Below are 54,252 nucleotides of genomic sequence, written 5' to 3' on the forward strand. Positions count from 1 at the left end.
CGCAAGGTTCCCAAACCGGTGGCGCCGCCGCCCCGCCGGTTGGCGCCCAGTCGGCTCGTCACAGTCGTGGCGCTGGCCTGTGGGCTTGTCGCGACCGGCATCGTCGGTGCTGCCGTGGCCGTGTTGATCGTGCAACACAACCACGCGGAAGAGGCGCAGGCGCGGGATCAACGATTCGTCGACACCGCGACGCAGACCGTGGTGAACATGTTCAGCTTCAAGCCGGACACCATCGACACGAGCGTCGACGAGTTCTACAACAACACCAGTGGACCGCTGCGCGACATGTTCAGTCAGAGCAACAATGTCGAGAACCTCAAGGCCATCTTCCGGCAGACCGGCGGCAGTTCCGAGACGGTGATCAACGGCGCCGCGCTGGAGAGCTTCGACGACGTCAGCAACAACGCAACGGTGTTGGTTTCGGCGCGGGTAACCGCCAGTGACATGAACGGCAACAACAGGCCCTCGCAGCCGTACCGGCTGCGCATCATCGTGCACGAGGACGACGACGGGCGGATGACGGCCTACGACCTCAACTACCCCAACGGGGGCAACTGATGCGCTGGATTGTGCGCGTCATCGTCGCGCTGGTGGCTGTCGCGTTTGTGAGCCTCGCCGCAGTGGGCGGCGGACTGTACTGGCAGCGGGTCGAGATCCGTAGTGAGCAAGCAGCCCGCGCTGAGCTCGGACCGCTTGCGCAGAAACAAATTCCGAGTGTATTCACCTACGACTACAAGACCGTCGAGCGCAACCTGACCGATGCGGGCAGCATGCTCACGCCCAGCTACCGCAAGGAGTTCGAGGACAGGGCGAACTCCGAGATCATTCCGCAGGCACGGCAGCGGGAACTGGTCAGCCAAGCCAACGTCGTGGGCGTCGGAGTACTTGATGCGCAGCGTGATTCGGCGGCGGTGATGGTCTACATCAACCGGACGGTGTCGGACAAGACGAACCGCGAGCAGCCGATCTACGACGGTGCACGTCTGCGCGTCGATTATCAGAAGATCGACGGCAAGTGGCTGATCAACTACATCACGCCGATTTAGTCTTCTCGGGTCGCGGTCAGCGCTTCCAGGAACGACTGCGCCCATAGGTCGACGTCATGCACCAGAACTTGGCGGCGCATCGCTCGCATGCGGCGCCTGCCCTCCTCCGGGGTCTGGTTCAGCGCTGTCTCGATGGCATCCTTGACGCCCTCGAGGTGATGCGGATTCGCCAGGTATGCCTGGCGTAGTTCGGCTGCGGCGCCGGTGAATTCGCTGAGGACCAGTGCACCGCCGAGGTCGCTGCGGCACGCGACGTACTCCTTGGCGACCAGGTTCATTCCGTCGCGCAGTGGCGTCACCAGCATGACGTCGGCCGCGACGAAGAAGGCGATCAACTCGTCGCGCGGTATCGGTCGGTGCAGGTAGTGCACGATCGGATGACCGACCTCGCCGTGTTCACCGTTGATGTGGCCGACCTGACGTTCGATGCTCTCGCGCATCGCGATGTAGCTCTCGACGCGCTCCCGACTCGGCGTCGCGAGCTGAACGAGGACGGTGTCCTCCCGATTCGCGCGGCCCTCGTCGAGCAGCTCCGAGAATGCCTTGAGCCGGACGTCGATGCCCTTGGTGTAGTCAAGCCGGTCCACGCCGAGAAGGATCTTGCGGGGGTTGCCGAGTTCGTGACGAATCTCCTTGGCCCGCTGGCGGATAGCGCGCGAACGTGCTTGCTGGTCGAGTGCCGTCGAATCGATGGAGATCGGGAAGGCGCCGACCTTGACGGTGCGTGTGCCGACTTGGATCTCACCGAATCGGGAACGCACGCCGATGTTGGCACGCGAGGTGTTGAATCCGAGGAGCCGGCGCGCCAGGATCAGAAAGTTCTGGGCGCCACCGGGTAGATGGAAGCCGACCAGGTCGGCGCCCAGCAGACCTTCGACAATCTCGCTGCGCCAGGGCATTTGCATGAACAGCTCGACCGGCGGGAACGGGATGTGCAGAAAGAAGCCGATCGTCAGGTCGGGCCGCAATTGGCGAAGCATCTTCGGAACCAGCTGCAGCTGATAGTCCTGAACCCACACCGTGGCGCCGTCGGCGGCTGTCTTGGCCGTCGCTTCGGCGAACCGGCGATTGACCTCTACGTACCGGTCCCACCACTCGCGGTGGTAGATCGGCTTGACGATGACGTCGTGATACAGCGGCCACAGCGCCGCGTTCGAGAAGCCCTCGTAGTACTTGGCGATGTCTTCGGCGGACAAGTCGACCGGACATAGCAGCATGTCGTCCTGCTCGATCGGCTCGTCGCCGGCGTCGGGTATGCCTGGCCAACCGATCCAGGCACCCCGACGGCGGCGGAGGAGTGGTTCCAAGGCGGTGACGAGGCCACCAGGGCTTCGCTTCCACGTCGTGGTGCCATCCGGCAGCCGTTCCATGTCGATCGGCAGCCGGTTGGCGACCACGACGAAGTCGGAATCTCCGGAGCTGACCTTCCGGCCGCCCCCCCGACTCATTTACGCCTCGAGTTTCGAGGGTCCAATACCGAGCATCGACAGGAAAACCCGGCACTCGTCGGCGTCGTTGGCGTACGCAGCCACGACGCGCCTGGCCTGGCGCGCAGTGCTATCGGCAAGCGGTTCGACATCGCCGAGTTCGGCGGGATCAGATTTCGCAGGCATACGACAACTCTAGGGGACGGTGCCGTAGCCCCTGTTCGGAGGCTTCCGACTAGTTCGTGACCGTCGGGCTGCTGCCGAAGACGGGTGCCGGAGGCGGCGTCACCGTCATGGCCTGCTGCTCCTCGGCAAGGCCCATGCACTGACCCGAGTTGTGTCCGGCGCAGGGGATGCCCATGACCGTCGGCATGTCGGGATTCTGCGGGGTGGTCGAGTACGGCGAGGAGCCCGAATTGGGAACCGTGTGAGGAACACAGACGCCGGTGAACTGGTCGGACTCTTCCCCGCCCGGGCAGCCCTGGGCGATCGGGGTGATTTCGGTGGCCGGCACCGCGAGCGCGGCGATCGCGGGCGCCGCGGCAACTGCGACCGCAAAGCCACTGGCAAGGATCAGTCGTCGAGCTGAGAGCTGGAAGGTCGCCATCGTCACGCTTTCTCTAGTTAGACCGTGTCGTCGGCAAGATTCTATGGAAGCTGCCAACTTTCTGCACAGCTTCCGAGAGTTCGCTGGTTCACAGCTATCCGCCGGTCACCGTCGGGCTTGAGCTGACTGTCGAACGCGGCGTGACATTCGGGATGAGCGCCTGATCCTCGGCCAGGCCGATGCACTGACCCGAGTTGTGTCCAATGCACGGAATGCCGTCGATTTCCGGCACATCCGGGTTGGCCGCCGTTGTACTGAACGGGGAGCCGGCGTTCGGCACCATGAACGGAACGCACGTGGTTGTGAACTGGTCTGGTTCCTCACCACCGGAGCATTGCGCCACGGGAATCCCGGGTTCGGGCATCGAATACGCGGCGACTGCGGGTGCGGCCGCCGCCGCGGCAGCGAAGGCGCCGATCAGAAGGTGTCGACGGATCGCGAAAGAGGAAGAGGCCATTTCGCGATTCTAGTGATCGCAGCGCGTTTCTGTGGATCTTCTGGCGGGAGTGCGTTGCCGTGGTCAGGGGCTGGAGCTCACGCTGGTGTGCGGCTGAACCAGGGGTGTCTGGGCCTGCTGCTCCTCGGCGAGGCCCATGCACTGACCCGAATTGTGGCCAGCGCACGGGATTCCGTCGATCGCGGGCAAGTCCGGATTGCCCGGGATCGTCGAATACGGCGAGCCTGCGTTCGCTCCCCCTTGGTTCGGCACGAGCTCCGGGGTGCACGTCGTGGTGTACAGATCCTCGGATTCGCCTGAGGGACAAGCCTGGACCCCGGGCGCCTCGGAGGTCGTCAACGCCGCCGTCACCGGTGCGGTGAGGGCTGCCAACGCGAATCCGCCGGCCAGGATGAGTCGCGATGCGTTGATCCGCTGTGTGGCCATCTCTTCGCACTTCCTTTAGTTTGCTGTATACGTCCAGAATCCTGACGTAGTTTGCCTGCGTTGCGCCCTGGATGGCTCAAGTGTACTCGTAATCAAGGGAATTACGAGGTGAGTGTGGTTCAGGTTCCCAGGGGCCTGCTCGGACTGTGAGTTCGCTGAACGGTCCCTGTGGCACCGCTGAGCGACCGCTTGGCGCAGCCCCGTAATGTGCAAGCTGTCTTACTACGCGAACGAGGTGGACGGCTGTGGCTAACCCTGATGTGACAAGTGCCGAACCGGCCGGAGGCGAAGCGCCCCAACAGGTCACTTACGAGACGCTGGACGAGGGGCGTATCGCACGCATCTGGCTGAACCGGCCCGAGGCGCAGAACGCCCAGTCGCGGACCCTGTTGGTTCAGCTGGACGAGGCGTTCGGCCGCGCCGAGGCGGATGACGAGGTCCGCGTCGTGATTTTGGCAGCCCGCGGTAAGAACTTCTCGGCCGGACACGATCTCGGGTCGGAGGAAGCTCTGCTGGAGCGCCAACCGGGCCCAAACCAGCATCCGACGTTCTCGATCAACGGTGCGACGAGGCACGGCGTCGCAGAGAAGACTTATCTGCAGGAGTGGCACTACTTCTTCGAGAACACCCGCCGTTGGCGCGATCTGCGCAAGATCACCATCGCGCAGGTGCAGGGTAACGCGATTTCGGCTGCCTTGATGTTGATTTGGGCGTGCGATCTGATCGTCGCGTCCGACGACGCGAAGTTCAGCGACGTCGTCGCCGTCAGAATGGGTATGCCCGGCGTGGAATATTACGCGCACCCATGGGAATTCGGCGCTCGCAAGGCCAAAGAGCTTCTGCTGACTGGTGATTCGATCGACGCCGAAGAGGCCTACCGGTTGGGAATGGTGTCGAAGGTCTTCCCACGCGCCGACCTCGAGGACAAGACGCTGGACTTCGCTCGCCGCATCGCCGAGCGGCCGACGATGGCGGCGCTGTTGGTCAAGGATTCGGTCAACGCGGCGGCTGATGCAATGGGCTTCACCGAGGCACTTCGGCACGCGTTCCACATCCACGAGCTCGGGCACGCGCACTGGGCGGCGGCGAACGAGAACCGGTACCCGGTGGGTCTGCCACCGGATGTGCCGGACTGGCGAACGCTGGGAGCCCCCAAGGCTGCGCGCTACGACGAGCCGTGACGTATAACTAGAACCTGTTCTAGTTACCGGACGAAGGAGTCTGCGGTGCAGCTGTCATTGACGGGGCAAACGGTATTGGTCACCGGTGGTGGCAGTGGCATCGGCAAAGCCTGCGCGGCCGCGGTGGTGGCGTCGGGCGGCAATGCGATGCTGGTCGGCCGCAACGCCGACAGGCTCTCGGCTGCGGCTGACGAGATCAAGGCCCTGGGCGGACCGGGGGAGGTGCTGTACGAGCCTGCCGACGTCACCAACGAGGACGAGGTCGCGCGTGCCGTGGACGCGGCGACAGCATGGTCCGGACGGCTGCAGGGCGTCGTGCACTGCGCCGGCGGCAGCGAAACCATCGGACCGGTCACGCAGATCGACTCCGAGGCGTGGCGACGTACCGTCGACCTGAACATCAACGGCACCATGTACGTGCTCAAGCACGCCGCGCAGCAGATGGTTCGCGGCGGTGGCGGATCTTTCATCGGCATTTCGTCGATCGCGGCGAGCAATACGCATCGGTGGTTCGGCGCCTACGGCGTCTCAAAGGCGGGCATCGACCATCTGATGCAGCTGGCGGCGGACGAACTGGGTGCGTCATGGGTACGGGTGAACTGCATACGGCCGGGCCTCATCCGCACCGAACTCGTTGCGCCGGTGCTTGATTCGGCCGAGTTGAGCGCCGACTACGCGAACATCACGCCGCTGCCGCGACCGGGTGAGGTCGAGGACATCGCGAACTGTGCGGTGTTCCTGCTGAGTGACGCCGCTAGCTACATCACCGGTCAGGTGATCAACGTCGACGGTGGGGTCCTGGTGCGCCGCGGGCCAGACTACTCGGCGATGCTCGAACCACTCTTCGGTGCTGACGGCCTACGCGGGGTCGTCGCGCAATAGGTCGGGCGGGGTTGTCCCGTTCTGACTCACGAGGTTTCGTAAATCGACTGCACCTAGCGGTGATTGATCTGGGGCACCACGTCTGCGATTGATCGCCGCTAGGGCGAGCAGTCCGATTCGTCGAGTTGGATCAGCGGCGACGGAAGTCTCAGAGTCGGCGTGTAATCCCCGGTTGCCGAGTAAGGTCGGGGCCTATCCGGGCAGCGAACCGCCGGAACTGGAGCAGCGATGTCCACTTTGATCCGGGCCGCCCGAGCGGCCACCATCTCCTGTCTGGCGGTCGTCATGCTTGTCGGTGTTTCTCCGACGGCGACGGCGGACCCAGCAGACAATCAGGCCAATAACGACAAACTCTTCGGGCTGTTGTCTGGGGGATACACCCCGGCCGACTGCCAGGCCAGCAAGCAGTATGCCGAGGATCCCTTCCTCGCACGCCTCGGCTGCGGCCCGAACAGCCGGGAGGGTGGGCCCACGGGTGCTACTTACTCCCTCTACGGCAGTCTCGACGACTTGAACAGCGTCTTTAGCAGGAAACTTGGCGATCCGATCGCATGCTCGGAAGGAACAGGTCCGGGCCCGGTTGCCTGGGATGGCGGCATGGTCGTGTGCTCATACAACAGCCGGAGCGGGAATGCATTGATGTGGACCAAGACCGCCGATCTGCTCGTCGTCGTCGCGTCGGGCCGTGATACTGCCTCGTTGTATGACTGGTGGCTATCGGCTCGCTGAGCCTACTTTCCACCCCGACCACCCACGGACTACGACGACCCAGCACCCTTCTGAGCGCCGGCTTCCCAAGAGGCGACCTTGCCGAGCGCCGACCAGTCGAGGTGGGCGCCGCCGTTGGCGAGCAGGGTGAGGAAGCGATCACGGATAAGGCTGGCCACCGGCAGTGGCACCTCTAGCGACTCGCCCGCGGCGAGCACAAGACGGACGTCTTTGAGGCCGAGGGAGGCGGCGAAGCCGGCGGGCTCGAACTCCTCGCGGGCCAGCAATGCGCCGTACGTCTTGTAGACCGGCGCATCGAAGAGCGTCGACGTCAACACCTCGAGATAGTCCCGCTTGTCGACACCGGCCTTTTCCACCAGTGCCATCGACTCCGCGAGCGACTCGATCACCGAAGCGATGAGAAAATTTCCGCTCAGCTTGATCAGGTTCGCGGCCATGGGCTGTTCCGCCACGACGAACGTCCGCTGACCGATCGCATCGAATACCGGCGAAAGTGCTTGCACTGCAGCGGGTTCACCGGCTGCCACCACAAACAGTTTCGCCGCTTCCGCCGCCTCCGGACGCCCGAACACCGGAGCCGCGACGATTCGATGCCCTGCTGCGGCATGCGCTGCCGTCAGCCGCTCCGCCAGCGCGAGGCTGATCGTGCTCGACGAAACATGAATGGCGCCCGACGGAAGGGACGCGAGGATGCCGCCCTCGCCGAACGTCACCGCCTCCACCGCATCGTCGTTGGCCAGCATCGTGATGACTACATCGCCCCCGCACGCCTCGGCCACGGTCCGCGCCGCCGAAGCGCCCCGCTCGACCAGCGCGGCGACTTTGTCGCGCGAGCGGTTGTACGCCGTCACCTCATGCCCGGCTCCGAGCAGATTCGCGGCCATGCCGGCGCCCATGTTTCCCAGTCCTACGAACCCGATCCTCATGGTCTCCACCATGCCTCACCGATCGTGGTGGATCCGGCCGTCCGTCTCGGTGAGAGGCAGACCCTCACCGCCCCACCGTCGCGCGATGATCTCCGCCGCGATCGACACCGCCGTCTCCTCCGGTGTCCGCGCGCCTAGATCGAGGCCGATCGGGCTCGACAACTTGCCCAACTCCGCATCGGAAAGGCCGGCCTCGCGCAGGCGCGAGATCCGGTCGTCGTGCGTACGCCGCGAGCCCATCACGCCGACGTATCCGACCTGTGGCAGCCGCAGCGCAACCCGCAGCACCGGAACGTCGAATTTCGCGTCATGAGTGAGCACACAGATCGCCGTCCTGGCATCGATCGTGCCCGCGTCCGCCTGCGAGGCGAGATAGCGGTCCGGCCAATCGACGACGACCTCGTCGGCACCCGGGAACCGCGCCGGTGTTGCGAACACCGGGCGCGCATCGCACACCGTCACGCGATAACCCAGAAACGAACCCTGTCTGACAAGCGCGGCCGCGAAGTCGATCGCACCGAAGATCAGCATCCGGGGACGCGGGGCATGGCTCGCGACGAACACCTCCATGCCCGTCTCCTGCCGCTGCCCGTCGGCGCCGTAAGACAGCACCGTTGACCGCCCCGCGTCCAGCAAACCCCGAGCGTCATCGGCGACAGCGGCGTCGGCCCGATCCGATCCCAGCGATCCCTCGACCGCACAGGGTGCGACGACGATCCTGCGCCCCACCCGCCGCGGGTCCGGATGTGCGATCACGGTCGCGACGGCCGTCGGGCGATGAGCCGTGATGTCGTCGGCGATCGTCTCCAGTTGCGGGAACGTCCGGCGCGACATCGGCTCGGCGAAGACATCGATGATCCCGCCGCAGGTCAGCCCGGGTGCCAATGTGTCGTCGTCGCTCAGGCCGTACCGCTGCAACTCCGCCCGTCCCGACGCCGCGACCTCGTTCGCCAATTCGTAGACCGCCGCCTCGACGCAACCGCCGGACACCGAGCCGGCTACCGTGCCGTCGGGTGCGACGACCAGCGTCGCACCAGGCTGCCGCGGCGCGGACCGCATAGTGCGTACGACGGTGGCGACGCCCGCGGTGCCGCCGGTCCGCCAAACCGTCAGCAACTCATCGAGGACGTCGCGCACCGTCGAAGTGTAAGCCCGGCCCGCGCCGCGACCTGGTAGATCGTCAGCGGCGTTCGTCGAACGCGATCTTCAGCACCGCGGGACCGGTGATGCCCACCAGCGGCTTGTACTCCGCGGGTGCCGCGCGCCGCACGTTCGTCATCCGCCGCGTCATCACCACCAGGGCTTCGGCGAGCTCGCGTCGTGCCAGGTTCGCGCCCAGGCAGTAGTGCGCACCCGCGCCGAAGGTCTGCATCGGTGCCGCGCCCTCACGCGTGATGTCCAGGCGATGCGGGTCGTCGAACACCTCGGGGTCACGATTGCCTGCGGCCGTGTTCACCATGACGAAGGTGCCCGCCGGGATCGTCACACCGCCGAACTCGACGTCCTCGATCGTCATCCGCATCGCACCGAAGACCACGGGGTTGAAGCGCATCAGTTCCTCGACCGCGTTCATCGCCAGCTCCGGACGCTCGGCGAGCAGCTCCCACTGGTCGGGGTGATCGCACAGGGTGTCCACCGCAGCGGCGAGCTGATTGCGGGTGGTGTCGGTGCCCGCCATCAGGATTCCCGCCGCGAGCATGCGCAGCTCTGATGTCGTCAGCCGGTCACCGTCGTCCTCGGCGCGGATCAGATCCGAGATCAGATCGTCGGTGAGCGAGTTGCGACGTTCGGCGACCATCGCGTCGATGTAGTCGTCGAGCTCCGCCCACGCCTGCAGGATCACCTGCTCGTGTTCGGCGACATTCCAGGTGAACAGTTTGAAGAAGTCATCGGCCCACTCGGAGAACAACTTCCAGTCCTCACTCGGCGCGCCGAGCAGCTCCGCGATCACCGGAACCGGGTACGGCCGGGCGATGTCCGCGACGATCTCGCTCCTACCCGCGGACAGCAGCGGTTCGACCAATTGCGTGATGATGTCGGTGATCACCGTGTCCAGCCGCCCGACCGCGCGGGGCGTGAACGCCTTGGACACCAGACGGCGCAGCCGATCGTGGTCCGGACCGTTGATGCTCAGGATGGTCGAGGTCGCGCGATCCCACATGGGACCCGACGTGATTCCCTGCGTCTCGAGGCCCAGACCTTCCGGCACGCACATGCGGTGATCGCGAAGGGCCGTGCGGGCCAGTTCGTAGCTCAGAATCTCGGGGCCGTGCGCACCCATCACCACCGGCCCCTGGCTCAGCGCCACGGCCAGTCGTCGATGCGCTTCCTGCGGATCGGATGCGTTTTCGTAGTCCACTGTCGGCAGGTCGACGATGGTGGGTTCCAGCGTGATGGTCATGAGGGCCTCCCCGGCGTTTGAAGGACACTTCGATGGTCGATCCGGGGCGGGGCAGCGGACTAGCGTAGGCGACTACCCCAAAGCGGAGAGACCCAAGAGGAGACGAGGTACGCAGTGCGACACGTCATCGCAGGACTGCTCGTCGCGGGCGGTGTGGCGTGGGGTGGGCCAGGCATCGCGACGGCGGCCCCCGACATCCCGCCGGTTTCGGATGCGGCACGTGCCGCCGGACTGATCGACGTTCGGACCGTCGTGCCCGACGCCGTCATCGACCTTCGGTACGCGACGCCGAACAACTTCGTCGGACTGGCGATGTATCCGGCCGACGCTCGGTGCCTCATCGCTGAGTCGATGGCCGACGGCCTCAAGACCGCCGCCGACCTGCTGCGCGCCGACGGCGACGTCCTCGTCTTCTGGGACTGCTACCGGCCGCACGCGGTCCAGGTCCAGATGTACGACGTCGTGTCCGAGCCCGGCTGGGTGAGCAAGCCCGGGCCGTATGCGCGCAGCCACGAGGCGGCGCTTTCGGTCGACGTGACGCTGGAGCACGACGGTGCGCTCGTCGACATGGGAACGGGCTTCGACGAGTTCACGCCCCGCGCCAACGCGTACGCCACCGACGGCGTCAGCCCCGCGGCGCAGGCCAACCGCGCCCGATTACGCGACGCGATGGCCGCGGGCGGCTTCACCGTCTACCAGGGCGAGTGGTGGCATTTCGACGCACCCGGCGCCTACACCAACCACCCGATTCTCGATGTTCCTGTGAATTAGGTGATTTGATTCCCCGGTGCGCAGGTTGATCGCAGCGGTGTCGCTGTTCGCGGTCGCGCTTCTGCCCGCATGTGATCGCGATGCCCCGCCCAGTTCGCTGTTCAATGCCGGCGGATATCACGTGCGCGGCGAGAAGGTCTACTACCTTCGTTCGTTTCCCGGCGACGCGTTCGAGATCGACGGCGCCGACCCCGCGTCGTTCCACGCCTTCGACCAGACGTACGCCCGCGACAAGTCGACCGTCTACGTCGACGGGCACCCGCTGCCCGGCGCCGACGCCGGGACCTTCGAACTTCTCGACCGCCCCGCCTTCGCCAAGGACGCTCACCACGTCTACCAACGCGATCGCCGGGTGAGTGACGATCCGGCGCATTTCGAACTACTCGACGGGGACCTGTCGAAAGACAGCACCGCGGTGTACTGGAGCGACGGCGATGTGCTCTCCGACGATCCCGCCACCTTCGCGATCATCTCGGACAAGGAGAACTACCTGTTCACCAAGGACGCCAGGACCGTCCACGTCAACGGCAACCCGATCGAGAGTGCCGACCCCGCGACATTTGAAGTGCTGCAGGGCGCGTACGCAACCGACAACGATCGGGTGTACTACTTCACCGACCAGATCGTCGGCGCAGACATGACGTCGTTCCGGGTGTTCGACGGTCCGTATGCCGCTGACGCGACACGCGTCTACTGGATGGGCAAACCCATCGAGGGTGCCGACCCGCAGAGCTTCCGCGTACTCAACGCCGACTTCGAGTGCTCCGCCGATGCACGCCGTGCCTACTACCGGAATTCCGTTGTTGCAGAAGCGGATCCGTCGACCTTCCCGCCCAACCGGTCCGTCACGCGATGTGACGAGACCTCGATATCCTTCGCGGAGTAGCCATGACCGACGTTGCCGCGAACAAGTTCGTCGCTGAGCAGACCCACAGCACACGGCGGGCCTGGGCGGCGGTCGCGCTACTCGCGGTGGTCGGCACGCTCAACTATGCCGACCGGTTCCTGCCCGCCGTCCTCGCTGAGCCGATCAAGAATGATCTGGCGTTGTCCGACACCGCAATCGGTGTCATCAACGGCTTCTGGTTCCTGGCCGTCTATGCGGTATTGGGCCTATTCATTGCCAGGATCGCCGACCGCGGCGCGTTCGGTCTGGTGATCTCGACGTGTCTGACCCTGTGGGGCGCCATGACGATGCTCGGCGGCGCGGTCCAGTCGGCGTTCCAGTTGGCGCTCACCCGCGTCGGTGTGGCGGTGGGCGAGGCCGGTAGCACGCCGGCCGCGCACGCCTATGTGGCGCGGAACTTTCCGCCGGAACGCCGCGCGGCACCGCTGGCCGTGATCACCATGTCGATTCCGTTGGCCAGCGCCGCCAGCCTGCTCGGCGGCGGTCTGCTCGCGCAGTCGCTGGGGTGGCGCACGGCGTTCGTCGTGATGGGCGCGATCAGTGTGGTGTTCGCCCCGCTGGTGCTCGTCGTCCTCGGACGCCGCCAGCCCGTGCCCGCCGCGCAAGCATCCGCAGGCGACGAAGTGCAGGCGGCCAAAGTGCTGGACCTGCTGAAGAAACCGAGCTTCCTGGCCGTCGTCATCGGCGCCGCGTTCATCTCCTTCGCGGGGTACTCGCTGACCACCTTCGCCCCCGCCTACCTCATCCGGACCCGCGAGATGTCACTCGGCGAGGTCGGTGTCCAATACGGTCTCGCCAGCGGCCTGACCGGAATCCTGAGCCTGCTGGTCGTCGGCCGTGTCGCGGATCGCTTGTCCGCCAAGGATCCTCGGTGGTCGCTGTGGCTGGTGGCGGCGATGACCGCTGCCATGGTTCCGTTTTCGGCACTGGCCTTCGTGGTTGAAAACCGCACGTTGTGCATCTGGTTCATCGCCTTGAGCTACGTCGTGGGCACGGCCTACATGGCGCCGTCGATCGCCGCGATTCAACGCCTGGCCCGCGCCGAACAACGCGCAACGGCGTCGGCGATCTTCCTGTTCTTCGGCGCCATGGTCGGATCCCTTGGTCCGTTCCTCACCGGCGTCATCAGCGACGCGCTCAAGGCCGACCTCGGCAACATGTCGCTCGGAGGTGCGCTGCTGATCGTGCCGGTGGCCCAGGTGGTCGCGATCATCTGTTACCTCCTTGCGAGCCAACGCTTCATGCGCGAGATCGTCGACGGGTAGTTTCACGGGCGTGGCTGAGCTGATGAACCGGCAGATCGTGTTGCGTCGTCGTCCGACCGGGCTGGTCGCGCCCGGCGACACCGAGTTGGTCACCACACCCGCGCCCGAACCGGCCGAAGGCGAAGCGCTGATCCGCACCACGTATATCGGTATCGACGCAGCCGCGCGAACCTGGCTCAACGATCAGCCGGGCTACCTCCCGCCGGTGCAGATCGGGGAAGTCATCCGGGCCGCGGGCATCGGCGAGGTCGTGGCATCGCGCTGCGACGCGTATGCGGTCGGCGACGTCGTGACGACGCTGACCCATTTTCAGGAGTACGTGATCTGTCGCGACGACATCTTCACCACGCCGGTGCCCGGACCGCAGGACAAGGTCGACCAACTCGCGGTCATGTCGGTCTACGGCCCGACGGGTGCCACCGCCTACTTCGGGATGGTCGGCATCGGCAAGCCGAAGCAGGGGGAGACGGTGGTCGTGTCCGCCGCGGCGGGCGCCACCGGGTCGGTGGCGGGCCAGATCGCCAAGATCGCGGGCGCCCGCGTCGTAGGTATTGCGGGTGGGCCGGAGAAGTGCAAGGCGGTGGTCGAGGACTTCGGCTTCGACGCGTGCATCGACTACCGGGAAGACAACATGAAGGCGGCGCTCAAGGAGCACTGCCCACGCGGGGTCGATGTCTATTTCGACAACGTCGGCGGGCCCATTCTGGACGCCGTGCTCGGCCGCCTCGCACCGAAGGCCCGCGTCGTGCTGTGCGGTGTCATCTCGAGCTACCTGACCGGCGAACATCCCGGCCCAGCCAACTACGTGAATTTGCTCTCGAAGACCGCGACGATGCAGGGCTTCAACGCGCTCGACGAGTGGAGCCGCTTCGACGAGGCGTTCGGTCCGCTGCGCCAATGGTCGGACGAAGGCAAGCTGGTCCACCGCCAGACGATCTACGACGGCATCGAATCCTGCGTCGACGCCATGAACGGGCTTTTCACCGGTGCCAACATCGGCAAGATGTTGGTGAAGATCAGCGAACCGAAATCGGTCTGAGTACCCGGCGGCAAAAGGGGGTACAGACGGACATGGTGTCGAATCTCCTTCGTTTGCTCGGCGTCGCCGTCACAGCCGTCGCCGCCCTCTTGCTTTCACCGGTCCCCTATGCCGCAGCTCAGGGCTGTCCCGATGTCGAGGTGGTTTTCGCCCGCGGCACCGGTGAACCGCCCGGTGTCGGTGGGGTCGGCCAGGCGTTCGTCGATGCGGTGCGCACGCAGTCCGCGCCCCGGTCCGTGAACGTCTATCCGGTCAACTACGCCGCGAGCAGCGACTTCATGGGAGATCGCATCGCCTTCGCGAGGACCGTCGTCGACGGCATCCGCGATGCGGGTCTGCACATCGAGGCGACGGCGGCGAACTGCCCCGACACCCAGATCGTCCTCGGTGGCTTCTCCCAGGGCGCGGCCCTCGCCGGCTACGTGACCTCGGCCGAGATCCCACAGGAGGTGCCGGCCGAGTACCGCGAGTTCATCCCGAACCCGATGCCCTCGGAGGTCGCCGATCATGTCGCGTCCGTGGTCCTCATCGGTCTGCCGTCGCCGGAGTTCTTGGCCAGCGGAGGCGCACCGCCCATCACGATCGGTCCGTCGTACGTCGACAAGACCCTCAAGGTCTGTGCACCGGACGACACGATCTGCAACGGTCAACCGGCCGGTCCGCCGAGCTTCGCCCACGCGATGTACGGCGTGAATGGAAGCACCAACGACGCCGCGGCTTACACGGTGGCACGGCTCAGGCCGGCTCCCGCGGCTCCGGTCCCGGCACCAGGCGCGCTCCCGGCGCCGATGCCTATGTCGGCCCCGATGCAGTGATGGCCGCGAACAACTCGGCCATCTCGTCGGCCGGACCGCCGGGAACGGTGTAGCCGGCTTCATCGCGGATCTCGCCGAGGTGTTCGTGGACGTCCTCCACCGACAGCTCGGGACTGTAGAAGCCCTTCGTCCTGCCGACGAAGAAACGCGCCACATGGCCCGCACCGACGGTGTAGATCTCGCCTGACACCGGACACTCGCGGTGCGTCAGAAAGGCCGCCACCGGTGCGACGAGCGCGGGGTCGAGCTTCTGGAGGTATTGGCCGGCAAGCTCATCCAGGATCGCCTGTGCGGCGGCGTCGTCCTGCTGTGGTGCGGTGTCGACCGAGTGCTGCAGCATCCGGGTGTAGGCGATCGGAGCGATGGCGTTCACCTTGATGTCGCTGCCGGCGGCCTCGGCCGCGAGCACCCGGGTGAGGCCGACCAGACCGGTTTTCGCGGCGCCGTAGTTGCTCATCCGCTCGGCGCCGAGCAGTCCGGCCGCCGAGCACGTGTTGAGGATGCGGCCATACCCCTGCTCGCGCATCACCTTCCACGCCGGTCGCGTCAGATTGAACGCGCCCTTGAGATGCACGTCCACCAGCGGATCGAGGCGGTCCGGGGTGATGTCCTCGAACGGGGCGTCGCGCACGATGCCCGCGTTGTTGATGAGGATGTCGACCCGTCCCCACGCCTCGACGGCGGCGTCGATGATCGCCTGCCCACCCTCGGGCGAGGTGACGCTGTGGTGGTCGGCGATCGCTTCCGCGCCCAACGCGCGGATCTCGTCTGCGACGGTGTCGGCGGCCGTGCGGTCGGAGCCGTCACCGGTCACGGATCCGCCGATGTCATTGACGACGACGCGCGCGCCGCGCGAGGCGAGAAGCAGCGCGTACTCCCTTCCGAGACCGCCGCCCGCGCCGCTGATCACGGCGACCTGCCCGGCGAATCGCAGCTTCGGTGTCACCACGAGACCGGTAGCTCCTTCATGCCGTAGATGCCGGATTCACCCTTGAATTGCAATTCCTCCACGTCGACGGCCAAGCGCAAGCCGGGCACCCGGCGAGCCAGTGTGGAGAAGGCGATCTGCATCTCGACACGGGCCAGGTTCGCGCCGATGCACTGGTGCACGCCGTAGCCGAAACCCAAGTGCCCACGCGCGTTTCGGTCACCGTCCAGGATCTCGGGGTTGTCGACGAAGTTGGGGTCCCAGTTGCCGGCCGGCAGGTTCATCACGAGCCAATCGCCGGCGCGGATCTGCTGACCACCGAGGACGAGGTCTTCAGTGGCGATCCGGTCGACCTGGCTGTGGACGATCGCAAGGTAGCGCATCAATTCTTCGACAATCTTGGCGATGACGGATGGGTCGTCGGTGTGTCCGAGTAGCTCGAACATCGCCCGATGTTCCATCAGCGCAACGGTTCCCAGCGCGATCATGTTGGCTGTGGTCTCGTGACCGGCCTGCATCATGATGGCGCCGGTGACAGTGGCGGTTTCCGGACTGATGTCGCCGTTCACCACATGATCGGTGACGAGGCGGCCGAGCAGATCGTCGCCGGGTTCGGCCTTCCTACGCTCGACCAGTTCGGCGATATAGGCGAACATCTCCCCGAAGGCCTGCGCCTTTTCTTCGTCGGAGGTACGGCGGTCCAGTCCGACGGTCGTGTGGTGATGAAACAGTTCGAGGTCGTCACTGGGCACCCCGAGTAGGTGAGCGATGACTAGTGAGGGCACCGGTAGCGCGAAGGCGCTCACCAGGTCAGCGGGCGGCCCGGCGTCCAGCATCGCGTCGAGGTAGCTGTCGACGATCTCCTGGATCTGCCCGCGCATGGCGTCGACCCGCCGGAAGGTGAAGTCTCTGGTCAGCATTCGCCGGATCCGATGGTGTTCGGGGTCATCGACGCGCGCAAACATCACCGGGGTGTTGTTCTCGCTGTCCTTCGGCATCATCTCCGACGGAATCGTTTCGGCGGACAGCCGCGGATCGACGAGCGCGGCCCGGATGTCCTCGTACCGGCTCACCACCCACGTGGGCCGGCCCTGGTAGATCGCGCGCCGCAGACCGGGCTCGTCGCGCCACTGCGCGAACTCCGCGGGCGGGCGCAAGGGGCAGGTCGCCGAGCGCGCAGCGGGAATTGCGGGGAGATCGGATTCTGTGGCTGTGGAAGTGCTTGTCATCACCGGCGTTTCCGTTAAGTGTCAGTCATCTGACAATTAGCCCCGAGCGTAGAACCCGCAAGAGTGGCAGTCAACTGTCAGATAGACTGGTGCGATGACCGACGTCGCCGATCGGCCGCTGCGCGCCGATGCAGCGCGCAACGCGGAGCGCATCCTTCGCGCCGCACGCGACGTTTACGGCGAGATGGGTGCCGACGCGCCCGTGGAGGCCATCGCTCGCCGCGCGGGCGTCGGCGAACGGACGCTGTATCGGCGGTTTCCCACAAAGGGTGACTTGATCAACGCCGCACTGGACCAGAGCATCGCCGAGGACCTCACCCCGGCGATCGCGAAGGCCCTGGCCGACAAGGATCCGATGCGAGGCCTCGTCGCGCTCATCGAGGCGGCGATTTCGCTTGGCGCCCGCGAGCACCACATGCTCACCGCGGCGCGTCGGGCGGGTGCGCTGCGATCCGACGTCTCCGCCGAGCTGAACAATGCCCTCGCCGAGCTGGTCGCCCGCGGCCGGGACGCGGGGGTCCTCCGGGCCGACGTGGTCGCCGATGATCTGCCCCGCTTCATCGCGATGCTCTACGGCGTGCTGTCGACGATGGATTCCGACAGCGACGGCTGGCGGCGTTACGTTGCCCTGCTCATCGATTCGATATCCACGGGTGCGCGGCCGCGGCTCCTCCCGCGCGCAGTGCCGCTGCGCTTCGAGCCGGCGTCGACGAACTGGCTTTAGTGGATCAATGTCCGAACTGCTCGATGATGAGGACCTGCAACTCGCCGACCACACCGCCGAGGACGCCGCCCACGGTGATCATCAACGGCTCGTCGTCTTTGAAGATCGGTCGAAGGATCGACTCGTACTCTTCGTTGGTTAGCTGATTCATCTTCTCGACGATGGTGTTCTCGAGGTCGATGACGCTTGTCGCGTAGTCCTGTGCTTCGAGCAGCGTCTCGGGGAGACGTTCGAGCACGAGCTCGACCACCCGGTCCTTGAGCGCGCGATAGCGTTTTGTGCCGACGGCGAGCACAACGAGCGGGCCGGCGATACCGGTCTGCGCATCGATGGCGGCCTCGATCTCCTTGGCGGCCAGCGCGAACAACTTGTCCGAGCCGGGACCCTTGAGGATGCCGTCGAAGAGAATCTCCGGTGAGAACAGATCGTCGGCCAGGATCTTCGCGTAGTCGCGCGTGATCTTTTCGCGCTGGGCGTGCAGCATCCCCTGGAACGGGATGAACCCGAGGAACTTCTTCTCGTGCACCGGCCGGAACAGCATGTTGAGCGCGATGTAGTCGGACAGGAAGCCGACCGCGAAACCGAACGCGGGCATGATCCACGGGTTCTTGAACAGCGCCCACGCGATCATCTGCACCAGACCGATGGCAAGGCCGAAATAGATTCCGCTGCGCCGGACGAAGGCCATCGCGTCGTCACTGACACCGCGCATCAGCTTGACGAGTTTCTCTTTGTTGCGCACCAGCGTGGTGACGGCCAGGAACTGGAGATCGACGTAGCGGCTCAGGTCCGACTTCATCTCGTTGAGCATGTTCTCGGTGACCCGTGGCGCCTGTGCCTGAATCCGCTCTTGGATGGCTCGGCGCGCTTGCTCCGGCAAGGAGTCCCACAGACCGGGCCGAATCTGTTCGGCGAGGTCGCGAGTGATCTCGTCGATGGCCTGGACCAATGGGCCGCGTAAGGCCTCGACGGCCTCCGCGGCGTCGATGCGTTCCAGCAGCTCTTCAGGTTTGAGCAGATTCGTGGTGAGCAACTCGATGGTCTTGGATCCGACCTTGCCCGCCCGCCGCGGCACAATGCCCTGCCAGCCGATCGGGCCGATGCCCTTGAATTCGCGCGGGCGGTAGATCATCTCCAGCGCAACGATTTTGGTGCTCCAGCCGACAAAGGCGGCCACGAGTGGCATCGATAGGTAGATCAGCCAGTTGGCGCCGAAGTCACTCTTGATCTCGCTCCAGGACTGCATGGCGACAACGAGATCTGTCACGGGCCGCCCTGCTGCATGGTCGCCTCCCACAGTGACGTGCCGAGGTTCGACAGCGTCAAGGCGAACTTGTCCACCTTCGCGACCAAAGGGCCGCGGGAGGCGCTCTTGATCGCATCGAGCACCGCGGTCTCCGCCAGCAGTACCTCGTAGTCGTCCTTCAGGTCGGGATCTTCTGGACCGATTTCGACCAGCCCCAGCGACAGCAGGTGGCTGACGTATGTGGGCACCATCGCGGGCAGGGCGACATTGGCCGTGCGACCGATCAGCGAGGCGTTCTCGAGGACCGCCCGTCCCGGCACGGCGCGCCGGACCCAGTCGTGCACTGTCACCAATGGTGATGACGATCCGTCGGACAGCGCGCTGATGATGCGCGCTTCGTCGGCCACCAGTTGGTCGAGGATGTGGTGAAACAGCTCGACCTGGCTGCTGCGTGTGCTGTGGTCCAGGGCGCGGTCGAGCAGGTCCCGCATCTTCGAGCTCAGACCATCGGTTTTTGGTGCCTCGGCCGCGGTTGGCGCCGGGCGCTCGGGCGGGGGATCGGGCTTATCCGAGTCGTCGCCGAGCCAGCCCATCAGGTGTTCCTGGGTTCGTATCGACGTGCGAAGCCAGAACCGCGCAGCACCGGATGCGAGCCCGGCGACGCGGTCGAGCGGGTCCTGCGAGTTCCCCACGGCGCAACGGTAACGGCTCGACTGCGAGAATCGGCGAAAAGGGAGGCCGCGCGTGAACCAAGACACATACGACAAGGGCCGAGAGATCCGCGCCGCGGTCCTCGGCGAGGCGTACGTCGCGCAGGCGGCCGCCAATGCCGACGACTTCTCTGGACCCCTGCAGGATCTGGTGACCGAATACTGCTGGGGTGCGGTGTGGGGTCGCGACGGTCTGCCGCTCAAGACGCGCAGCATGCTGAACCTCGCGATGCTCGCGGTGCTCAATCGGCCCAACGAGTTGAAGACGCACGTCAAAGGTGCGCTCACCAACGGCGTCACGCGCGAGGAGATTCGGGAGATCCTCTTGCAGGTGGCGATCTACGGCGGAGTTCCCGCCGCCGTCGACAGCTTCCGCATCGCGCGGGCAGCATTCGACGAGATCGAGCAGGGCTAGGGGTTCGGTATGGACATCGGCTTCATCGGGCTGGGCAACATGGGGTTTCCGATCGCGTGCCGGCTGGTGGCGGCCGGACATCGCGTCGTCGTCTTCGACACCCGCGCAGCTGTTGTCGACGACGCGGTGGCGCGCGGAGCCCAAGCCGCGGCGTCGGCGGCCGACGTCGCCGACCGGGTGGCCACGGTCATGGCCAGCCTGCCGACACCGCAGGCGTCCGCCGCTGTTGCCGAGGCCGTGTCCGGCGGATCCGCCATCCGTCGCTTCATCGACTTCTCCACGGTGGGAAGTCAGACAGCGCAACGTAATAGCGAGCTACTGGCATCGCATGGGGTCGCCGCGTTGGAAAGCCCCGTCAGCGGAGGTGTGCACGGTGCCGAGGCGGGGACGCTCGCGGTGATGGTTTCCGGGCCGCGCGCCGATTTCGACGAATGCGCGCCCGCGTTCGACGCGATCGGGCGCACTACCTTCATCAGCCCGAAACCCGGTGCGGCGCAGACGATGAAGCTCGTCAACAATCTGATCGCGGCGTCATCACTTGCGGTCACCGCCGAAGCCATGGCGATGGGCGTCAAGGCCGGTCTGGATGCCCAGGTGATGATCGACGTGCTCAACGCGGGATCGGGCGGGACGCACGCGAGTCGCGACAAATTCCCGCGCGCGGTGCTGCCGCGCACGTTCGACTACGGTTTCGCGACCGGCCTGATGGTCAAGGACGTCCGGCTGTACCTCGACGAGGCCAGGGCGATGGGGCTGGACACCGCGCTGGCCGGCGCCATCGCTGCGCTGTGGGAAAGCACGCTGGCCGCGGAGGGACCCGACTCCGACTTCACCTCGATCGTCAAGCCGATCGAAGCCGCGGCAGGCGTCGTCATCGAGGCGCGCGAATCCTGAGTGGGGTGTAGCCACGCGGCGATGTTGCGGACGTAATCCTTGAACGCCACCAGCCGCGAGGGGTCCGCCTTGATCCCCCTGCCTTCGGGTTCGGTGACGAATGTCGGTGCACCGCAGCCGAGATCCCAGTTGTAGTCGGCGAAGTGGTGAAAGGTCGAGGCCGCCAGTGCGCGACCCATCGGCCTGCCGTCGTCGGTCCGTTCACCGTCCAGCGCGACGGCCAGGCTGAATTGCCGGCCCGACGCGGTGCTGCGGCCCAGTGCGATCACCGTCGCTGAGTCCACGCACGCCGACACCGCACCCTCATGGGGGTGGGCGGGGAACCACTCGATGCGGCCGCTATCGGTGCGGGAGGTGCGCAACAACTCGTGCACTGGCTCCGCCGCGAACACGGGTTGGTGGTCGCCGTTGGCGCCCGAGTGGTAGTTGGGCCACGAGATGGTCGGCGTGTCTTGGTCGTCTCGCATCCTGGCCGGATCGGGATTCTTCTCGTGGAAATGGTTGACATCGCCCAGAGTTCCGAGACCGATCAGGCAGCTGCCCAGATCCTGGTGGTCGCGGGCGGTGAGTACCCCGCCGCCGTTCTCGCGGAAGCGCACGATCGCTTGCGACTCGGCGCCGGTGAGACCGTCGCCGACATCGACGGCCATCAGCCAGAGCTGGTCGTAGTCGATTTCGTCGAGCCGGCTCAGGATCGGATCGTCTGCTCGGCTGAGCCGGTTGCGTGCAGTCACCTGGTGGCCCGCGGCACGCAGCTCGTCGGCCAGCAGCGAGAACCGGGTGATGTCCCAGTCGTCGGGGTGCTCGACGATCGTCGTCTGCAACAGGATGTTCGACATCAGAATCCCTTATCCCACTCAGGCTTTGGCGGCGGGCACGCGCCGGTCTCGGCGCGCGATCAGTTCGTCCTCTTCGACGAGGGTGAGCATCGGCTGCCCCGGAGTGCACAACATCGTGACGAGGAAGCGGACCTTGACGTCGTCACGGGCGTTGCCATCCGAGTAGTGGATGACGTCGCCGCCCGGCTCCCAGAACGTCTCACCGGCCCTTACGACGCGCGGCGCCTCACCCTCGAGCTCGAACAGCATCTCGCCCTCCAGCACGTAGCCGAACGCAGGCCCGCTGTGGCGGTGCGGCGGCGTTCCGGGGTCACCGGGAGGGAACTCGACGGCGACAGTCATCGCGTGCGAACCGGGGGCGACGTCGGGCGGCATGGCCTCCTGCAGGACGGTGACCGCGGTCTGCCACGCGTTGCTGCGTTGCTTCGGTGTGGTCATCTGCGGCTCCTTCGATTGCGTTTCGCGGGTACACCTTGAGGACCGGGCTCGGCCGGGATTTGTGACAAAGTCATTGCCCGGGCTATTCGACGAGCTTGCCGTCGGCGGAGACCTCGCGCATGAGCCCGGCGATCTCGGACGGGATCTCGGGGATGGCTTCGCGGGTCAGGTTTCCCGGGCCCGACCAGACGAAGTTCACCCGCAGCGACTCGTCGAGTTCTGGGTAGTCGGAGCGGTTGTGGCAGCCGCGGGACTCCCGGCGTTCGAGGGCAGCTTCGAGCGTGGCGCGCGCGGCCAGCAAGCTCGACTTGAGGTCGAAGGCGTGGGCCAGGTCCTGATATCCCGCGATGTCGGGATGGACCCCGAGCTGGGCGGCGTGCTCGTCGATGGCGTCGAGCTCGTGCAGGCCCGCGCGCAGCCCACCCTCTTCGCGCACCACACCGCAGTGTTCGGTCATGGTGTTGCGGACACCGCGCTGCAGGTACCTGACGGTCTCGCCGCCCTTGGCCGACAACAGTGCGTCGATCTCGTCCCTGGCGACCGAAACCGCGGCGGCAGAACGCTGTTGGGCCCCGAGTGCCGTTGAGTAGGCAGCGGCGTCGGTCCCGACGATGCGGCCGTAGACCAGCAGTTCGATCAGTGAGTTGCCGCCGAGGCGGTTGGCGCCGTGCAGTCCGCTGGACGCTTCGCCGATGGCGTAGAGACCCTGCACGTCGGTCGTGTGGTCCTCGGGCCGCACCCATACGCCGCCCATCGAGTAGTGCGCCGTCGGCGCGATCTCAATCGGGGTGGTGGTGATGTCGAGCAGCTGCAACTCCATCAGCGTGTGATAGACCCGCGGCAGACGCTCCATGATCTGTTCGCGCGGCAGATGCGAGACGTCGAGCCAGACACCGCCGCGTGGCGTCCCGCGGCCCTCCTTGATCTCGGTGTACGCGGCGAGCGCGACGCGATCGCGGGTGGACAACTCCATCCGCTCTGGGTCGTAACGCTTCATGAAGCGTTCGCCGAGACTGTTGAACAGGATGCCGCCCTCGCCGCGGGCGGCCTCGGAGACCAGCGTGCCCGCGGAGTCCTCCGGTTCGATGAGCCCCGACGGATGAAACTGGACGAGCTCCGGATCGCGGATCCGGCCGCCCGCCTCGACGGCGAGACGGAAAGAGTCCCCGGTGTTTTCGTCGCGCCGCGAGGAGGTGCGCCGCCAGATACGGGTGTGGCCGCCCGTGGCGAGGATGACCGCATCGGCGCGGATCACGTACCGCGTCCCGTCGCCCAGGTCGAAGCCGTACGCCCCGAAGATGACGTTGTCATGCACCAGCAGCCTGGTGATGTAAGCCGTGTCGAGGATCGGGATGTCCAGCTGCTCAGCACGTTTGACGAGGGTGCGCTGGATCTCCAGACCGGTGTAGTCGCCCGCGAACGCGGTGCGGCGGTACGTGTGTGCCCCGAAGAACCGCTGGGAGATCCTGCCGTCCTGTTCGCGGGCGAAGTGCATGCCATACCGTTCGAGGTCGCGGATGCCCTCGGCGGCGCCTTCCGTGACGACCTGGACGGTGTGCGGGTTGGCCAGCAGGTAGCTCTCTTTGAGCGTGTCGGCCGCATGCTGTGCGGGACTGTCTTGGGGATCCATCGTCGCCAGCGCGGCGTTGATGCCGCCTGCGGCGAGTGTCGTGTGGGGGTCGGACTTGGGGCGCTTACCGACCGCCAACACGTCGATTCCGCGTTCCGCCAGTTCGATTGCCGCTCGCAGACCTGACCCTCCGGTCCCGATGACGAGCACAGACGTGGCGATCTGCCGTTCGAAGGACTTCATGTCCCTATGACACCGCGGACCGCCGATATGTGACAGGGCTTGTCACGGATCACATGTCACGAACTAAGGGGCTGTCCGGTCCTTAGTTCCGACTGGATGGCTATCCGCGGCTGTGCAGCGCAAGGAGAAGGGGTTCAGCCATGAAGATCGTCGTTATCGGAGGAACGGGTTTGATCGGCTCCCAGGTCGTCAAGCTGCTGACGGACCACGGGCACCACGCGGTCGCGGCGTCACCCAACACCGGGGTGAACACCATCACCGGCGAAGGTCTGGCTGAGGCCCTGACCGACGCGTCGGCGGTCGTCGACGTATCGAACTCGCCGTCGCTGGAAGGTGATGCCGCGCTGGCGTTCTTCCAGAAGTCGACGGGCAACCTGCTCGCCGCAGAATCCGCCGCCGGCGTCGGCCATCACATCGCGCTGTCGGTGGTCGGTACCGACGAGATGGCCGAGGCGGGAAGCGGTTACATGGAGGCGAAGCGGGCGCAAGAGGAGCTCATCGCGAAGTCCGACGTCCCCTACTCGATCGTGCACGCGACGCAATTCTTTGAATTCCTCAAGGGCATCACCGACGCGGCCACCGAGGGCGACACCGTGCGGCTCGCACCGGTGTTCATCCGCCCGATGGCATCGGCGGACGTCGCCAAAGCCGTCGCGAAGGCGTCGGTCGGCGAGCCGAGCAACGCCGTGGAGGAGATCGGTGGCCCGGAGGAGTTCCAGCTCGACGAGCTGGTGCGTCGGACGCTTGGTTCGCGCAACGATCCGCGCACGGTCCTCGCGGATCCGAGCGCGCGCTACTTCGGTGCCGAACTCGGTGCGCACACTCTCACGCCGGGCGGCGATGCCACCCTGTACGACACCCGTCTGGCGGACTGGGCGGCTCGCGCCTAGTTGCGATCGTCGAGGACTTGGTGCCCGGCGTTGTATCCCGGGATGAACGTGATCCCGGGACCGCCGTGGCATCCCGCCCCGCCGAGGTAGAGCCCGTCGATCGGTACCGGCATATCGAGAAATCCCTTGGGCCCCGGCCGGTTCGGGCCCATCAGATCCGGATGCAGCAGGCCGTGGCAGAAGTCCCCCGACGGCGCGGCGAACATCGTCTGCATGTGGTAGGGCGCGAACGTGATGTGGCGGATCAGGATGTCGCGGAAGTTGGGGGCGTAACGCGAGATCTTGTCGATCACCTTCTCCGCCATCACGTTCTTGAGATGGCCGTGCTGGTCGCGGTTCGCTTCGACCGGGAACGCATACGCGTAGGCGCTGGCCGCGTGCTTACCGGGCGGCGCCATGCCGGCGTCGTGCACCGACGGGATCTGCATCCCCATCGACGGGTTTTCGGGAACGACGCCACGCCGGCACTCGTCCCACTGGCGTTGTTGTTCCTCGGGGGAGTTGAAGATCCCGATGGACCCCTGCATGCCGGGCTCGTTGAGGAACTCGTAGGGCGGTGCGAACTCGGGCAGCCCGTCGAGCGCGAAGTGGATCTGGACGAACGACGCCCGGTGGTCGCGTCCGGCCAGCCGCGTCACGAGGTCGGCGGGCAGGTGCTCGGCACCGACGAGGTCGACGAGCGTGTGGTCGGGGGACAGGTTCGAAATCACCACGGGTGCAGTGATCTCGGAGCCGTCGCGCAGACGCACACCAGTGACGCGGTCGCCGTCGACGAGGATCTTGTCGACCTTGGCCCGGTATCTGACCTCGCCGCCGTTGGATACGAACAGCTCGAGCAGATGGTCGCAGAGTGCGCCGATCCCGCCCTCCAGTTTCGTCATCATCGCGGTGGCGTCGTCGGGTACCGCGAGCGCGAACGCCAGACATGTTGCGCTGCCCGGGGTGTATGGCCCGCGGTAGGTGGAGTTGATGGCAAGGAAGGCCAGCATGCCGCGCATGACGGCGTGCTTCTGGCGGTCGGGGAGGAAGCGATCTATGGCGTCCATCGCGGTGCCGAACAGGACATCGTGGATGGCCTGCCGTTCGGCCTCGTTGGCCGCGCAGGCGTACATCTCGTCGATGGTCTTGGGTGGTGTCCGAACATCGAAGCGGCCCAGCGCCTTTGACGGACCCTGACTCCACCCGATCAGACCGGCCATTCCGGTGACGGCGTCGACGCCGTGCTTCTCGGTCAGGTGGGTCATGAACTGCATGGGGTCGCGATAGAAGATCATCGCCTCGTCGCCGTCGTCGCCCAAATTGACCGACATCACCTCGGAGTCGACGGTGTGCAGGGTGTCGAGGCCGAGCTCCTTGGCTATCTGCGGCGGCATGGGGAACTGCACCGAGCCGGCGATCTCGTAGCGGAACCCGTCGATGAGCTCGACGGTTGCCGCCATCCCACCGCTGTAGGTGTTCGCCTCCAGGCAGACGGTTCGCATGCCCGCCTGTTGTAGGAGCGCTGCGGCGGTGAGCCCGTTGTGGCCGGCACCGACAACTATTGCGTCGTAATCACTCATGCCCGGGATTATGTCAGTACTGACACAAAATATGTCAGTACTGACAAAAGTTTCTCGGGGTGGGATACGATCGCCGCGCTATGACTGCCTCGCCGAACCTGCATGAGCTGCGGCGACGGACCACGCGCGAGGCGCTGCGGCAGGCCGCTCTGGCGAGCTTCGCCAGCAAGGGTTTCTCGAATGTCTCGGTGGCCGAACTCGCCCGCGAGGCCGGTGTCACCGAGCGCACCTTTTTCCGGCACTTCCCCACCAAGGAAGCCGTGCTGTTTCAGGACTACGAGACGCAGGTCGAATGGCTGGCCGACGCGCTGGTGCGTCGGCCCGATTCGGAGTCGGTGTTCGACGCGGTACTGGCCGCGATCATGAGCTTCCCGCACGACATCGAGGTGGTGCGGCAGGCGGCGAGCGCCCGCACGGAGTTGATCACCGCCGACCGAATCGCCGCTCACCTGCGGGTGGTTCAAGCGTCGTTCGCCGGGGTCATCACGACCTTCGTCGCGCAGCGTTACGCGGACACGCCGGACATCGAACTGGTCGCGGAGGTGGCCGGTGCGACGATGGCGGCGGCGCTGGTGACCGCGGTGGAGAACTGGGGACGCGGCGGCTGCACCGGCGACCTGAATGAGATGACAACCACCTGTGTGAACCTCGTCAGGTCCGGCCTGGCTCCGCTGGCCTGAGCCCAATCCGGTTCAACCGCAAGGTTGTACGCGGACCGGCCTTACCCTGCCGCTCGGCAAGTCGGAACGTGATGTGCTGCATCGACGTCGCACTCGGCCGGTCCGCGTGTTCAATTTATCACATCATCTGTTCAGTTGGACAGATGAGCGTAGGGTCGGGTCATGGCCGAGTACACGCTTCCTGACCTGGATTACGACTACGGTGCGCTGGAGCCGCATATCTCCGGTCAGATCAACGAGATTCACCACGGCAAGCATCACGCCACCTATGTGAAGGGGCTCAACGACGCCATCGCCAAACTCGACGAGGCACGTGCCGACGGCGATCACGGCGCGATCTTCCTCAACGAGAAGAACCTCGCGTTCCACCTAGGCGGTCACGTCAACCACACGATCTGGTGGAAGAACCTGTCTCCCAACGGAGGTGACAAACCGACCGGGGATCTCGGCGACGCGATCGACGACCAGTTCGGGTCGTTCGACAAGTTCCGGGCACAGTTCACCGCCGCCGCCAACGGTCTGCAGGGTTCAGGCTGGGCCGTGCTGGGTTACGACACGCTCGGACAGCGTCTGCTCACGTTCCAGTTGTATGACCAGCAGGCGAACGTCCCGCTGGGCATCATCCCGCTGCTGCAGGTCGACATGTGGGAGCACGCGTACTACCTGCAGTACAAAAACGTGAAAGCCGATTACGTCAAAGCGTTTTGGAACGTAGTCAATTGGGCCGACGTCCAAGACCGGTTCGCCGCGGCGACCAGCAAGGCGCAGGGCCTGATCTTTTAGCGGAGGTCCTCACGGCAGGCGTAACCTGCAGATATGTGGTCGGCTGCGGTGGTCGTGGGTGGCATCTGTGCCGCCGTGATCGCCACCGCACCGGCCGCGCTCGCCGAACCCACGCCGGGATATCCGGCGACCGATGCCAATGGCGTCCCGACGAACAGGTCCGGTGGTCCCGCCCCGACGATGAACGGGATCACCTGCACGGGAGGCCATTACGGCGTGTGCTTCGCGATGGCGCAAAGTCAACAGCCGCGTAGGACACCGCGTGCCACCGTGGGCCACAGCCCAACGGTCAGAAACTAGCGCAACGAGCCGGGCGGCCAGTCGTAGCCGATCTCATCGCAGATCGGCGGAATTATGATCAGCGATCCGCGCGGGCTGCAGAACGGCATTCCCGGCGGCGGTTGCAGCGGGGCCGGGGGCGTGCCGACCGGAGCAGGCGGCGGCGAGGCCGGATGCGGTGAGCCCGACCAGGGGTACATGGTGTTGGTCGTGACGTCGACGATGCCCTCGGAGGTCCAATACCAGTCGTGCGGGACGTTCCAGTCCCACGTCAGCACTTGACCTCCCGGCGGCGGTGGCTGGCCGGGCAGCCAGTGGGTGCACGTCTGGCCCGGCGGACAGTTGCCGCCTTGGTAACTCGGGCCCTGGGTAGACGCGGTCGTTGCCAACCCCAATCCGGCCAGCGCCAGGCCGGCAGTCGCCACCGCGATCTTCGCGATTCGGTTGATCATCTTTCTCCTTCGTCGGGGCGCGCATGAGTCGCGTCGCCAGTGCGGCCAAGTACAGAGCCCGACGTTGGCTACCGAACCCAACAATGATGGCCCAGCAAGGGTCCGGCTGGGTGAATTCGGGGCGAACTGACCGGACTTCCGTCGCAGGTGGACGGCCGACGCTAGGCTCCCGGACGTGACGGTGAATCGTCGCAAAGTCTTAGGTGCGGCAGGCCTGGCGGGCGCCGGCGCCGCGACCGGCGTGGGCGTCGATCGCCTCATCTCCAGCGGCTCGGGCAATGTCCCTGACAAGGAAGCTCCACCACCCATGACTGTTTCTGACGACGCTGCGCGCTTCGGTGACCCCCGCATACCCGCCGAGACGATCACCTCGCAGTCGCACCTGTTCCGGCTCGGCGAGCAGCCGCGCAGCACCCATGACGGTGGCTGGTTCCAGCAGGCCAACGAGGACAACTTTCCGATCCTCAAGGGGCAGGAAGCCAGCCTGCTGATGCTGACGTTGGAGCCGGGCGGCATCCGCGAGCCGCACTGGCATCCCAGCGCGTGGGAACTGAACATCGTCACCCGCGGGGTGGCGACGTGGGTGGTCATCGACGGAAACGGCAACCACGAAAGTTTCGAACAACAGGTCAACGACCTGGTTTTCGCGCCTCAGGGGTCATTCCATTATTTCGAGAACCGCGGCACCGACGACTTGACGATCATCATCATCCAGAACACCAGTGCGCCCGAGGACAAGGACAACATCGGCATCGGCGAGTCGCTCAGCAGGCTGCCACCGCGGGTGCTCTCGGCCGTATTCGGCGTTCCCGCAGAGACTTTCAGTTCGTTCAAGAAGATCGACAACTCGATCGTCATCCTGCGCTCGCCCTAATAGGACTGGCCGTCGGCGTACCGCTGCCGGCGGAAGTGGCGCCCCTTGCCCCGGTTTCGGCTCTTGTACGTCGCGAGCTGCGAGTCGCAGTTCGGGCAGATCAGCCGTAGGTTGTCCCGCTGATTGTTGGTTGGGTCGCCGTCGATGTGGTCCATCACGAGTGCGAGCGGTAGATCCAGCCAGATGCTTGGTGCTCGACATATCGCACAACATCGCGACTGGGCGTCGGCGATGTACTCCCGGATGTAATGGCCTTGGTGGCCGTCGATTCGCGCCTGGCCAGATTGGAGCCAGAGTTCCGTACTGGCCTTGCGTCGGAACGCCTGCTGACAAGCGTTACCGCAATAGACCTTCTGGCTACGCTTAGTGAGTTCCAAACCACAACCGCGGCACTGCCTCATGGTCGAAAACTACGACGGACCACCGACAAGCCTTTGCGGCCGGAAAATGGAGCCCCCTATCGGGATCGAACCGATGGCCTACGCTTTACAAGAGCGCCGCTCTACCGCTGAGCTAAGGAGGCGTAGCCCTAGTTTATCGGGTCGCGTGTACGGGGAACTACCTGCGGTGTGAGTGTCAAAGACGATCTGCTCAGCGACTTCAAATATGTGTATCCCGGGCTGTCCCGGCAGGAGGTCGAGCGGTTGTTGACTCTCCTCGACCAGAGCGCCAGTACCGAGGCCAGCATGGGCCTCTCCATCGCCACCGCGCTCAAGCCGCTTGTGCCCGAGGTGGCTGGGCGCATCGAGTCCTACAGCGCGAGTGACGTCGACGAGTACGTGCGCATGCTGCGTGGCGCGGCCGTCCTGCTGCTGCAGGAGTGGCGGCCGGAAGGCGAACCGCCGGAACCCGAGGGCGTCGCGAACCTCGTTGGGGCCCTAGAAGCGGAGAGCTGACGTCATTCGTCGGCCTCGATGATCCGTTGCGACGTCACCGTCCGCGACGCCTCCGCCCTGGAGCGCGCCCTGGGCCGTCGACCCGGCAGCGGAATCCGGTCGGCGATATTGCTCAGCGGATTGACCACTTGGCTCAGGGTGATGACCGCGTCGTGCAGGGCATCGATCGTCGGCGCCAGTGCCTCGAGCCCAGGTGCCAGCCGGTTGAGCGTGTCCGCGACCGTTGCCAGTTTGAGTAGCGGTCCGTTCTCGTCGGTCAGGGTGTCGAGCAGACCACCCTCGGCCAGCAGCTTGTCGGCCACGCCGTCCTCGCGCAGCACCCGCTCGATCAGGCCGTCGTTGGCCAGCAGCTGATCGGCTAGCCCACCAGGGGCGATGACCCGCGATATCGCGCCGTCGTCGGTGGTCATGCGGTCCAGCAGTCCACCTTCGGCGGTCACCTGATCGACGATCCCGCCCGGCTCCAGCGCCCGCGCGACGGCGCCGTTCTCCTCGGTCAGCCGGTCCAGTAGCCCACCCTCGGCGGTCACCTTGTCAATCACCCCACCGGGGCGCAGCAACCGGTCGAGCGGGCCGTTGGGCGCCAGCGCCCGGCCCAGCGGCGCGTCGTCATCCATGAGCCTGGCCAGGCGGTTCGCGCGCTCGACGGCATCGTCGAGGCCCAGCATGTGGGCGAACGATGCCGACCCGCCGGCCTCCGTACCGGTTTCACCGATGGTCCGCTGCGCAATGCCGAGCGCGCCGCCAGCCATCGAAAGTCCTGTCTCCGCCATTGCCAGCCCGACCCGCACCGGCGCCGTGGCCAGGTCGGTTACGGCTTTGCCCAGGTTCATTTCCCCAGTCTATGGAGCGCGCAAGCATAAACTCACAGGAAGCTCACAGCTATCGAGCAGGATCATGACAAGGCGACGGGTGGAGAGTGGCGAGATGGCGATGCCTGCTGCACCCGAAAAAGCCCCAGAAGCCACGGTCCTCGTCGTCGATGACGAGACGAATATCGTCGAGCTTCTTTCGGTGAGTCTGAAGTTCCAGGGGTTCGAGGTCTACACGGCGTCCAACGGCTCTGCCGCTCTGGACAAGGCCCGCGAGGTGAAGCCGGACGCGGTGATCCTCGACGTCATGATGCCCGGCATGGACGGTTTCGGCGTGCTGCGCCGACTGCGCGCCGACGGCATCGACGCCCCGGCCCTGTTCCTCACGGCCCGCGACTCGCTACAGGACAAGATCGCCGGTCTCACGCTAGGCGGCGACGACTATGTGACCAAGCCGTTCAGCCTCGAAGAGGTGGTCGCCCGGTTGCGGGTGATACTGCGGCGTTCGGGTCGCGGCGCGGTCGAGGAGACGCGCAGTTCCCGGCTGACCTTCGCCGACATCGAGCTCGACGAGGACACCCATGAGGTGTGGAAGGCCGGCGAGCCGGTGGCCCTGTCACCGACGGAGTTCACCCTGCTGCGGTACTTCATCATCAACGCGGGCACCGTGCTGTCGAAGCCGAAGATCCTCGACCACGTGTGGCGGTATGACTTCGGCGGCGACGTGAACGTTGTGGAGTCCTACGTCTCCTATCTCCGCCGCAAGATCGACACCGGCGAACAACGCCTATTGCACACGCTGCGTGGCGTCGGCTACGTCCTGCGTGAGCCGCGATGAGCGCTTGCTAGTCGGGCAGACCGCCGACCTGAACAATAGGCGTGTGGGCGCACTGAGCGGACGAGGCATCCCGCTGAGGGTTGGGCTCGTGGCTGCCACCCTCGTACTGGTGGCGTGTGGCCTGCTCGCGGCCGACGTAGCGGTCACCTCGATCCTGCGCCACACGCTGAGCAACCGCGTCGACCAGGAATTGCTCGATGCCTCCCGCAGCTGGGCCCAGGCGCCGCGCCACCTGCCCGCGCTGCCCATGGAGGGCCCCAACCCGGCGCGGCCACCGTCGAACTTCTACGTCCGGGGTATCGGTCCCGACGGCAACGTGTGGATGGCGGTGAACGACCGCGACGCCGAGCCGGCGCTGCCCGAGGACAACGATGTGGGACCGGTCCCGGTCACCATCGGCTCCGTCGGCGACTCGGGCGTCGAATGGCGCGCGATGACCGTGCGTGGCCCGCAGGGTGAACTCACCACGGTGGCGATCGACCTGTCCGACGTCCAGACGACGGTGCGGGCCCTGACCTACGCGCAACTCGGCATCGGGCTGGCGGTGCTGTTGGTGCTCGGCGTAGCCAGCTATGCCGTCGTGCACAGAAGCCTGCGACCGCTGTCCGAAGTCGAACAGACCGCCGCGGCGATCGCGGCGGGCCAGCTCGACCGTCGTGTTCCGACACGTGATCCGCGCACCGAGGTCGGCCGATTGTCGTTGGCGCTCAACGGCATGCTCGCCCAGATCCAGAGTGCGATGGCGGCGTCGGAGTCGTCTGCGGAGAAGGCGCGTGGGTCCGAGGAGCGGATGCGACGATTCATCACCGACGCGAGCCACGAGTTGCGCACGCCGCTGACCACCATTCGTGGTTTCGCCGAGCTGTACCGACAGGGCGCAGCCAACGACGTCGAGATGTTGATGAGCCGCATCGAAAGCGAATCGAGCCGGATGGGTCTGCTGGTCGAGGACCTGCTGCTGCTGGCCCGGCTCGACGCGCAGCGCCCGCTGGATCGCCGCAGGGTCGACCTGCTGGTGCTGGCCAGCGATGCGGTGCACGACGCGCGCTCGATCGCGCCGAAACGCACGATCACGATGGAGGTTTTCGACGGTCCGGGAACGCCCGAGGTGCTGGGCGACGAGCCGCGGCTGCGGCAGGTGCTGTCCAACCTGATGACCAACGCGCTGCAGCACACCCCCGATACCGCTGATGTGACGGTGCGGGTGGGCACCGACGAAGGCACCGCGGTGATCGAGGTGTGCGACAAGGGGCCTGGGATGAATTCCGAGGACGCGCACCGCGTATTCGAGCGGTTCTACCGCGCCGACTCGTCGCGTGCGCGGGCCAGCGGCGGCACCGGGCTCGGGCTGTCGATCGTCGACTCGCTGGTGTACGCGCATGGCGGCACGGTCAGCGTCACGACCGCGCCAGGACAGGGCTGTCGGTTCCGTGTCGAGCTACCGCGGATCGCCGACGTGCCCGCCCATGTCGGTTGAGCGTCAGCGCAATTCGGCCAGCGCGGCCTTGATTTTCGCCTGAGCGTCGTCGAGGGACTTCGGCGACGGGTTCTGATCGGCGTTCGCGAAACCGAAGTCTGCGAGGTTGTTCGTCGGGAAGACGTGGACGTGGAGGTGCGGCACCTCGAGGCCGGCGATGATCACTCCCGCGCGTTCGGCGGGGAAGGCCTTGACGACCGCCTTGCCGATCAACTGCGACACCTCCATCACGCGGCCGAACACCGCCGGGTCGACGTTCTGCCAGTTGTCGATCTCGGCGCGCGGCACGACCAGCGTGTGGCCGACCGTGATGGGTGCAATCGTCAGGAACGCGACGATGTCGTCGTCTTCGTAGACGAAACGACCGGGCAGCTCTCCATTGATGATCTTGGTGAAAATGCTCGCCATGTGCCCGAGCTTACGGGGCGACCTACTTGATCAGATCGCCCAGCTCTTCGACGGTCCACGGCGGTGAGTCGGCGTGGTCGCGGTAACCGATGATCGCGGGCGTCTGACGGTCGAAGCGGCCGACGAAACCGCCTGCGGCGATGAAGATCTGGCCTGTCACGTCCTTGGCGAGATCGCCGGCAAGGTAGGCGTACGTCGGCGCGGCGTACTCGGCCGGAGGTGCATCCAACGCGGCCTGCGTGCTGACGTCGTCCAACAGCCCGCGACGATTCAGCTCCGCGATGTGGGCTTCGTACTCCCCGCCCGTCGATAGCCGCGTCTTCGCGCCGGGGCACACCACATTCGCCCGCACCCCGTACTCCTTGAGCTCCGCGGCGATCGCCATCGTCAGCCCGTTGACCCCGCCCTTGCCCGCGGGATAACCGGTGCCGCCGTAGTCGCCGAGGTAGGCGAACGAACTGGTGTTGATGATCGACCCGCCGCCCTGGTCGACCATTTTCGGCGCGGCGGCCCGACATGTCTCGAACGTGGTCATCAGATGCGCGTCGATCAGATCCCGGAACACCGCGCTGGTGACCTTGAGGATCGACTCGCCGGCCAGTCCCGGCGTCCCAGCGCAGTTGATCAGGATGTCGATCCGGCCGAACTCGTCGACGCACCTGTTGATCAGGGCCTCGGCCACCTCGGGGTCCGAGGGTGAGCCGGCGTGGGCGACCGCTGCGGGTATCCCTTCGGCGGCCTTTGTGGCGGTATCGGGGTCGCGTCCGTTGAGCACTACGCCGGCGCCCTGTTCGGCGAGCAATTGCGCCACCGCGAGGCCGATGCCGCGGGTGCCGCCGACGACGACGGCGCCGCGGCCCCGCAGGGGCGTGCTAATTCGCTTCACCCTCCTGGCCGAACTCCATTGCGTCCATGTTCCAGTACCCGCGCAGGTTGGTGATCAGGCCGGCGTCGTCGACCTTGTAGGTGAACACCCCGCGCACGGTGGCGGTGAAGCCGTTGGGGAACAGGGTGCGCAGCACCAGGATGTAGGCGATCTCGTTGGGGGAGCTGGAGGGGAACGTCGCCTCGCGGGTGACGGTCAGCTTGTTCGGTCCGATGTTGGTGTCGAAGAACTCGCCGACCGCCGCCTTACCGCGCACGCCGTCGCCGTCGGGGTTCGTCACGGACGGGCCGATCGGATCCTCGATGACGATGTCGTCGACCATCAGCGCGAGCCAGCCGTCCTTGTCGCCGGCCATCACGCACCGCCACGACGCCTCGGAGGCGGTGACGACCGGTGTCTTCTCGACGGTCTCAGTGTTGTTGTCGGACATGGTTTTCACTCCTTTGTTAGATGGTGCAGGCGGCGCGGGCGCCGTCTTCGGTTGCCTTGCGGATGAGTCCTGCGCCGGTGCAGTCGCCCGCCGCCACGACGTGGACGTCGGGTAGGACGGTGACGAGCTTGTCGAACAGCTCGGTGTTCGGTTCCAGGGCGCCCACCACGATGACGCTGTCCGCGCGCAGCTGCCTGCTGGTTCCGCCGTGCGGGGTGAACGCGACGCCGTGGGGCGTGATGCGGTCGACCGACACCCGGACGTGCACCGTCACCCCGGCACGGTCGAGCCGGTCCATGTGCTCGGTCTTGCGCTTGTTGCCGACCAGCGGTGCGATGGTCTTGCCCGGCTCCAATACCGAGACCAAATGCTCACGGGCGGCGAGGAATTCAGCGATTTCGAGCGCGCCGAGGTCCGCTCCCACGATGGCGACGCGTCGGCCTTCGGGAGCCCAGCCCTGCGCCATCGCGCGGACAGCGGTGAACCCGCCGCGGACGTTCGGCAAATCGGATCCCTCGATGACGGGTTGCACGACCAGCCCGCCGGTGGCCACCACGACCGCGTCGGGCCGCAGGTCGGCGATGTCGTCGGCCGAAAGATCCTGTCCCAGCTCGACCTTGACCGAGCTCGTGGCGATCTCGTTGCGAAGGTAGTCCAGGAACGGCTCGTTCTCCGGATGCACGAGTGACGCCCAGCGCAGCGCACCGCCGGTCTGGTCGTCGCGGTCGAACAGCGTCACCCGGTGGCCGCGTTCGGAGGCCACCCTTGCGGCCTCCATACCCGCCGGTCCGCCGCCGATCACGATCACCTTCTTGGCGCGATTGGTGGGGCGCACCGCCAGTTCGCGTTCCTTGCCCGTGCGTGGATTGACCGCGCAGTCCACCGAAAAGCGTTGTTCCATCGCATCGATGCAGTTCTCGCAGGAGATGCACTTGCGAACGCGGTGCGCGTGGCCGTCGGTCAGCTTGCGGGCCAACTCCGGGTCGGCGAGCATCGGCCGTCCCATCGCGATGAAGTCGGCGCGGCCGTCGGCGAGGATCTGCTCGGCGCGCTCGGGGTCGTGGATGCGCCCGACGGCGATCACCGGCACGTCGACGACCTCTTTGACCGCCGCTGCGGCGCCGACATTGAGCGCATCACCGTCGTCCGCGGCGTTGACCATGCCCGTCACCAGCCGGTCGATCACGCCACCGCTGACGTGGAATGCGTCGACGCCCGCTGCCACCAATTCGGGTGCCACCTGGGCGGTTTCGAAGATCGGCCGGCCACCGGCGACCCGCTCGTAGCCCGAGATGCGCAGCGTGATGGGCAACGCGTCACCGATCTCGGAGCGGATGGCGGCCAACGCCTCGAGCACGATGCGGATGCGGCCGTACACGCGGTCGCCGCGGTAGTCGTCGGTGCGGCGGTTCCGTTGTGGGGCCAGGAACGATCCGAGCAACATGTAGCCGTGCGCGGCGTGTAGTTCGATGCCGTCGTAGCCGGCCTCGGCCGCGCGCCGCGCGGCGGCCTTGAACAGGTCCAGGACCGCGACCAGCTGTTCGCGGGTGACTTCGGCCGATGGCCGCCCGGTCAGGTAAGACGGGATCACCGACGGTCCGATCGAATCGACACCGTGCATTTCGGGGCCGAGCCCGTCCGGGCCGGCGTGCACGATCTGCGGCTGGATCTTGGCGCCGTGTTCGTGCACGGCATCGACGAGGGCTCGATGGGCCGCGACCGAGGCATCGTTTCCGAGGTGGAGCCCGCCGGGCGTCTCCGGGTGAAGTGGATCGATCCCGGTGGCGCCCACCGTGATCAGGCCGACGCCGCCCGCAGCGCGCGCCACGAAATAGTCACGGGTGCGCTCGGACGGCAATCCCTCCGGTGTTCCGTAGAGGGTTTCCATCGGCGACATCACAAGCCTGTTGCGCAGCGACATCGCGCCGATCCTGCCCGGCGCCAACAGGTTTGCGAACTGGCTTATTGCAGGCTACCGATCTTCGTCGGTGTAGCGGATGACGCCGCGGATGTTGCGGCCCTGCAGCATGTCCTGGTAGCCGTCGTTGATCTGCTCCAGCTTGTACTGCCGGGTGACCATGTCGTCGAGGTTGAGCTTGCCGGCCTTGTACATCGAGAGCAGCTGCGGGATGTCGTAGTGCGGGTTGCCGCCGCCGAAGATGGTGCCCTGCAGGCGCTTCTGCATGAGGGTCAGCAGAGCCAGGTTGAGCTTCACGTCCATCTCGGCCATGTTGGCGACCGCGGTCACCACGCAGGTGCCGCCCTTGGACGTGCAGTTGAGGTAGTTGTCGATGTCCTCGCCTTTGAGCTCACCGGTCGTGATGATCGTCTTGCGCGCCATGCCGCCCGCGGTGACCTCGGCTATACCACCCATCGCCGAGAAGACGTCCGGATAGACATGTGTCGCGCCGAATTTCAGCGCCTGGTCGCGCTTCCACTCGACCGGGTCGATCGCGAAGATGTGGCGGGCACCGGCGTTCACCGCACCCTGCAGTGCGCCCATGCCGACACCGCCGATGCCGAAGATCGCGACGTCCTCACCCGGGCGGATGTCTGCGCTCCGGGTGGCCGAGCCATAGCCGGTGGTCACACCGCAACCGACGAGGCAGGCCACCTCGAACGGGATGGTCGGGTCGATCTTCACCACCGAGCTCTTGTGCACGACCATGTACGGGCTGAACGTGCCGAGCAGGGTCATCGGGATGACGGGCTTGCCGTCGGCGGTGTGGACCCGGTTGGTGCCGTCGGACACTGCGGTGCCGGTGAGCAGCAGGGCACCCAGGTCGCACAGATTGCGCTGGCCGCTCTGACATGTCGGACACTCACCACATGAGGGGATGAAGGACAGCACCACGTGGTCGCCGACGGCTACGTTCTCGACGCCCGGTCCGACCTCGGTGACGATGCCCGCGCCCTCGTGGCCGCCGAGCACCGGGAACCCGGCCATCGGGATGTCGCCGGTGACCAGGTGGTGGTCGGAGTGGCACATCCCCGACGCTTCCATCTGAATCTTGACCTCGTCCTTGACGGGGTCGCCGATCTCGATCTCTTCGATCGACCACGGCTGGTTGAACTCATAGATGAGAGCGCCCTTTGTCTTCATCCGCATGTGCCTTCCGCTAGTGCCTGTGAGGTCAGACTAGAGCCAGTAGTTAGGTGCGTCACACGCACCCCCAAGCAACCGCTTGGCCGGGAGCTACCAGATCTTTGCTGGGGCCTCGCCGAGCGGGTAGTACCCGGGCAGCTTCTCGCCAGCGACGGACCGTTCGATCCGCCTCTGCATACCCTCGCTGAGGTCGCCAGAGCCGATGAGCTTGCCGAACATGTAGGCCACGTGGCCGAAGTCGAAGAAGTCACGCTGCCACTCGATCATGAGATTGCTGTCGAGGCGGAACCAGCTGCCGCCGATGCCGTAGATCTCGTCCTGCGTGCCGTCGGACTTGTTCACGATCTGCTTCCAGAAGCCGACGATCTCGCCCTGCTTCTCGTCGACGAGCACCTTCTGGTACTCGTAGACCCAGTTCTCCAGGCCCTCCATCTCGAGACCGAGTGCCACATCTCGGATTTCGTCCTTGCCGATGCACATGACGTCTTCCTTCGGCCCGATGTTCCAGCCGTAGGTCGCGTCGTCGGTGTAGAAGTCGGCCAGACCCTTCCAGTCGCCCTTGCGTTCGGCCTCGCGGTTGGCCTCCAGCCAGCGTTCGGTCCAGTCGTCGAGTTGGTCACGGGTAAAAGACGCCATTGTCAGTCCTTCTGTTCGATGGAAATTGCTTGGGTGGGACACATATCGATCGCCCGCTCGACGTCTTCACGGATGTCGTCGGGTGGCTCTGAGTCGAGGATCTCGACGACGCCGCGTTTGGGCACGGCGAACACGTCCGGGGCCTCCAGTTCGCACATCGCGTGGCCCTGGCAGAGGTCCTCGTCGAGGACGACGCGGTAGCAGCCCATGGCTATCCTTGACCTTCTAGCCGCTCTTGACCCGCTTGCGGTAGCGCACCTTCGCCGGTTGGGCTAGCTGCACGACCATCTTGGAGTGGTCGTTGTGGTAGCTCTCGGCGGGCTGCGCCATCTCGAACTCGTACTCGCGCAACAGGACCGAGAAGATCGCCTTGATCTGCATCTGCGCGAATGCGGCCCCGACGCAGCGGTGCTTGCCCGCGCCGAACGGGATCCACGTCCACCGGTTGGCCAGGTCCTCCTGGCGCGGCTTCTGGTAGCGGTCGGGGTTGAACGCATCCGGATCCGGGAAGTCCTCCGCGATGCGGTTGGAGATCGCGGGGGACGCTGCGACGAAGTCGCCCTTGTGGATCGGAAAACCCGCCACCTCGAACTCGCCCTGTGCGACGCGCATCAGAATGATCAGCGGTGGATGCAGCCGCAGCGTCTCCTTGACGACGTTGTCCAGCTTCGGAATCTGGCGTAGCGCGTGGAAGCTGACCTCCTGACCGTCGGCGTAGAGTTCGTCGAGTTCTGTTCGCACCTGGGAGTATGTCTCGGCGTGGCGGATCAACTCGATGAGCGTCCACGCCGAGGTGCCGGAACTGGTGTGGTGACCCGCGAACATCAGTGAGATGAACATGCCGGTGACCTCGTTGGCCGAGAACCGGGGGTTGCCGTCGTCGTCCTTGATCGACACCAGTACGTCGAGCAGGTCGCGATCTTCCTTGCCCTTCGGTGGGTTCGCAATGCGACCGTCCATGATCTCCTGAACCAGCGCAACGAGTTTGACGCGTGACTCGTCGCGGATACGGAAGCTCTCGATGTCGAGGTAGGGGTCGACGTAGCACAGCGGATCGGTGCCGCGCTCGAGATCGTGGTAGTACTCCGCGAACCGGCGGTCCAGCTGCTCGCGGAATTTCAGGCCGATGAGGCAGGCCGTCGAGGTGTAGATCGTCAGCTCGGAGAAGAAGTCGAGCAGTTCGATCTCGCCTTCGTCACCCCAGTCGGCGATGATCTTCTTGACCTCGTTCTCGATGGTCGCGGCGTGGCCCTTCATCTGCTCGCCGCGCAATGCGGTGTTGTGCAGCATCTCCGCGCGGCGTTCGGGATCGGCGTCGAACACCACGCCCTCACCGAAGATCGGTGTCATGAACGGATAGGCCTCGGCCTGGTTGAGCTCGGCGTCGGTCGAGCGGAAGAAGAACTCGTTGGCCTCCGACCCCGACAGCATGACGACCTGCTTGTCGACCAGCTGGAACCAGCCGACGTCACCGCACTCCTCGCGGACGCGCTGCATCAGACCGATCGGGTCGGTGCGGAACTCCTCGAGGTGTCCGTGCTCTTCCTCGCCGCCGGAGACCCGGGGCACGATCGCAGTGGTCATGAGTTCAGGTTCTCCTCGTTCAGCACCAGCTTCTGACGCTCGGCCGGCGCACTGTTCAGTGGGGCTTCGGGCTGGAGTTCCATGTTGGCGATGAACCCGCCGCGCGGGGTCTCGGCGACGAATGTGATCGCGCGGGCGAGATCGGAGGCGCGCAGGAAGTAGTCGTGCCGGGCTTGGCCCCACTTCGCCCAATCCTCAAGTGCGGGACCGATCTTCTCCGCGGGCAGGCTCCAGCCCATGCTGGTCTTGGTCGGGCCGGGATGCACGATCGAGGCACGGACACCGGTGCCCTCGAGCTCCATCTGGAAGTTGGTCACCATCGCGACCAATGCGGCCTTGGCCGCCCCGTAGGCGCCCATGTGCGGACGCTGGCGGAGTGCGACATCGGAGCCCACGAAGATCAGGTCGCCGCGCTGGCGCTCGAGCATGCCGGGCAGCACCGCGGCCGCCAGCCGGTTGGCCCCGACGAGATGGATCTGCAGCTGGGATTCGAACTCGTCGGTGGTGATCTCGGCGAGCTTGCCGAAGTAGGTGTCGCCGGCACCGGCTACCAGTACCTCGATCTCGCCGAGCGCGTCAACAGCGTTGGCCACGAACGACTTCACCGAGTTGGGGTCGGTCACGTCGAGGTGGAAACCGACGGCTTCGCCGCCTTCGGCGCGGATCTTGCCGACGAGGTCATCGAGCTTCTCGACGCGTCGGGCGCCGAGCGCGACGGGGAAGCCGCGAGACGCCAGTTCGATGGCGGTGGCCTCTCCGATGCCTGCCGAGGCACCCGCGACGATGGCCGGTCGGCGGTCGGGAAGTGGTGCGAAACGCGGCATTTAGACAATCTCCACGGTCATGGGAAGGTGAGCGAATCCGCGGACATTGCTGGAGTGGACGCGGACGGCGTTGGCCTCGTCCACTTCATATCCGCGGATTCGCTTGAACAGTTCGGTCAGCGCCACTCGGGCTTCCATCCGGGCCAGATGCGCACCGAGGCAGAAGTGGGCACCGCTGCCGAAACTCTGGAGTTTGGCCCCGATCTCGCGGCCGATGATGAAGTCGTCGGGATTCTCGAAAACCCGCTCGTCGCGGTGCGCCGAGCCGGGAAGCAGCAGCAGCACGTCACCGTCGGGAATGGTGGTGTCGTAGAGCGTCAGCTCGCCTTCGACGGTACGCGCCAGGATCTGGCTGGAGGTGTCATACCGCAGCGTCTCCTCCACCCACAGCGGCACGCGCTCCAGATCTGCGTAGACCGGGGCCAACTGATCGGGATTCTTGTGACCCCAGAACGCTGCATTGGCAAGCAGTTTGGTGGTGGTCTCGTTGCCCGCGATCACCATCAGGAACATGAACCCGAGGATCTCGTCGTCGGTGAGCCGGTCGCCATCGATCTCGGCCTCGAGCAGAGCCGACGTCAGATCGTCGGTGAGCTGCTTGCGGCGCTGGGCGACCATCTCCTGGTAGTAGACAATCAGGTTGAGTGACGCCTCGATGGCCGCGGGTGGCACGTCGGTCACGCCTTCGTCGCGGTGCATCACGCCGTCGGCCCACGCCCGCACCTGATCCCGGTCCTCTACGGGCACGCCCATCAGCTCGGAGATGACGTCCATCGGGAGCTTGCCCGCGAATTCGTTGACGTAGTCGACGGTCTCGGAAGGAGACGAGCCCGCCTTCTCCATCATCGTGTCGAGATGCTGGATCGCGATCTCGGTGACGCGGGGCTCCAGTTCTCGGATGCGACGTGGGGTGAAGCCCTTGGAGACCAACGTGCGCAGCCGCAGGTGCGCCGGGTCGTCCATCGCCAAGAACGACATGGTCTTCGACGCGTGCGGACCCCGCGACGCCGGATCCAGCGAGACTCCGAACTTGTTGGACAGCGTTGTGCTGTTGCGGAATCCGGCCAGCACGTCCTGGTGCCGCGACAACGCCCAGAAACCCAAGTCCGTGTTGTGGTACAGCGGCGCCTCGTCGCGCAGCCGCTTGTAATACGGATACGGGTCTTCGTGGAAGTCGTAGTCGTATGGGTCGAGGAGCACTTCGCTGGTATGGACTGTCATGAGTCCTCTCCGAGGCTCGGGTTCATTGGTCCTCTCCGAGGACGAGGCCCACCACATAGCTGAGGCGGTCGGCGATCTGGTGATAGGTGAAGGCGCCGCTTCCGGCATTGACCAACGCACCGAAGAACGTCATCTCCAGCGCGGCAAGTGTGCGCGGGTCCGCGTCCGGGCCGACGGCAAAGCGAATGCGCCGGTGGATCTCCGCGCCGATGCGATCGCGGACTGAACGCACCGCTTCGTCGTTTCCGCTCAGCAGCGCGGTCGTGCACGCGGCGGCCACCTCGGGCTCGTCGGCGACCGTCAGCGCCATACTGCGCAGCGTCTTCTCGACGCGGGTGACCCTGCTGTCGTTGACGTCGGTGAAGTAGGGCACCCGGCGGATCAGGCTCAGGTAGACCTCGGCGATCAGATGGTTCTTCGACGAGAAGTAGGTATAGGCGGTCGCGGGGGCGACCTTGGCCCGCGCCGCGACGGCGCGCACCGTCAGATCCGCGTAGGAGGACTCGCGGAGCATCTCGACGCCGGCGGTCAGGACCTTGTTGAAGGTCTCCTCCTGGCGGCGGTTGCGCGGCGATTCCCCAGGCTGGAGGGAAGACGGCTGGGTGACCACAACCACAGGATCACTGGACACATGTCCAACTTATCCGACTCAGTTGTCATCAGGCAAGTGCACAGGTGAAGTTGGGTGCTCTTGCTTCTCGCCGCATAGTGCGGCTAAGGTTCGAGTGTAAGCAGTCGGACAGCTGTCCAGTAACGCGAACACAGGAGTTCGGATGGGAATCCTCGCCGATCGCGAGAGTCGTTTGCTCATCGACGGCGAGCTTGTCGCCGGCAGCGGCGGCACGTTCCAGACCGTCAACCCCGCCACCGAGGAGGTGCTCGGTGTCGCCGCCGACGCAAGCACCGACGACATGGGCCGGGCGATCGAGGCGGCGCGCCGCGCCTTCGACGAGACGGGCTGGTCGACCGACACCGAGTTGCGGGTCCGCGGCATTCGCCAGCTCCAGCAGGCGATGCGCGACAACGCCGAAGAGCTGAGGGAACTGACCATTTCCGAGGTCGGCGCTCCGCGCATGCTGACGTCGATGGCCCAGCTCGAAGGCCCCGTCGAGGACCTGAGCTTCTGCGCCGACACCGCGGAGTCCTATGAGTGGACCTCGGATTTCGGCATCGCGTCTCCGATGGGCATCAAGACCCAGCGCACCATCGCCCGCGAGGCCGTCGGCGTCGTCGGTGCGATCACGCCGTGGAATTTCCCCCACCAGATCAACCTCGCCAAGATCGGTCCGGCGCTGGCCGCGGGCAACACGGTGGTGCTCAAGCCGGCACCCGATACGCCGTGGTGCGCCGCGGTCCTGGGTGAGCTGATTCTCGAGCACACCGACATCCCGGCGGGCGTGGTCAACATCGTCACCTCCAGCGACCACGGCGTCGGTGCGCTGTTGTCGAAAGACCCACGGGTGGACATGGTTTCGTTCACGGGGTCGACGAACACCGGCCGCGCCGTGATGGCCGACGGTGCGGCCACTTTGAAGAAGGTGTTCCTGGAACTCGGCGGTAAGTCGGCGTTCCTGGTGCTCGACGATGCCGATCTGGCGGGCGCGTGCTCGATGGCGGCTTTCACCGCGTCGATGCACGCGGGTCAGGGCTGTGCGATCACCACCCGACTCGTGGTGCCTCGGGCCCGCTATGACGAAGCCGTCGAGGCGGCGGCGGCCTCGATGGGCGGGCTCAAGCCGGGTGACCCTCAGGACGCGGGCACCATCTGTGGTCCGGTCATCTCAGAGCGTCAGCGGGACCGGATCCAGAGCTACCTCGACTCCGCGACCGACGAGGGCGGCAAGTTCGCTTGTGGCGGAGGACGTCCCGCCGACCGCGATCGGGGCTACTTCATCGAGCCGACCGTCATCGCGGGCCTGGATAACAACGCCAAGGTGGCGCGCGAAGAAATCTTCGGACCGGTGCTCACGGTCATCGCCCACGACGGCGACGACGATGCAGTGCGCATCGCGAACGACTCGCCCTATGGCCTGTCGGGCACGGTGTTCTCACCGGACCTCGATCGTGCGAATGCGGTGGCCGCGAGGCTGCGCGTCGGCACTGTGAACATCAACGGCGGTGTCTGGTACTCAGCCGACATGCCCTTCGGCGGATACAAGCAATCCGGCATCGGCCGGGAGATGGGGCTCGCTGGTTTCGAGGAGTACCTGGAAATCAAAGCCATTGCGACTTCCGTCTGATTTTCGGAAATGAATTAAGGAGACGTGCGTGGGTCTGTACGGAGATCAGTTCAGGGAGAAGGTCGCGATCGTCACCGGTGCCGGTGGTGGTATCGGGCAGGCGTACGCCGAGGCGCTGGCTCGTGAGGGCGCGGCCGTGGTGGTCGCCGACATCAACGTCGAGGGTGCGCAGAAGGTCGCCGACGGCATCAAGGGTGAGGGTGGCAACGCACTCGCGGTCCGGGTCGACGTCTCCGATCCCGACTCGGCCAAGGAGATGGCGGCGCAGGCGCTGGCCGAATTCGAGGGCATCGACTACCTGGTCAACAACGCCGCGATCTTCGGCGGCATGAAGCTCGACTTCCTCATCACCGTCGACTGGGATTACTACAAGAAGTTCATGAGCGTGAACCTCGACGGCGCGCTGGTCTGCACCCGCGCGGTGTACCGCAAGATGGCCAAGCGCGGAGGTGGTGCGATCGTCAACCAATCCTCGACTGCGGCATGGCTGTACTCGAATTTCTACGGTCTGGCCAAGGTCGGCATCAACGGCCTTACTCAGCAGCTCGCGACGGAACTGGGTGGGCAGAACATTCGCGTCAACGCCATCGCGCCCGGCCCCATCGACACCGAGGCCAACCGGACGACGACGCCGCAGGAGATGGTGGCCGACATCGTCAAGGGAATCCCGTTGTCGCGCATGGGCGAGGTTGACGATCTCACCGGCATGTGCCTGTTCCTGCTGTCGGATCAGGCCAAGTGGGTGACGGGGCAGATCTTCAACGTCGACGGCGGACAGATCATCAGATGACCGACGAGCGCTCGCTGGGGTACATCGGTCTGGGCAATCAGGGTCTGCCGATGGCCAAACGGCTCGCCGACTGGCCGGGCGGGCTGATCGTATTCGACGTCCGCACCGAGGCGATGACGCCGCTGGCCGAGCTGGGCGCGACCCTGGCGGACTCGGTGGCCGATGTCGCCAAGGCCGACGTCATCAGCGTCACGGTGCTCAACGACGCGCAGGTGCGTGACGTCGTCGGCCAACTGGGTGAGCATGCGAAGCCCGGCACCGTCATCGCTATTCACTCGACGATCGAGCCCGACACCGCCGCCGAACTGGCGGAACAGTTGAAGCTCAAGGGAATCCACGTCGTCGACGCCCCGGTCAGCGGTGGCGCCGGTGCCGCCGACAAGGGTGAACTCGCTGTCATGGTCGGCGCGGACGATGAGGCGTACGAGACGGTCAAGCCGGTCTTCAAGAAGTGGGCGTCGATGGTGGTCCGCGCCGGCGAGCCAGGCGCCGGTACCCGGATGAAGATCGCCCGCAACATGCTGACATTCATCGGGTTCACCGCGGCCTGCGAAGCGTCGCGGCTGGCCGAGGCGGCGGGCATCGATCTGCAGAAGCTCGGCCGCGTGGTGCGGCACAGTGATGCGCAGAGCGGCGGGCCCGGCGCCATCATGGCCCGCGATGACACCAAACCCCTTGCGCCCGATCACTTCCTGTACGACATGTTCGTCCACACGCGCGGTCTGGCGGAGAAGGATCTGAACCTCGCCCTCGCGCTCGGCGAGGCCAAGGGTGTGGAACTGCCGCTGGCCGAGATTGCTTTGCGGGATCTGGCCGCCGGACTCGGTGTGCCACATAAGAGTTCGACCACGAAGGAGTAAGTCAATGGACGAGCTGCGCCGCAAGGGCCTGGAAAAGATGAACGAGGTCTACGGCTGGGAGATGCCGAACATCGAGGGCGATCCTTTCTTCGACCTCACTGTCGACCACCTCTTCGGCACCATCTGGAACCGGCCCGGTTTGTCGATGCGTGACAAGCGCATCATGACCCTCACCGCTGTCGCTGCTCTCGGCAACGACGCCCTGGCCGAGATCCAAGCCAACGCGGCATTGCACAACGACGAGATCACCGGCGAGGAACTCAAGGAGATGGCGGTCTTCCTGACGCAGTATCTCGGCTTCCCGCTGGGCTCCAAGTTCGACGGTGCGGTCAGCAAGGTCGTCAAGAAGCGCAAGAAGGCGGCCGAGCGGGGCGAGGGCGAAGACAAGAAGGCGAACGTCAACGCGGCGGTCCAAATGCACTCGGGGGGCTCGGTCGATGATGAGTAGGTATGCCGCGCTGTCGCGCGAAGAACTGGCCACTCTTGTTCCGGAACTGCTGTTGATCGGACAGCTCATCGACCGCTCCGGGATGGCGCACTGCATCAGCGCGTGGGGACGCGAGGAGATGCTGCAGGTGGCCATCGAGGAGTGGGCCGCGTCCAGCCCGCTCTACACCAAGCGGATGCAGAAGGCGCTGAAGTACGAAGGCATCGACATCTTCACCCTTTTCAAAGGGCTGCAGCTCGACATCGGTGCGCCGCCGCAATTCATGGACTTCCGCTACACCGTCCATGACCGCTGGCACGGGGAGTTCCACCTCGACCATTGCGGCGCGCTGCTCGACGTCGAGCCCATGGGACCCGACTACGTCAAGGGCATGTGCCACGACATCGAGGATCCGACGTTCGATGCCACCGCGTTGGCCACCAACCGCAAGGCACAGGTCAGGCCTATTCACCGACCGCCGCGCACGCCGGCAGACCAGCACCCGCACTGCCGGTGGACGGTCATCATCGACGAGTCCTACCCCGAGGTCCCGTTCATCCCCGAGTTGGACATCGTCGGCGCCACCCATGCCTACTCGTGTGAACTCGAGCCGATCGACCCGAATGATGAAGGCATGGCGGACTATTCGGGAGAGTTGCTCGCCGATGTCGACTTCGGTGCGTTCTCCCACTCGGCGCTGGTCCGGATCGCCGACGAGGTGTGTCTGCAGATGCACCTGTTGGTAAAGGCGTTCACGATAGCCGTGGAGAAGCGCGCCAAGGATGATGAGGCACTGGCGCGGTCGATCCGCACCAAGCAGCTCATCGGCATCGCCGGCGTGGCCGCTGAGCGAATTCACAAGGCGCTCAAGCTCTCCAAGGATGTCAAGGGGGCGCTACGTGTCCTCGAGCTTCACCCGCTGCTGAACCCGGTGGCGTACGTCTACGCCGACATCGACCCGAACTTTGTCCACGTGCGCAAATCGCCCGCCTACGAGGACGGTTCGTGGATCTCGCTGGTCTCACCCGTCGCTGATCTGCCGTTGCAGGCGATTGTGCAGGCGGTCGATCCGCACTTGCGTGCCGAGGTGTCAGGTACCGAGTCCGACTGGACCGTACGCGTCATCGAAACCGACACCGCGGCAAAGAAACTGTCCGAGGTCGAGGTGACCGAGTTCAGTGCAGGTGCGTCGTGGGTGTTCGAGGAGCGGAAGTCGCTTCCACTGACGGTCGTATAGCCCCGCCCACCCACCGGCGCAGATAGTCGCGGAGTTCGACGCCCTGACGCGGAGGTCTGCCCGGGTCGATGACGAACGACTGGATGATCCGTAGCAGATGCTCGACCAGTTCGGTTAGGTCAGCGTCGCTGTACCCGAGTCCTGCCCAGTCGACGTCGAATCTGCGCACCAGTGAGTGGCCGAAATCCATGGCGACATCCGACGTCACCGACTCGGTGTGGCGGCTCGGCTGGCCCGGCATGATCAGCAGGCCGATGTGCTTGTCTTTGGGCAACCATTCAAGTGCGGTGGCGACGGCTTCCGCGATGGCGTCAGCCGGATCGGTGATCCCGCGGAGATGCGCTGCCAACCGGTCGAGGAAGCCGCTGGCTGCGTGTACGGCCGCGGCGATCAGCAGCGCATCGGTGCTGGGGAAGTAGCGATACACCGTCTGGCGGGTGACGCCGAGCGTGCGGGCCACATCGCTGATCGAGAAATCGGCGCCACGAGCGTCGATCGCCTTGCTTGCCGCCTCGAGAATGCGGCTGATGGCCTCCTCGTCGGTGGCGGGCGCCGATCCGGACCAGCCGTGGGTACGCATCCTCGGATAGTACTCAGCCTCAGAATGAGACAGGCAGCGCCTTGACCCCGTTGATCCACCCTGACCTAAGCCGTTGGGGTTCATCCAGTTTGGCGATGTTCGGAATCTGATCGGCCAACTCGTTGAAGATCAGCTTGATCTCCATCCGGGCGAGGTTCGCGCCGATGCAAAAGTGCGCGCCGTTGCCGCCGAACGACAGGTGCGGGTTGGGGTCACGCAGAATGTTGAACTCGAAGGGCCGCTCGAACACGTCCTCGTCGAAGTTCGCCGAGCTGTAGAACAGGCCGACGCGCTGTCCTTCACGGATCGTCACGCCGCCGATCTCATTGTCCGCCAACGCCGTTCGCTGGAAGCAGTGCACGGGCGTGGCCCAGCGGATGACCTCGTCGACCGTGGTCTCCGGACGCTCTCGCTTGAACAGCTCCCATTGGTCGGGGTTCTCGAAGAAGGCGTTGATGCCGTGCGTCATGGCGTTGCGGGTCGTCTCGTTGCCTGCGACGGCCAGCAGGATGACGAAAAACGCGAACTCGACATCGCCGAGAGATTCGCCGTCGATGTCAGCTTGGATCAGGCGCGTGACGATGTCATCGGCCGGACAGCGTCGCCGCTCCTCGGCCATCGTGTAGGCGTACCCCATCAGTTCCGCGTTGGCGGTCGTCGGATCGGAGTCGAAGTCCGGATCGTCGGTGTTCATGATCGAGTTCGTCCAGTGGAAGAGCTTCTCGCGGTCGGCCTCGGGCACGCCGATCAGGTCGGCAATGGCCATCAGCGGCAGGTTCATTGCGATGTCGTCGACGAAGTCGCCGGTGCCTTTCTCCTTCGCCGCGGCGACGATCTCACGCGCGGAGACGGCGAGCTTCTCCTCGAGCGAGGCGACCGCGCGCGGGGTGAACAGCCGCGACACGATCTTGCGCAGGCGGGTGTGTTCGGGGGCGTCATGGTTGATCAGCAGCGCCTTGGTGAGGTCGAGCTGCTCGCTGGTCACGCCGTCGGGCAGCCGCATCACAGCGCCCTTGCGGTTGGTCGACCATAGATCGCCGTTGCGGGAGATCGCCTTGATGTCCTCGTGACGGGTGATCACCCAGTAGCCACCGTCGTCGAAGATCGATTCCTGCTGGTCGTTCCACCACACCGGCGCGGTCTTGCGCAGTTCGGCGAACTCGGTCACGGGGATTCCCTGCAGCAGGACGTCGGGGTCGGTGAAGTCGAAACCCGCTCCGAAAGGGCATGTGCTCTGCGTCATAGTCCGACCATACACTGCGGAGTCAAGTGTATGGCCGAAACTGGGCAGTGGCCGTATCGCGGGAGGCACTAAGGTGTGCGCTTGTGCGCGTCCTGGTAATCGGATCCGGTGCCCGTGAACATGCGTTGCTGCTCGCACTGCGTCGCGACCCCGAGGTAGAGGAGTTGGCCGTCGCGCCCGGCAACGCCGGCACCGCGATCATCGCCGACCAGTACGACGTCGACATCACCTCCGGCGACGCCGTCGTCGCGCTCGCCAAGCGCATCGGTTCCGACCTGGTAGTGGTCGGCCCCGAGGTGCCGCTTGTGCTCGGCGTGGCCGACGCGGTGCGCAGCGCGGGCATCGCCTGTTTCGGGCCCACGAAGGACGCGGCGCGCATCGAAGGCTCGAAGTCGTTCGCCAAGGACGTGATGGCCGCCGCCGGCGTGCGAACCGCAACCAGCGAGATCGTCGACAACCCCGCCAACCTCGACGCGGCACTGGACCGCTTCGGTCCCGCGGCCGGCGATCCGTCGTGGGTGGTCAAGGACGACGGTCTGGCCGCGGGCAAGGGTGTGGTGGTGACCGCCGACCGCGATGCGGCACGGGCGCATGCCGCGAGCCTGCTCGATTCCGGACACCCGGTCCTGCTCGAGTCGTTCCTCGATGGTCCGGAAGTGTCGCTGTTCTGCGTCGTCGACGGCGAAACCGTCGTGCCACTGCTGCCCGCTCAAGACTTCAAGCGTGTCGGTGACGGCGACACCGGGCCCAACACCGGCGGGATGGGCGCATACGCGCCGCTGCCGTGGCTGCCTGACGACGTGGTCGCCACGATCGTCGATGACATCGTCAAACCCGTTGCGGCCGAACTGGTTCAGCGTGGCAGCGCGTTTTCGGGCCTGCTCTATGCGGGGCTGGCGCTGACGTCGCGGGGGCCCGCGGTGGTCGAATTCAACTGCCGCTTCGGCGATCCGGAGACTCAGTCCGTGCTGGCGCTGCTGGAAACCCCGCTGGGACAGCTGCTGTACGCCGCAGCGACCGGGAAACTCGCCGAACAGCCGCAACTGGAGTGGCGCGGCGGTGCCTCGGTGACCGTCGTGCTGGCCGCCGAGAACTATCCCGGCCGTCCCCGCGTCGGAGACGTCATCACCGGATCGGAGGCCGACGGGGTGTTGCACGCGGGCACCACGCGTCGCGACGACGGCGCGATCGTGTCATCCGGCGGCCGGGTACTTTCGGTGGTCGGCACTGCGGCCGACCTGTCCGCCGCGCGTGACGCCGCCTACGCATTGATCAAGTCGATTCGGTTGCCGGGCAGCCACTTTCGTGGCGACATCGGGCAGGCCGCGGCCGAAGGCCGCACGTCGGTCTCCTAAGCGACGAGTAGCGGCGCCATCCACGCCACCTCGGCGGGCAACTGTGAACTCCAGTACGCGCCGTCATGGCCGCCGGGGGAGAAGCCGCCCGCGGGCGGGTTGGCCAACTGGGCAGTGAACTGTTTGGTCGCCGAGTAGAACGGATCGCTGTCGCCGCAGTCGATCCGGATCGGGATCGAATTCAGTGCTGGTAGCCCCCACACGCTGTTGGCCTCGTAGTCGTCGGCGCCGTCGAACGCACCTGGGGCGGTCGCACCCGAAGACGTCCACAGGGCCGGGCTGACGGCGGTGATCGCTGCGGTGCGGGCGGGGCCGAGACGCGCGCCGAGCAGCAGCGCGCCGTATCCGCCCATCGACCAGCCGAGAAAAGCGACGCGTGACGTGTCCAGACCCTGGTCGCCGAGCATCGGGATGAGCTCGTCGAGCACCATCGTGCCGGAGTCCTCTCCGGATTCCCGCTTGTGCCAATAGCTGCCGCCACCATCGACCGCGACAACGGCGACGGGCGGGATGCCCGCATCGACCGCTTGTGCCAGTCCGTTCTCGACACCACCGGCCATCACGCCCGCGGCGTCCTGACCCTTACCGTGCAGGGCGATGACAGGCCGTAGCGGCGCGGTCTGGCCCGGCGGGCGCGCGATCGCCCAGTTGGTCGAGATGCCGCCGCGGGCCGCCGAGACGAACGAACCGTCGACGTACGTAGGGGCGGGGGCCGCGGTCACGGGTGGCGACAGACGGAGTGCCGCCGCCCCCGCCGCCGCGCCGACACCGAGGCGCAGAAGGGCGCGTCGACTCAGTTCGGGCATGGCGGCCATCATGCCATCGGCGCCTCACGGCCCCGGCAGAGGCGTTTCGATGATCGACTCGAAAACCGCCTCCACCAGGCGCTCCAATCGTTCCGGATCGGTTTGGGTGAGCGCCCGGCTGGCGATGATGCCGCGCATCATGAAGATGCCGGCGATCACCGAGAGCATCATTTCGTTGCGCAGGGATCGACCCGGTTCGGGGAGTTGGCGCGCGAGGCGCCTACCGACGTGCCTCGATATCGCGTCCCGCACGATCGCCAGCGCGCCGGGGTTCGACACCGACCGCAGCATGATCTGGTACGCGGGGCCTGGGGTCGTCGCGCCGACCACGTTGACCGCCGCATCGTGGGCCAGTGACCGGGAATCGTCGGGAACGACGACCGACGGGGCGAACGCCGCCTCGACGGCTTCGGCGAAGAGTTTCTCCTTGGAACCGAAGTAGCGGTTGACCATCATCGCCGTCACCCCGGCGTCGCCCGCAATCTCCCGCACGCCCACCCCGTCGTATCCGGCGCGCGCGAAGGCGGCGATGGCCGATTGCAGAATCGCGTCCCGGGTAGCGGCTGCATTGCGCGGCCGCTTCTTCGGTGAGGCAGTCATATCACGACGTTAGGGAATGAAACCGACGAAGTCTACGTATGTAGACATGTGGACGTGGGACCGACGAGCCAGCGGGCCGCCCTCGCCGCACCATTCGCAGCGTTGCCTGACAGGAGAGAAGACATGAGCAAGGTTTGGTTCATCACGGGGAGTTCACGCGGCTTCGGTGCGGAGCTGGTTCGCGCCGTGCTCGCGCATGGCGATCGCGTTGTTGCCACCGCGCGCAACCCTGAGCAGGTGCGCGCGTTCCTAGCCGGCCACGAGGACCGAGCGCGGGTCTTCGCGCTCGATGTGACCGATCCCGAGGCCGCCGCCGCGGCAGTCGAATTCGCGGTCGCCGAATTCGGCCGCATCGATGTGGTCGTGAACAACGCCGGCTACGCCAACAGTGCTGCGATCGAGGAGACCGCGCCGGCAGACTTTCGCGCCCAGATCGAGGCGAACCTCTTCGGCGTCGTGAATGTCACCCGTGCCGCACTGCCGGTTCTGCGTGCCCAGCGATCCGGCGTGTTCGTCCAGTTCTCGTCGATCGGTGGACGCGTCGGTGGCACACCCGGTTTGGGTGCGTACCAAACCGCCAAGTTCGCCGTCGAGGGCTTCTCGGAAGTGCTCGCCAATGAGGTCTCGGGCTTCGGCGTGAAGGTGATCATCGTCGAACCCGGTGCGTTCCGCACCGACTGGATGGGGTCGTCGATGACGATGCAAGATCCCGGTCCCGAGTACCGCGAGGTGTTGGGCGTCATGCATGAATTGCGGCGGAACGCCAACGGAAATCAATCAGGTGACCCCGCTCGCGCGGCGCGCATCATCATCGATGTCGTCGAATCGCCCGAACCGCCACGGCGGCTGTTGCTCGGAAGTGACGCCGTCGAATTGGCATTGGCCAGTGGTGCCGAACGGGATGCGGAGGCAAAGCGCTGGGCCGCCGTGAGCAGAAGTGCGGGCTTCTCTGAGTAAAGCCTGATGATTAGCCGAAAGCCCGATGCCGTGCCTTGCGGGCTGGCAGCATGCTGTACGTGACAGCAGCGGTCACTCCAAAGGGGGAAAGAAGGCGCTACGCCCTGGTCAGCGCTGCTGCCGACCTGCTCTGCGAAGGCGGGTTCGACGCGGTGCGGCACCGGGCGGTGGCCCGTCGCGCTGGCCTGCCCCTGGCGTCGACGACGTACTACTTTTCCTCGCTCGAGGACCTGATTGCGAAGGCGGTGGAATACGCGGGCACGCGCGAGGCCGAGCAGCTGAAGGTGCGGGTGTCAACTCTGTCGCGTCGGCGTCGCGGAGCGGAGTCGACGGCCGACATCTTGGTCGACCTCTTGGTCGGGGAGGCGAACGGACTGCGCGTCACTGAGCAATTGATCTCCCGCTAC

General features: G+C 65.8%; 62 protein-coding genes, 1 tRNA gene and 1 pseudogene (2 of these 64 cut by a window edge). 28 read left to right on the top strand and 36 right to left on the bottom strand.

What is annotated here, in order from left to right:
- Both ACIA48_RS21335 and ACIA48_RS21340 read left to right on the top strand, forming a co-directional pair.
- Positions 1-558, top strand: partial view of a mammalian cell entry protein gene (locus ACIA48_RS21335; protein WP_396735981.1) — the 3' portion only. 138 nt of this gene lie to the left of the window's left edge; only the last 558 of its 696 coding nucleotides appear in the window; its start codon lies beyond the left edge, outside the window; the stop codon is at positions 556-558.
- Positions 558-1,046, top strand: a complete 489-nt coding sequence (locus ACIA48_RS21340) for a mammalian cell entry protein (RefSeq protein WP_396735984.1) — start codon at positions 558-560, stop codon at positions 1,044-1,046. The genes ACIA48_RS21335 and ACIA48_RS21340 overlap by 1 nt, the downstream gene beginning before the upstream one ends.
- Here the strand turns inward: ACIA48_RS21340 and ACIA48_RS21345 are convergent.
- From ACIA48_RS21345 to ACIA48_RS21365, 5 genes are all read right to left on the bottom strand, one after another.
- Positions 1,043-2,494 carry a trehalose-6-phosphate synthase gene (locus tag ACIA48_RS21345; protein ID WP_396735987.1) on the bottom strand — a complete coding sequence of 484 codons (1,452 nt, stop codon included), beginning with the start codon at positions 2,492-2,494 and terminating at the stop codon, positions 1,043-1,045. The two genes, ACIA48_RS21340 and ACIA48_RS21345, sit on opposite strands and share 4 nt — an antisense overlap.
- Positions 2,495-2,659 carry a hypothetical protein gene (locus ACIA48_RS21350; protein ID WP_170311127.1) on the bottom strand — a complete coding sequence of 55 codons (165 nt, stop codon included), beginning with the start codon at positions 2,657-2,659 and terminating at the stop codon, positions 2,495-2,497.
- 49 nt (positions 2,660-2,708) lie between these two features.
- Positions 2,709-3,080, bottom strand: a complete 372-nt coding sequence (locus ACIA48_RS21355; RefSeq protein WP_396735990.1) for a hypothetical protein — start codon at positions 3,078-3,080, stop codon at positions 2,709-2,711.
- A gap of 94 nt (positions 3,081-3,174) precedes the next feature.
- Positions 3,175-3,537: an intersectin-EH binding protein Ibp1 gene (locus ACIA48_RS21360; protein ID WP_396735993.1), complete on the bottom strand. Its 363-nt coding sequence runs from the start codon at positions 3,535-3,537 to the stop codon at positions 3,175-3,177.
- A gap of 63 nt (positions 3,538-3,600) precedes the next feature.
- Positions 3,601-3,963, bottom strand: coding sequence for an intersectin-EH binding protein Ibp1 (locus tag ACIA48_RS21365; RefSeq protein WP_396735995.1), 363 nt, complete (start codon positions 3,961-3,963; stop codon positions 3,601-3,603).
- A gap of 245 nt (positions 3,964-4,208) precedes the next feature.
- On the opposite strand from ACIA48_RS21365, the gene ACIA48_RS21370 reads away from it, so the two are divergent.
- From ACIA48_RS21370 to ACIA48_RS21380, 3 genes are all read left to right on the top strand, one after another.
- Positions 4,209-5,144 (top strand): enoyl-CoA hydratase, encoded by a 936-nt coding sequence (locus ACIA48_RS21370; RefSeq protein WP_396735997.1) that lies wholly within the window; start codon positions 4,209-4,211, stop codon positions 5,142-5,144.
- Positions 5,145-5,189: 45 nt separating this feature from the next.
- Complete coding sequence (locus ACIA48_RS21375; protein WP_396735999.1) at positions 5,190-6,026, top strand: SDR family oxidoreductase; 837 nt, start codon at positions 5,190-5,192, stop codon at positions 6,024-6,026.
- A gap of 228 nt (positions 6,027-6,254) precedes the next feature.
- Positions 6,255-6,755, top strand: coding sequence for a hypothetical protein (locus tag ACIA48_RS21380; RefSeq protein WP_396736001.1), 501 nt, complete (start codon positions 6,255-6,257; stop codon positions 6,753-6,755).
- A gap of 29 nt (positions 6,756-6,784) precedes the next feature.
- Here the strand turns inward: ACIA48_RS21380 and ACIA48_RS21385 are convergent, their stop codons facing one another.
- Genes ACIA48_RS21385 through ACIA48_RS21395 form a run of 3 tightly spaced genes read right to left on the bottom strand, consistent with a single transcriptional unit; the run spans position 6,785 to position 10,082 of the window.
- On the bottom strand, positions 6,785-7,681 hold the full coding sequence (locus ACIA48_RS21385; protein WP_396736004.1) for an NAD(P)-dependent oxidoreductase: 897 nt from the start codon (positions 7,679-7,681) through the stop codon (positions 6,785-6,787).
- Between the two features lie 15 nt (positions 7,682-7,696).
- On the bottom strand, positions 7,697-8,818 hold the full coding sequence (locus ACIA48_RS21390; RefSeq protein ID WP_396736007.1) for an XdhC family protein: 1,122 nt from the start codon (positions 8,816-8,818) through the stop codon (positions 7,697-7,699).
- Positions 8,819-8,861: 43 nt separating this feature from the next.
- On the bottom strand, positions 8,862-10,082 hold the full coding sequence (locus ACIA48_RS21395; RefSeq protein ID WP_396736010.1) for a cytochrome P450: 1,221 nt from the start codon (positions 10,080-10,082) through the stop codon (positions 8,862-8,864).
- 114 nt (positions 10,083-10,196) lie between these two features.
- Between ACIA48_RS21395 and ACIA48_RS21400 the strand changes: the two genes are divergently transcribed.
- From ACIA48_RS21400 to ACIA48_RS21420, 5 genes are read left to right on the top strand one after another with little or no spacing between them, the layout of a single operon-like run.
- Entirely contained in the window at positions 10,197-10,853 is a 657-nt protein-coding gene (locus ACIA48_RS21400) for a M15 family metallopeptidase (RefSeq protein WP_396736013.1), read from the top strand.
- Between the two features lie 16 nt (positions 10,854-10,869).
- Positions 10,870-11,739, top strand: coding sequence for a DKNYY domain-containing protein (locus ACIA48_RS21405; protein WP_396736015.1), 870 nt, complete (start codon positions 10,870-10,872; stop codon positions 11,737-11,739).
- 2 nt (positions 11,740-11,741) lie between these two features.
- Positions 11,742-13,025, top strand: coding sequence for a spinster family MFS transporter (locus ACIA48_RS21410; protein ID WP_396736017.1), 1,284 nt, complete (start codon positions 11,742-11,744; stop codon positions 13,023-13,025).
- A gap of 10 nt (positions 13,026-13,035) precedes the next feature.
- Complete coding sequence (locus tag ACIA48_RS21415) at positions 13,036-14,064, top strand: NADP-dependent oxidoreductase (protein WP_396736018.1); 1,029 nt, start codon at positions 13,036-13,038, stop codon at positions 14,062-14,064.
- Positions 14,065-14,096: 32 nt separating this feature from the next.
- Positions 14,097-14,879 carry a cutinase family protein gene (locus ACIA48_RS21420; protein WP_396736020.1) on the top strand — a complete coding sequence of 261 codons (783 nt, stop codon included), beginning with the start codon at positions 14,097-14,099 and terminating at the stop codon, positions 14,877-14,879.
- On the opposite strand, the gene ACIA48_RS21425 is transcribed toward ACIA48_RS21420, so the two are convergent.
- Positions 14,857-15,825: an SDR family NAD(P)-dependent oxidoreductase gene (locus ACIA48_RS21425; RefSeq protein WP_396736840.1), complete on the bottom strand. Its 969-nt coding sequence runs from the start codon at positions 15,823-15,825 to the stop codon at positions 14,857-14,859. The genes ACIA48_RS21420 and ACIA48_RS21425 overlap by 23 nt on opposite strands.
- Complete coding sequence (locus ACIA48_RS21430) at positions 15,822-17,036, bottom strand: cytochrome P450 (RefSeq protein WP_396736023.1); 1,215 nt, start codon at positions 17,034-17,036, stop codon at positions 15,822-15,824. Before ACIA48_RS21430 ends, ACIA48_RS21425 begins: the two co-directional genes overlap by 4 nt.
- Before the next feature lie 94 nt (positions 17,037-17,130).
- Here ACIA48_RS21430 and ACIA48_RS21435 point away from each other — a divergent pair, with 94 nt between their 5' ends.
- Positions 17,131-17,760, top strand: a complete 630-nt coding sequence (locus ACIA48_RS21435; RefSeq protein WP_396736026.1) for a TetR/AcrR family transcriptional regulator — start codon at positions 17,131-17,133, stop codon at positions 17,758-17,760.
- Positions 17,761-17,764: 4 nt separating this feature from the next.
- On the opposite strand, the gene ACIA48_RS21440 is transcribed toward ACIA48_RS21435, so the two are convergent.
- Together ACIA48_RS21440 and ACIA48_RS21445 are read right to left on the bottom strand one after the other, a co-directional pair.
- Positions 17,765-19,006: a DUF445 domain-containing protein gene (locus ACIA48_RS21440; protein WP_396736843.1), complete on the bottom strand. Its 1,242-nt coding sequence runs from the start codon at positions 19,004-19,006 to the stop codon at positions 17,765-17,767.
- Between the two features lie 17 nt (positions 19,007-19,023).
- A complete protein-coding gene (locus ACIA48_RS21445; RefSeq protein WP_396736029.1) occupies positions 19,024-19,698 on the bottom strand; it encodes an Abi-alpha family protein in 675 nt (224 codons plus the stop codon).
- 52 nt (positions 19,699-19,750) lie between these two features.
- Here ACIA48_RS21445 and ACIA48_RS21450 point away from each other — a divergent pair, with 52 nt between their 5' ends.
- Both ACIA48_RS21450 and ACIA48_RS21455 read left to right on the top strand, forming a co-directional pair.
- Positions 19,751-20,131 (top strand): carboxymuconolactone decarboxylase family protein, encoded by a 381-nt coding sequence (locus tag ACIA48_RS21450; RefSeq protein ID WP_396736031.1) that lies wholly within the window; start codon positions 19,751-19,753, stop codon positions 20,129-20,131.
- A 9-nt stretch (positions 20,132-20,140) separates the two neighbouring features.
- Positions 20,141-21,025: an NAD(P)-dependent oxidoreductase gene (locus tag ACIA48_RS21455; protein WP_396736034.1), complete on the top strand. Its 885-nt coding sequence runs from the start codon at positions 20,141-20,143 to the stop codon at positions 21,023-21,025.
- Positions 21,026-21,027: 2 nt separating this feature from the next.
- Here ACIA48_RS21455 and ACIA48_RS21460 read toward each other — a convergent pair.
- The 3 genes and pseudogenes from ACIA48_RS21460 to ACIA48_RS21470 all read right to left on the bottom strand — a co-directional run.
- Positions 21,028-21,864, bottom strand: a pseudogene (locus ACIA48_RS21460) (hypothetical protein); the annotation flags it as partial.
- 18 nt (positions 21,865-21,882) lie between these two features.
- Positions 21,883-22,302 carry a cupin domain-containing protein gene (locus ACIA48_RS21465; RefSeq protein WP_396736037.1) on the bottom strand — a complete coding sequence of 140 codons (420 nt, stop codon included), beginning with the start codon at positions 22,300-22,302 and terminating at the stop codon, positions 21,883-21,885.
- An 82-nt stretch (positions 22,303-22,384) separates the two neighbouring features.
- On the bottom strand, positions 22,385-24,115 hold the full coding sequence (locus ACIA48_RS21470) for an L-aspartate oxidase (RefSeq protein ID WP_396736040.1): 1,731 nt from the start codon (positions 24,113-24,115) through the stop codon (positions 22,385-22,387).
- A 140-nt stretch (positions 24,116-24,255) separates the two neighbouring features.
- Here ACIA48_RS21470 and ACIA48_RS21475 point away from each other — a divergent pair, with 140 nt between their 5' ends.
- Positions 24,256-25,005, top strand: coding sequence for an SDR family oxidoreductase (locus tag ACIA48_RS21475; RefSeq protein WP_396736042.1), 750 nt, complete (start codon positions 24,256-24,258; stop codon positions 25,003-25,005).
- Here the strand turns inward: ACIA48_RS21475 and ACIA48_RS21480 are convergent.
- A complete protein-coding gene (locus tag ACIA48_RS21480; RefSeq protein ID WP_396736045.1) occupies positions 25,002-26,564 on the bottom strand; it encodes a phytoene desaturase family protein in 1,563 nt (520 codons plus the stop codon). The two genes, ACIA48_RS21475 and ACIA48_RS21480, sit on opposite strands and share 4 nt — an antisense overlap.
- Positions 26,565-26,644: 80 nt before the next feature.
- On the opposite strand from ACIA48_RS21480, the gene ACIA48_RS21485 reads away from it, so the two are divergent.
- Both ACIA48_RS21485 and ACIA48_RS21490 read left to right on the top strand, forming a co-directional pair.
- A complete protein-coding gene (locus tag ACIA48_RS21485; RefSeq protein WP_396736048.1) occupies positions 26,645-27,244 on the top strand; it encodes a TetR/AcrR family transcriptional regulator in 600 nt (199 codons plus the stop codon).
- A gap of 162 nt (positions 27,245-27,406) precedes the next feature.
- Positions 27,407-28,027: a superoxide dismutase gene (locus ACIA48_RS21490; protein WP_396736051.1), complete on the top strand. Its 621-nt coding sequence runs from the start codon at positions 27,407-27,409 to the stop codon at positions 28,025-28,027.
- Here ACIA48_RS21490 and ACIA48_RS21495 read toward each other — a convergent pair.
- Together ACIA48_RS21495 and ACIA48_RS21500 are read right to left on the bottom strand one after the other, a co-directional pair.
- Positions 28,024-28,227: a hypothetical protein gene (locus tag ACIA48_RS21495; RefSeq protein WP_396736054.1), complete on the bottom strand. Its 204-nt coding sequence runs from the start codon at positions 28,225-28,227 to the stop codon at positions 28,024-28,026. The two genes, ACIA48_RS21490 and ACIA48_RS21495, sit on opposite strands and share 4 nt — an antisense overlap.
- 96 nt (positions 28,228-28,323) lie before the next feature.
- Positions 28,324-28,758 carry a hypothetical protein gene (locus ACIA48_RS21500; protein WP_396736056.1) on the bottom strand — a complete coding sequence of 145 codons (435 nt, stop codon included), beginning with the start codon at positions 28,756-28,758 and terminating at the stop codon, positions 28,324-28,326.
- 175 nt (positions 28,759-28,933) lie between these two features.
- Here ACIA48_RS21500 and ACIA48_RS21505 point away from each other — a divergent pair, with 175 nt between their 5' ends.
- A complete protein-coding gene (locus ACIA48_RS21505) occupies positions 28,934-29,632 on the top strand; it encodes a cupin domain-containing protein (RefSeq protein WP_396736059.1) in 699 nt (232 codons plus the stop codon).
- Here ACIA48_RS21505 and ACIA48_RS21510 read toward each other — a convergent pair.
- Together ACIA48_RS21510 and ACIA48_RS21515 are read right to left on the bottom strand one after the other, a co-directional pair.
- Positions 29,629-30,033 carry an HNH endonuclease gene (locus ACIA48_RS21510; RefSeq protein WP_396736062.1) on the bottom strand — a complete coding sequence of 135 codons (405 nt, stop codon included), beginning with the start codon at positions 30,031-30,033 and terminating at the stop codon, positions 29,629-29,631. The genes ACIA48_RS21505 and ACIA48_RS21510 overlap by 4 nt on opposite strands.
- Positions 30,034-30,080: 47 nt before the next feature.
- Positions 30,081-30,155, bottom strand: a tRNA-Thr gene (locus ACIA48_RS21515).
- Positions 30,156-30,201: 46 nt separating this feature from the next.
- On the opposite strand from ACIA48_RS21515, the gene ACIA48_RS21520 reads away from it, so the two are divergent.
- Entirely contained in the window at positions 30,202-30,528 is a 327-nt protein-coding gene (locus ACIA48_RS21520; protein WP_396736064.1) for a hypothetical protein, read from the top strand.
- A 2-nt stretch (positions 30,529-30,530) separates the two neighbouring features.
- On the opposite strand, the gene ACIA48_RS21525 is transcribed toward ACIA48_RS21520, so the two are convergent.
- Complete coding sequence (locus ACIA48_RS21525; protein ID WP_396736067.1) at positions 30,531-31,361, bottom strand: hypothetical protein; 831 nt, start codon at positions 31,359-31,361, stop codon at positions 30,531-30,533.
- Between the two features lie 94 nt (positions 31,362-31,455).
- On the opposite strand from ACIA48_RS21525, the gene ACIA48_RS21530 reads away from it, so the two are divergent.
- Positions 31,456-32,178, top strand: coding sequence for a response regulator transcription factor (locus ACIA48_RS21530; protein ID WP_396736845.1), 723 nt, complete (start codon positions 31,456-31,458; stop codon positions 32,176-32,178).
- Positions 32,144-33,655 carry a sensor histidine kinase gene (locus ACIA48_RS21535; protein ID WP_396736070.1) on the top strand — a complete coding sequence of 504 codons (1,512 nt, stop codon included), beginning with the start codon at positions 32,144-32,146 and terminating at the stop codon, positions 33,653-33,655. Before ACIA48_RS21530 ends, ACIA48_RS21535 begins: the two co-directional genes overlap by 35 nt.
- A 3-nt stretch (positions 33,656-33,658) precedes the next feature.
- Here ACIA48_RS21535 and ACIA48_RS21540 read toward each other — a convergent pair whose 3' ends face one another.
- From ACIA48_RS21540 to ACIA48_RS21590, 11 genes are all read right to left on the bottom strand, one after another.
- The gene (locus ACIA48_RS21540; protein WP_396736072.1) at positions 33,659-34,063 is read right to left on the bottom strand and encodes an HIT family protein; all 405 of its coding nucleotides are present in this window, start codon (positions 34,061-34,063) and stop codon (positions 33,659-33,661) included.
- 22 nt (positions 34,064-34,085) lie between these two features.
- Positions 34,086-34,940, bottom strand: a complete 855-nt coding sequence (locus ACIA48_RS21545) for an SDR family NAD(P)-dependent oxidoreductase (protein ID WP_396736848.1) — start codon at positions 34,938-34,940, stop codon at positions 34,086-34,088.
- Positions 34,936-35,379, bottom strand: a complete 444-nt coding sequence (locus ACIA48_RS21550) for a nuclear transport factor 2 family protein (protein ID WP_396736075.1) — start codon at positions 35,377-35,379, stop codon at positions 34,936-34,938. The genes ACIA48_RS21545 and ACIA48_RS21550 overlap by 5 nt, the downstream gene beginning before the upstream one ends.
- A gap of 16 nt (positions 35,380-35,395) precedes the next feature.
- Positions 35,396-37,324, bottom strand: a complete 1,929-nt coding sequence (locus tag ACIA48_RS21555; protein ID WP_396736078.1) for an FAD-dependent oxidoreductase — start codon at positions 37,322-37,324, stop codon at positions 35,396-35,398.
- A 27-nt stretch (positions 37,325-37,351) separates the two neighbouring features.
- Positions 37,352-38,482, bottom strand: a complete 1,131-nt coding sequence (locus ACIA48_RS21560; protein WP_396736851.1) for an NDMA-dependent alcohol dehydrogenase — start codon at positions 38,480-38,482, stop codon at positions 37,352-37,354.
- 93 nt (positions 38,483-38,575) lie between these two features.
- Positions 38,576-39,121, bottom strand: coding sequence for a nuclear transport factor 2 family protein (locus tag ACIA48_RS21565; RefSeq protein ID WP_396736080.1), 546 nt, complete (start codon positions 39,119-39,121; stop codon positions 38,576-38,578).
- Positions 39,122-39,123: 2 nt separating this feature from the next.
- Positions 39,124-39,330 (bottom strand): ferredoxin, encoded by a 207-nt coding sequence (locus tag ACIA48_RS21570; RefSeq protein ID WP_396736083.1) that lies wholly within the window; start codon positions 39,328-39,330, stop codon positions 39,124-39,126.
- A gap of 16 nt (positions 39,331-39,346) precedes the next feature.
- Positions 39,347-40,705 (bottom strand): cytochrome P450, encoded by a 1,359-nt coding sequence (locus ACIA48_RS21575; protein ID WP_396736086.1) that lies wholly within the window; start codon positions 40,703-40,705, stop codon positions 39,347-39,349.
- The gene (locus ACIA48_RS21580) at positions 40,702-41,529 is read right to left on the bottom strand and encodes an SDR family oxidoreductase (protein WP_396736088.1); all 828 of its coding nucleotides are present in this window, start codon (positions 41,527-41,529) and stop codon (positions 40,702-40,704) included. Before ACIA48_RS21580 ends, ACIA48_RS21575 begins: the two co-directional genes overlap by 4 nt.
- Positions 41,530-42,750, bottom strand: coding sequence for a cytochrome P450 (locus ACIA48_RS21585; RefSeq protein ID WP_396736091.1), 1,221 nt, complete (start codon positions 42,748-42,750; stop codon positions 41,530-41,532). It abuts the gene before it with no gap.
- A gap of 22 nt (positions 42,751-42,772) precedes the next feature.
- Positions 42,773-43,381, bottom strand: coding sequence for a TetR/AcrR family transcriptional regulator (locus ACIA48_RS21590; protein WP_396736094.1), 609 nt, complete (start codon positions 43,379-43,381; stop codon positions 42,773-42,775).
- Positions 43,382-43,523: 142 nt separating this feature from the next.
- On the opposite strand from ACIA48_RS21590, the gene ACIA48_RS21595 reads away from it, so the two are divergent.
- Genes ACIA48_RS21595 through ACIA48_RS21615 form a run of 5 tightly spaced genes read left to right on the top strand, consistent with a single transcriptional unit; the run spans position 43,524 to position 48,304 of the window.
- Positions 43,524-44,990 carry an aldehyde dehydrogenase gene (locus ACIA48_RS21595; protein ID WP_396736096.1) on the top strand — a complete coding sequence of 489 codons (1,467 nt, stop codon included), beginning with the start codon at positions 43,524-43,526 and terminating at the stop codon, positions 44,988-44,990.
- A gap of 28 nt (positions 44,991-45,018) precedes the next feature.
- Positions 45,019-45,780: an SDR family oxidoreductase gene (locus ACIA48_RS21600; protein WP_396736099.1), complete on the top strand. Its 762-nt coding sequence runs from the start codon at positions 45,019-45,021 to the stop codon at positions 45,778-45,780.
- Positions 45,777-46,640, top strand: a complete 864-nt coding sequence (locus tag ACIA48_RS21605; protein ID WP_396736102.1) for an NAD(P)-dependent oxidoreductase — start codon at positions 45,777-45,779, stop codon at positions 46,638-46,640. The genes ACIA48_RS21600 and ACIA48_RS21605 overlap by 4 nt, the downstream gene beginning before the upstream one ends.
- Positions 46,641-46,644: 4 nt before the next feature.
- Positions 46,645-47,088, top strand: a complete 444-nt coding sequence (locus tag ACIA48_RS21610) for a carboxymuconolactone decarboxylase family protein (protein ID WP_396736105.1) — start codon at positions 46,645-46,647, stop codon at positions 47,086-47,088.
- Positions 47,078-48,304, top strand: a complete 1,227-nt coding sequence (locus tag ACIA48_RS21615) for a hypothetical protein (RefSeq protein ID WP_396736108.1) — start codon at positions 47,078-47,080, stop codon at positions 48,302-48,304. Before ACIA48_RS21610 ends, ACIA48_RS21615 begins: the two co-directional genes overlap by 11 nt.
- Here the strand turns inward: ACIA48_RS21615 and ACIA48_RS21620 are convergent.
- Positions 48,243-48,884 (bottom strand): TetR/AcrR family transcriptional regulator, encoded by a 642-nt coding sequence (locus ACIA48_RS21620; protein WP_396736110.1) that lies wholly within the window; start codon positions 48,882-48,884, stop codon positions 48,243-48,245. The two genes, ACIA48_RS21615 and ACIA48_RS21620, sit on opposite strands and share 62 nt — an antisense overlap.
- A 19-nt stretch (positions 48,885-48,903) precedes the next feature.
- A complete protein-coding gene (locus tag ACIA48_RS21625; RefSeq protein WP_396736112.1) occupies positions 48,904-50,127 on the bottom strand; it encodes a cytochrome P450 in 1,224 nt (407 codons plus the stop codon).
- 83 nt (positions 50,128-50,210) lie between these two features.
- On the opposite strand from ACIA48_RS21625, the gene purD reads away from it, so the two are divergent.
- Positions 50,211-51,482 (top strand): phosphoribosylamine--glycine ligase, encoded by a 1,272-nt coding sequence (purD, locus tag ACIA48_RS21630; protein WP_396736115.1) that lies wholly within the window; start codon positions 50,211-50,213, stop codon positions 51,480-51,482.
- On the opposite strand, the gene ACIA48_RS21635 is transcribed toward purD, so the two are convergent.
- Positions 51,479-52,300: an alpha/beta hydrolase gene (locus tag ACIA48_RS21635; RefSeq protein ID WP_396736118.1), complete on the bottom strand. Its 822-nt coding sequence runs from the start codon at positions 52,298-52,300 to the stop codon at positions 51,479-51,481. The two genes, purD and ACIA48_RS21635, sit on opposite strands and share 4 nt — an antisense overlap.
- 12 nt (positions 52,301-52,312) lie before the next feature.
- Positions 52,313-52,888, bottom strand: coding sequence for a TetR family transcriptional regulator (locus ACIA48_RS21640; RefSeq protein ID WP_396736121.1), 576 nt, complete (start codon positions 52,886-52,888; stop codon positions 52,313-52,315).
- A 123-nt stretch (positions 52,889-53,011) separates the two neighbouring features.
- Here ACIA48_RS21640 and ACIA48_RS21645 point away from each other — a divergent pair, with 123 nt between their 5' ends.
- A complete protein-coding gene (locus tag ACIA48_RS21645) occupies positions 53,012-53,845 on the top strand; it encodes an oxidoreductase (protein ID WP_396736124.1) in 834 nt (277 codons plus the stop codon).
- Positions 53,846-53,895: 50 nt separating this feature from the next.
- Positions 53,896-54,252, top strand: partial view of a TetR/AcrR family transcriptional regulator gene (locus tag ACIA48_RS21650; protein WP_396736127.1) — the 5' portion only. 273 nt of this gene lie beyond the right edge of the window; 357 of the gene's 630 nt are visible here — the first part of the coding sequence; the start codon lies at positions 53,896-53,898; its stop codon lies beyond the right edge, outside the window.

Source organism: Mycobacterium sp. NPDC051804, from assembly GCF_044452905.1.
Taxonomy (GTDB): domain Bacteria; phylum Actinomycetota; class Actinomycetes; order Mycobacteriales; family Mycobacteriaceae; genus Mycobacterium.

What these genes read in the sequence shown, in the direction of transcription:
- ACIA48_RS21340 (WP_396735984.1), top strand. Translation starts at nt 558, where the DNA reads ATGCGCTGGATTGTGCGCGTCATCGTCGCGCTGGTGGCTGTCGCGTTT.
- ACIA48_RS21345 (WP_396735987.1), bottom strand. Translation starts at nt 2,494, where the DNA reads ATGAGTCGGGGGGGCGGCCGGAAGGTCAGCTCCGGAGATTCCGACTTC.
- ACIA48_RS21350 (WP_170311127.1), bottom strand. Translation starts at nt 2,659, where the DNA reads ATGCCTGCGAAATCTGATCCCGCCGAACTCGGCGATGTCGAACCGCTT.
- ACIA48_RS21355 (WP_396735990.1), bottom strand. Translation starts at nt 3,080, where the DNA reads ATGGCGACCTTCCAGCTCTCAGCTCGACGACTGATCCTTGCCAGTGGC.
- ACIA48_RS21360 (WP_396735993.1), bottom strand. Translation starts at nt 3,537, where the DNA reads ATGGCCTCTTCCTCTTTCGCGATCCGTCGACACCTTCTGATCGGCGCC.
- ACIA48_RS21365 (WP_396735995.1), bottom strand. Translation starts at nt 3,963, where the DNA reads ATGGCCACACAGCGGATCAACGCATCGCGACTCATCCTGGCCGGCGGA.
- ACIA48_RS21380 (WP_396736001.1), top strand. Translation starts at nt 6,255, where the DNA reads ATGTCCACTTTGATCCGGGCCGCCCGAGCGGCCACCATCTCCTGTCTG.
- ACIA48_RS21385 (WP_396736004.1), bottom strand. Translation starts at nt 7,681, where the DNA reads ATGAGGATCGGGTTCGTAGGACTGGGAAACATGGGCGCCGGCATGGCC.
- ACIA48_RS21395 (WP_396736010.1), bottom strand. Translation starts at nt 10,082, where the DNA reads ATGACCATCACGCTGGAACCCACCATCGTCGACCTGCCGACAGTGGAC.
- ACIA48_RS21410 (WP_396736017.1), top strand. Translation starts at nt 11,742, where the DNA reads ATGACCGACGTTGCCGCGAACAAGTTCGTCGCTGAGCAGACCCACAGC.
- ACIA48_RS21420 (WP_396736020.1), top strand. Translation starts at nt 14,097, where the DNA reads ATGGTGTCGAATCTCCTTCGTTTGCTCGGCGTCGCCGTCACAGCCGTC.
- ACIA48_RS21430 (WP_396736023.1), bottom strand. Translation starts at nt 17,036, where the DNA reads ATGACAAGCACTTCCACAGCCACAGAATCCGATCTCCCCGCAATTCCC.
- ACIA48_RS21435 (WP_396736026.1), top strand. Translation starts at nt 17,131, where the DNA reads ATGACCGACGTCGCCGATCGGCCGCTGCGCGCCGATGCAGCGCGCAAC.
- ACIA48_RS21440 (WP_396736843.1), bottom strand. Translation starts at nt 19,006, where the DNA reads ATGCAGTCCTGGAGCGAGATCAAGAGTGACTTCGGCGCCAACTGGCTG.
- ACIA48_RS21455 (WP_396736034.1), top strand. Translation starts at nt 20,141, where the DNA reads ATGGACATCGGCTTCATCGGGCTGGGCAACATGGGGTTTCCGATCGCG.
- ACIA48_RS21465 (WP_396736037.1), bottom strand. Translation starts at nt 22,302, where the DNA reads ATGACCACACCGAAGCAACGCAGCAACGCGTGGCAGACCGCGGTCACC.
- ACIA48_RS21470 (WP_396736040.1), bottom strand. Translation starts at nt 24,115, where the DNA reads ATGAAGTCCTTCGAACGGCAGATCGCCACGTCTGTGCTCGTCATCGGG.
- ACIA48_RS21475 (WP_396736042.1), top strand. Translation starts at nt 24,256, where the DNA reads ATGAAGATCGTCGTTATCGGAGGAACGGGTTTGATCGGCTCCCAGGTC.
- ACIA48_RS21480 (WP_396736045.1), bottom strand. Translation starts at nt 26,564, where the DNA reads ATGAGTGATTACGACGCAATAGTTGTCGGTGCCGGCCACAACGGGCTC.
- ACIA48_RS21485 (WP_396736048.1), top strand. Translation starts at nt 26,645, where the DNA reads ATGACTGCCTCGCCGAACCTGCATGAGCTGCGGCGACGGACCACGCGC.
- ACIA48_RS21490 (WP_396736051.1), top strand. Translation starts at nt 27,407, where the DNA reads ATGGCCGAGTACACGCTTCCTGACCTGGATTACGACTACGGTGCGCTG.
- ACIA48_RS21500 (WP_396736056.1), bottom strand. Translation starts at nt 28,758, where the DNA reads ATGATCAACCGAATCGCGAAGATCGCGGTGGCGACTGCCGGCCTGGCG.
- ACIA48_RS21510 (WP_396736062.1), bottom strand. Translation starts at nt 30,033, where the DNA reads ATGAGGCAGTGCCGCGGTTGTGGTTTGGAACTCACTAAGCGTAGCCAG.
- ACIA48_RS21525 (WP_396736067.1), bottom strand. Translation starts at nt 31,361, where the DNA reads ATGAACCTGGGCAAAGCCGTAACCGACCTGGCCACGGCGCCGGTGCGG.
- ACIA48_RS21530 (WP_396736845.1), top strand. Translation starts at nt 31,456, where the DNA reads ATGGCGATGCCTGCTGCACCCGAAAAAGCCCCAGAAGCCACGGTCCTC.
- ACIA48_RS21540 (WP_396736072.1), bottom strand. Translation starts at nt 34,063, where the DNA reads ATGGCGAGCATTTTCACCAAGATCATCAATGGAGAGCTGCCCGGTCGT.
- ACIA48_RS21550 (WP_396736075.1), bottom strand. Translation starts at nt 35,379, where the DNA reads ATGTCCGACAACAACACTGAGACCGTCGAGAAGACACCGGTCGTCACC.
- ACIA48_RS21560 (WP_396736851.1), bottom strand. Translation starts at nt 38,482, where the DNA reads ATGAAGACAAAGGGCGCTCTCATCTATGAGTTCAACCAGCCGTGGTCG.
- ACIA48_RS21565 (WP_396736080.1), bottom strand. Translation starts at nt 39,121, where the DNA reads ATGGCGTCTTTTACCCGTGACCAACTCGACGACTGGACCGAACGCTGG.
- ACIA48_RS21570 (WP_396736083.1), bottom strand. Translation starts at nt 39,330, where the DNA reads ATGGGCTGCTACCGCGTCGTCCTCGACGAGGACCTCTGCCAGGGCCAC.
- ACIA48_RS21575 (WP_396736086.1), bottom strand. Translation starts at nt 40,705, where the DNA reads ATGACCACTGCGATCGTGCCCCGGGTCTCCGGCGGCGAGGAAGAGCAC.
- ACIA48_RS21580 (WP_396736088.1), bottom strand. Translation starts at nt 41,529, where the DNA reads ATGCCGCGTTTCGCACCACTTCCCGACCGCCGACCGGCCATCGTCGCG.
- ACIA48_RS21585 (WP_396736091.1), bottom strand. Translation starts at nt 42,750, where the DNA reads ATGACAGTCCATACCAGCGAAGTGCTCCTCGACCCATACGACTACGAC.
- ACIA48_RS21595 (WP_396736096.1), top strand. Translation starts at nt 43,524, where the DNA reads ATGGGAATCCTCGCCGATCGCGAGAGTCGTTTGCTCATCGACGGCGAG.
- ACIA48_RS21605 (WP_396736102.1), top strand. Translation starts at nt 45,777, where the DNA reads ATGACCGACGAGCGCTCGCTGGGGTACATCGGTCTGGGCAATCAGGGT.
- ACIA48_RS21610 (WP_396736105.1), top strand. Translation starts at nt 46,645, where the DNA reads ATGGACGAGCTGCGCCGCAAGGGCCTGGAAAAGATGAACGAGGTCTAC.
- ACIA48_RS21615 (WP_396736108.1), top strand. Translation starts at nt 47,078, where the DNA reads ATGATGAGTAGGTATGCCGCGCTGTCGCGCGAAGAACTGGCCACTCTT.
- ACIA48_RS21620 (WP_396736110.1), bottom strand. Translation starts at nt 48,884, where the DNA reads ATGCGTACCCACGGCTGGTCCGGATCGGCGCCCGCCACCGACGAGGAG.
- ACIA48_RS21625 (WP_396736112.1), bottom strand. Translation starts at nt 50,127, where the DNA reads ATGACGCAGAGCACATGCCCTTTCGGAGCGGGTTTCGACTTCACCGAC.
- ACIA48_RS21635 (WP_396736118.1), bottom strand. Translation starts at nt 52,300, where the DNA reads ATGATGGCCGCCATGCCCGAACTGAGTCGACGCGCCCTTCTGCGCCTC.
- ACIA48_RS21640 (WP_396736121.1), bottom strand. Translation starts at nt 52,888, where the DNA reads ATGACTGCCTCACCGAAGAAGCGGCCGCGCAATGCAGCCGCTACCCGG.
- ACIA48_RS21645 (WP_396736124.1), top strand. Translation starts at nt 53,012, where the DNA reads ATGAGCAAGGTTTGGTTCATCACGGGGAGTTCACGCGGCTTCGGTGCG.